Genomic DNA, 57,671 nt, shown 5'->3' on the forward strand with positions numbered 1-57,671 from the left:
TCGGTATTAAGTACCAACATATTTTTAGCATCATCTCCAATTAAATATAATTTCCCATTATAGTAATTAATAGCAGAGCCGGAGGGGAACTTATTTAGCAGTAGCGATTTTAATAATACAATTTTTGCTATCAATGTTGGTAATTATTCAGGTTATTTACTGTAGAAAAAAAATTGAAACAGGAGTACGAATTTAGCAAAATTATACATAGCGGATCCAATAACAACTCACATTGGGTACAATTTATTTATTAAATCGGACATACAAAATTTGTCCGGAAATGGACTTTACCTGTCCATAATTGAACAATTAAATACCAATTCCACCGGGCTTTTAGCGGGAAAAAGGACTTTCTGAACATGGCATGAGTATTGAGCCTTAACCGAAACTCCAGTCGCTATGCTGCGCAATTACATGAAAATCGCCTATCGGAATATTGTCCGTAATAAAACTTTTTCTGTTATCAACATCCTGGGCCTGGCGTTAGGTATTGCATCAAGTATACTGCTATTGTTATGGGTGCAGGATGAATTGCACATGGGTAAACAGTATGCAAATATGGATCTGCTATTCCGGATCATGGAAAATGAAATTGCCGATGGGCGAGTTGTAACGGACGAGGACACTCCTGGGGTATTGGCAGACGAGCTTAAAAGACAGTTCCCGGAAATCACTTACGCAGCTGGAATATCATCAAATGAAGATCACGTGTTGAGTGTTGGTGAAAAAATAACCCGGCAATCAGGATGTTTTGTCGGGGCCGACTGGTTTAAGATGTATAGTATTCCATTGTTGGCCGGTACAAGTGAATCCGCTCTGAATGAACCGAATAACATTGCAATTTCCCGCAAAATAGCAGAAGCATATTTCAAAGATCCCCATGTAGCATTGGGCAAAGTTATCCGATTTGATAACAACACTGATTATAAGGTTATGGCCGTCTTTGAGAATCTACCGCATAGCTCAACCGATAAATATGATTTCCTACTGAATTGGGATGTGTATTTAAAAAAAGAGCCTTGGCTAAATGTCTGGGAAAACGGTGGGCCTGGTACCCGAATTCTACTTAAACCACAGGCAGATGCTGAAAAGGTCAATGCTAAACTGAAAACTTTTCTGAAAGGGCGTAATCAAGATATTAATTCTTCATTCAATATTGAGTTGTTTTTACAGCCAGAGACAGATTCTTATTTGTATTCTAACTTCAAAAACGGCCACCGCGATGGAGGCCGTATTGAATACGTCCGGCTTTTCATTTTTGTGGCAGCTTTCATATTACTGATTGCTGGTATCAACTTCACGAATTTAGCTACCGCACGGTCTATTAAGCGCGCAAAGGAGGTGGGTGTCAGGAAAGCAGTTGGAGCAGAACGGTTTTCACTTATCTGGCAATTCATGAATGAAGCTTTGCTGATGACAATACTCGCTGCTGTATTGGCTATTTTAGGTGTGTGGTTAAGCATTCCATTTTTTAATCAGCTGACCGACAAACAATTATCTCTACCCACAAATGATCCTGGTTTTTGGGCTTTGCTTCTAGTAATAGTGATTGTAACAACTGCGTTGTCTGGAAGCTATCCGGCTTTATTTCTGTCTTCAATCAGGCCGGTGCGTGTGTTGAAGGGAACTTTAAAGATAGGTTCAGGAGTAACGTTATTTAGACGTGGTTTGGTTGTTTTCCAGTTTGTTTTGTCAGTTTTAATGATTGTCGGAACCGTCGTCGTTTATCAGCAATTGAAATATATTCAGAAAAAGAATCTGGGTTTCGACCGTCAGAATCTAATAGTCCTTCGTGGAGAAGGAGAGATCGCACAAAAATATCAGACATTTAAACAAGAGCTGCTGCAGCAGGGAATTCAGTCTGTCACACATATGCAAACAAGCCCGTTACGCAATGGTAATACAACGGATGGGGTGCAGTGGACAGGTAAAGATCCTGGCCTTGCTATTCAGTTTAATAATACTGCAGTGGGTTATGACTTCGTTAAAACGATGAAATTAGAACTTGTTCGTGGCCGGGATTTTTCACCGGCTTTTGGATCTGACTCTACGAACTATCTGATAAATGAATCTACCGCCAAACGACTTGGCTATGACGATCCAATTGGTCAACCACTCACATTTGGAACACACCCCGGTATAATTGTAGGTGTACTCAAAGACTTTCATTTTAATTCATTGCATGTGCCGATCAGGCCTATTATTATTCGATTGGCTGAACACTGGGCATATGGAAATATCCTGATTAAGGCACAACCAGGTCAGGAGCAACAAACACTTTCCAGGATTAAGGCACTCTGGCAGAAAATGAACCCGACATTTCCTTTTGCCTATTCATTTTTAGACGAAGATTTTCAGAATGTCTACAAAAGTGAGACAGTCGTAGGAAGGCTTATCGCTCTTTTTGCATGTCTTTCGATTTTTATTGCCTGTCTTGGTTTGTTTGGTTTAGCAGCCTTCACAGCAGAACAACGGACAAAGGAAATTGGTATCAGAAAGGTTCTGGGAGCTTCTGTGATGAGCATTATAACTTTATTATCCAGTGATTTTTTAAAGTTGGTATTGGTAGCTATTGCAATTGCTTTTCCACTGGCCTGGTATGCCATGAGCCAATGGTTGGAAACGTTTAATTATAAGATTTCACTATCATCAGGGGAATTTATTTTAACAGGCCTGATAGTTATATCTATTGCGGTATTAACAATCAGTTTCCAAAGTGTAAAGGCGGCATTAATTAACCCGGTTAATAACTTACGGGAAGATTAAGAAAAGGATTACCACAGTATTACTTTAAAAGTAGCGGTTTACGGTTATCCAGGAAAAAGTAAAGTCTCAGGTTTTCGCTCGCATCCGGCCCAAGCCATATATAATTCTGCTCATTGTATTTCTGGGTTGCAGCTTCATCTAACATGAAGCTATCTTTGTCAATCATATGTATAGAAAACGGATCATAAGTAGCAATATATCCTGGGCCCAGACTATCTATGCTACTGTTTTCTTCGGATTGGGGTTCGGTTTCACGTCCCAATAGCTCTAATTTACCATCATGGTTCAGATCTCCCAGTTTCATGGGAGTTTGGAATGCATCTTTAAAAATCATTTTAAAGTGTGCGCCTTTACCATAAATGACGTTAAAATCACTCCTTCCGGCTCCATAGACATATCCAAATAACAAAATTACAAACTGGTCAATATCTTTGTAAGCGAAAACATGCGTGGATTGTACTGCATTTTTATTTTCTTTAAGAAAGCTGTTATCCACCGAATCCCACACACTTTTTGATTCGAATGATTGTCTGTCAGCTCCCATCAATGCAATCTCTATCTTCTGAAAAATACCGGGATCACCATATTCAGGAGGAGTAGATAAAGTAATGGTATCAATCTTACCATCATTATTCAGGTCTGTGGTTATTACCTCTGAAAAATCCTTGGCATATGGTACAACTACAGCAGTATCTTTTGCAACATAAATACTATCAGTGGACGGAACCGTTTGTTTCACTACCTGCCGGCATCCACAGATGATAATCAGGGATAAGAAGATATAATACAGTTTCATAGGGAAAATATGTTACGCAAATATAATCTTACTGCCAGACTTAATTTATACACTACTCTTCCTTACTCGAAGATCTTTGCATCTTTTGGTTTGAAAAGCTGTTCAATGTGATAAACAATGTCAAAGGTTATAACCTTTGACATTGTTTATCACATACCTCAAACGCAATCAGTCGTTAGCCGACAACCAGGACAGGTGGTTTGATCCAGGGATGTCAAACAAATAGCTTTTTTCTGGTTTGATTGACTGAGATTGGCAATTTTGATCTTCCCTAGCTGGAGTTTTTTGGGAATTGTGCTCTTTTTCATGATGGATAACGTTTAATGAATAGTCCTCTCCTGTCTTTAGCTTGGGGCAATGCCATGGAGTGGTTGTTCAGCATATAATCAAAGTGCTAATAATACTTCAGTTTGTTTATTACAGGTGATGTATAAGGTGAAAAGGTTAATATAAAGGTCACCAGCAAATTGGCTTTAGCCTTCATAGGGTTAAGCATTTTGGGGGGTTAAGAAGAAATTAGTAGTCATTACTAATTTAGTGTTTTTTTTTCAATGTTGAAAGTTTTATTGCCAATAGCCATCGCCAGATAAATGAGGACAAAAAAGTGAGCCATCCAGACAAGTAAATTGAGCCGTAAGAGAAATCAGCCATTGGTTATAAATAACAATCTTTGCATTGTTAATTCATAACATAACAGCAATGACAACAATAACAAAAATAGCCCTCGGCAAAAATGGTCCGCTTGTATCTAAACTTGGATTGGGCTGCATGCGCATGTCATCAGTTTGGGGACGCCCGGGAAATGACGAAAGTGAAAGTATCGCTACCATTCAGATGGCATTGGACAGTGGCATCAATTTTTTGAATACAGGAGACTTTTACGGCAGTGGTCACAATGAACTGCTTGTAGGCAAAGCTATCAAAGGCAGACGGGACGATGCGTTTGTGAGTGTCAAGTTTGGCGGGATCGTCTATGGCGGTCAATGGATCGGGTTGGACCTGCGTCCAATAGCCATTAAGAACTTCATCAACTATTCTTTAGTGCGTTTGGGTATAGATACCATTGATCTTTATCAGCCGTGCAGAATTGATAACAGTGTTCCTCTGGAAGATGTAATCGGAACTGTCGCCGACCTGATCAAAGAAGGAAAGGTGCGTTACCTCGGCGTTTCTGAAATCACCACAGAACAACTTCGCAAAGCCCATAGCGTACACCCTGTAACAGCATTAGAAATAGGCTATTCACTAGCGGACCGGCAGATAGAAAGCGACTTACTTCCTGCGGCCAAAGAACTGGGTATAGGGGTTGTGGCCTTTGCCAATACAGCCGAAGGGTTACTTACAGGTGAGATGAAAGCACCCCTTGCGGCGGGTGATTATCACAATCACTTCTCACGTTTTCAGGGAGATAATCTGTTAAAGAATCTGGAGAAAGTTGAAGTATTAAAGACAATGGCAAAGGAAAAAGGATTCTCTCCTACACAATTGGCGATTGCCTGGGTGAATGCACAGGGTGATGATATCATGCCATTGGTAAGTATGAGCCGGAGATCAAGGCTGCCGGAAAATATTCAGGCCATGGGAATCGTCTTTACTCCTGAAGAGATGAATATCCTGAACACGCATTTTTCGCCAGGTGCGATCGTTGGCGGTACGTACCTGCAGCGGTAGCATGACTTCGAGCATAAATCCCACCTTTTTATATACTTTTAGGTAGTGAGAAATCCAACCGAAATAATCCCGGGTGTCATCTTTTACTCTTATCTCGCTACCATGCGAAAAGAGAAAGTGGTCTTTATGGGGCACAATACCCTGGTATTACAGGTTTCGGGGCTGTTTACTTTAGAAACAGCCAGCCAGAAAATTTCGATGAGGAGAGGTGAGATGTTGCTAATCGGCAAAAATCAACTGGGGCAGATAACCAAAACTCCTCTACCTGATGAAGATTATGAAACGATTGTCATTTCCCTGCAGGAAGACCTGCTCAGGAAGATTGCGCTGGAGGAACAAATAGAGATACAGCAGAAATACGCTGGTCCGCCTAACATTCTTATTCCCACAAACGATTTTCTGCGGGGCTTTTTTCAATCTGTAATACCCTATGTCCGCAATCCGGAAGAGAAGATACCGGCTGCCATGGGCATTCTGAAAGTGAAGGAAGGCGTGAAGTTACTGCTGCATGCTATGCCCGGGCTCAGCAGTTTTTTGTTCGATTTTTCGGAACCCTATAAGATTGACCTGGAAAAATTTATGCTGCGCAATTTTCATTTCAACGTCCCGGTTGAAAAATTTGCGCAGCTCACTGGAAGAAGCCTTGCAGGGTTTAAGCGCGACTTCAAAAAAACGTTTGGTACTCCACCCAGGCAGTGGCTAAAGGAAAGACGGCTGGTGGAGGCACGCCACCTTATAGAAAAAAAGAACAGGAAAGCCTCTGCCATCTATCTGGATCTTGGGTTTGAAAGCCTATCTCATTTCTCGCACTCTTTTAAAAAAAGGTTTGGCAAGGCTCCTTCTGAGTGGTTATAGTTAGTTCCATATTTCATTTCATCTTACTGCGAATCTTGTCCTGCGTGGAAATAAGGAAGTTGATAGATTGCTGCAGGCGGTCATACGTCATGCCGTTATCAAGAGCCATCTCCTTCTTAGTCACTGTCAAACCGTTTAGGAAAGCCTCAAGGTATGACAGGTACTGGTTTCCCTCCCCGTTCAGCACGTTATAAATCTGATCGTTCAGGTGATCTCCTTCCGCCCGTAACTCATTATTCGTAAGGTCCGTAACATTGCGCATCTGCCGTACAACTTCTCCCATCCGGGTCTTCAGCAACTCCAGGTTTTTCGGGTCTTTATTCCCGGGAGCGATGTTTTTGCGGAAGATACTATCGGAGAGGTTTTTCCTTGTCCTTGCGTAAAGGGTTAGTTCCCCTTTAAAAGCATCCAGATTGCGGATAAGTTCGTCTCCTTTTTCGTGGGTGAAATATTTATCTACGTCTGCATTGAGGTGCTGGGTCCAGCTGAGCAGGCTTTTAGAAACGTCTTCTACGGGCACGGATTGTGCGGTAGCGCAAGTAGCGCATAGCAGGATAATAATCAGGGGCAGGAGGCGACGGAACATCATTTGAATCTAATGCTACAAAACTTGAACCAATTGTTGATAATCTCATGCATTTATCTCGCACATCTTACTAATGAAATAAAGCGATATGCCGGGATTAATTCATCTTCAAAGAAAGGTTTCTGACCGGCTTGTCCGATTGCACGTCCCAGCGTTGAGCACGATTCTGAGGTGGCATTTCTCACAGATGAATACCATTCTGGTTGAAACTTATTGAAAAGGGGTTTAATAAGAAAATTTTATATCTCCATATCAAAACGTGAGACAGTGTCTCACAAATTGATATGGACTCACTATCTAAATTTTCCTTAACTTAATAGAACACGTGCAAATCAAAATTATTGTTTACCAAGCAATACTCATCAAATGCCCCGCTCACTAAAAGACCCCATTATACAGGATGTGTTTAATGCACAGCCAACCATCACACAAACCACATCGGGAACCAAAATTCCTTATCCATTTCCCTCGCCTGCAGACTGGCGCGATCACTGGATTTATTTTTTATTGGTAGACCGGTTCAACAACCCTCACCATCCGCCAACGCCGAACGAATATCCATGCGCCGTATATCAGGGCGGTAGTTTTTCCGGTATCAAACAACAGTTACCCTACCTTAAAAAGCTGGGTGTTGGCGCCCTTTGGCTTTCACCGGTGCTGATGAATCCGCAATGGTTCAAAAATTACTGGGGTGGCTATGGCACTCTTGACTTCCTGCGCATCGAGCCCCGGTTTTGTGACGATCCTGTTTCAGCATTACAGGACCCTACGGTGGGCGACGCTGAATTTCGGAGTTTGGTAGATGAGGTGCATGCCCATGGCATGTATGTGATTCTTGATATTGTGCTTAACCATACAGGCGATGTATTTAATTATGAAGGCATGCGCGATGAGGCGCCATGGAATGATACAGGAGAATATACTATCTATTGGCGAGACGGCCAGGGACAGGCAAAGGGTGAGTGGACGGATACCAGTAATATTCCGAATCGGCCTGGCGATGGTGTTATCTGGCCCGAACAATTACAGCAGAACGACTTCTTTCGGCGGCGTGGTGATGGCGGTTTACGCGGTGATTTCTCCCGCATGAAAGAACTGGTTACTGAATATCTTATTCCGGATACAACGATCTACCCAGTCCGCAATCATCTGATTAAGGCCTATCAATACCTTATGGCAAAGTTTGATCTTGATGGCTATCGTATCGATACGTTGCAATATGTAGAAGCTGATTTTGCCCGCGTATTTGGCAATACCATGCGCGAGTACGCGCTATCGATCGGCAAAAAGAATTTCTTCACCTTCGGCGAAGTGTGGCAGGATAATGACGAAGCACGGATTGCCGAATTCATTGGCCGCAATACCGAAAAAGATGAGGAATTCATTGGTGTGGATGCAGCCATCGATTTTCCGATGCGCAAACGCCTGGTTGATATCTGCAAAGGCATTGCACCTCCCAAGGACCTTGCTGATCACTTTGATTACCGGCTCAAAATCCTTCGACAAATTGTGAGCTCGCACGGTGATGCCAGCAAGCATTATGTAACCTTTCTCGATAACCATGACCTGGACAGCCGCTTTCACAATAAACAGTTTCCTGAGCTGACAAAACTCGCCCTTACCTGTCTTTTGTGCATGCAGGGCATTCCCTGCATTTACTATGGCACTGAGCAAGGGCTCGATGGCGCGGGCAATATGCGGGAATACGCCAGAGAGGCCTTGTGGGGACTGCCGGATGCTTTTAATGAGCAGGAAGACTTGTATCAGTTCATCGGCGAATTGAGCAAATTACGTGCTGCAGTGCCGGCACTCCGTTATGGCCGACAGTATTTCCGTCCCTGTAGCGGCGATGGTGTCAATTTTGGACATTCACCGTATAAAGGCGGTGTTATTGCTTTTTCCCGCGTACTGAACGACAAAGAAGTGTTGATCCTGGCGAATACCAATACAGAAAGAAATGTAGTGGTGGATGTTGTGGTGGATAAGAATCTCCATTCCGAAGGAAGTGAATGGGAAGTCCTTTTTCCTCTGGCAAAGCAGGGAACGTTTCATACGCGCAGCAGGTCGCAGGGTGTTTTCAGAACGATACAGGTAGAATTATCACCGTCTGATTTTTTAATTCTTGGCTAATTTTTTTTCCTGAGATTATGGGCGTCACACCAGAAGAATGGATCGCCATCGAACAAATGCAGAAGGCCCGCTAACATCAGCGCATCTTTATAAGTGTAATCAGGAGAAAGAGAGGTGTAAGAAATATTCAAAAATACAGGCAAGACAGTCACTACAAATATCTGTCTTGCCCGTAAGATTTTAGTTTTTAGCCTGTTCCGGAATGAGAACAGGGCTTCCTGCAGACCCTACGAAGAAAACCACCAATTTAGCTTCCTTGGTATTGCTCAGATTCCTGGTCTGATTGTGAAGTCCGCCTGGTTCTTCCCAGAAAACTTCTCCTTCTTTGTAGACATGTTTCACTCCTTCAAATGTAGACTCTATTGAGCCTTCCAGTACATATCCAATAGTTGCCATCGGATGTCTGTGTGCATGAGATACTTCACCTGGAGCAAATCTCACCAGTACTACTTTGGCTTCTTCTTTCCTGAGGCTGGCTGGGAGCTGTTTTGTGAAGAGGAGTTTAGGTGGATAAACTGTTACTTCCTTATCAGCGTGATCCTGATGTTGAGCTTTTGTACTGAATACGAATACAGTGAGTAACACTGTAAGACTGAAAACAAACTTTTTCATAATAATGAGTTTAATAAATTACAGCCTCTTAAAGGCCTAATATGTACCTGGCCAGGATACAAGGTTTGGATCAAAATAAGTGCCTGAGCAAAAAGAATCGCTGTGAGTTCATGGTTGGGTAGTAGGTTATTTCCCTTCAAAATAGCTACAGTAAGCTGTTTTGAAGAAGTTAAGATGGAGTTGTTTTATTCTATAAAGAATCTATTACTCAATCTAATGCACAGGAATCCGTCACTGTATATCGTAAAATCGCGAGCTTTTCACTGATATTCGCGAAGCAAGTTGCGCTTTCTTTTAAAAGGGACTGACTCCATGTATACAGTTTAATGATTACTGTTATGACGCCGTGATCGAAAAGGTTATTCCCATAAAAAGCGCACCTCAATATTCATTCAGGGTTAAAATCCTGCTTATACCTGTCAATATACAAGTAAATTTATCCGGTGCTTTTTTGTCACTTCACCCCTGAAATATTCCCTCAATTTAAAATCGCAATTATGCAGATGAAAACCATGCACTTGTCGTGCGCAAAACCGGTATTAACTATTGTATTATCAGTTTCTACCCTCCTATTCTCCTGTAAAAAAGAAGAAACCGTTACAAAACCACAGGTAGCAGAAGGAGAGATTGCTTCCCTTACATCTTATCTCACTAACCAGGGCTTTAAAGCTGAAGACATCCAATTTAAAGACGGAAATTTTATCGTCCAGAATGACATTTTAATCTCCCAGGAAGATGTTGCAGTACGGATGAAGGAAGGCGATTCCGACGTGCCTCAAACAGAACAATGGAGAAACCAATATCGTGTCAATGTTAACTACAACAATAATATAAAGATTTACATTGAGCCATCTGTACCTGCTGCATGGAAGACTGCAGTAAAGGGTGCTGTTGCTAATTGGAATGCAGTAACGAATACCAGACTTGCTATGTCTATCGTTACAACCAAGTCCGCAGCACATACCCGGATATTTATGGGTTCTGAGGATGCCAACTGGGTTGCACGCGCTGTTCTGCCAGCATCAAATGGCAAACCAGGCACAACTGTAGAAATCAATTCAAAATTCAACAGCATGGCTGCCAGTCAGAAGCTATTTGCTATTACACATGAATTTGGTCATACTGTTGGTTATCTCCATACCGATCAGACCAATGGTATATTTATACCAGGCACTCCCAGTGTAGATGCCAAGTCTGTTATGAACTCATTCGTATTACCGTGGGCTGGATTTACAGCTGGTGATATAAAGGCCATTCGCCTCATCTATCCACTGTAGTATAACGAAACAATATTGAAAAACAAAAGCCGTGTAAATCATATGATTTATGCGGCTTTTGTTTTTTCAATATCCATTGGGACCTGGTTTAATTGCAAGGTGTTAATGAGCGTACCGTTACGATATATTTCATAAGCGGTAACACCAATATTGTCTGTAGCCATTCTTATCAAAAGCATCTTTTTTATTCTTATTCTCAACATAAAGAATAATAGTACTAGTACTCAAGGATAAACTATAAAATCTCAAAGGTCTTTACTTTTGATATATATAACCTATACTATACTCAAATGAAATATTTAATCTCGCTGCTTCACGATATGGTACTCCACCCCAATTTTCCTTTCCGAAGGAATATCCATCCACTTTTTTGATATATCCGCAGATAATGTAGACTGGGAAACTCTAACACTGACTGTATGCAGTGAAGAACTTGTTTGCAAAACATAATACAATGTAGCTGCTGGTGTTGGACTTATACTTTCAAAAATTTGTTGCCGAAGCATGAGTACTGCGTGCCCTTATCTACTTTAAACTGTTATGGACCTTTGGCCGGCATCACTGATCACGTGATCTTATTACTGCTATACATTCTAACATTCAAAACCATTTGACCTATTTGTTAATATAAAATCTGATACTATGAAAGCACTTATTTTTATCGTGGGCATTGCCACGATAGCTGGTAGTTGTACCCGCATGCCTGATGAACTCGAAAAATTGCGTCCAATTGAAACACAAGCGGTGCGCTTTGATGCCAGTAATCCCAGTACAGTGACACTTTACAGTAATGGTTATGTGTATCCTGAAGATCAAGTTAACGGTTACGGTAGTATTTCGAGCACAGGATTGAGCGCCTGGACAGACACAGCCGGTTTTACCCGCGTATTTTTCTATCCGCAGCAAGCAGGGAAGATATACTTTTCGATCGTCGCAAAAGCACCGGGCGATTTCAATATGCTGCGTGTTCGTTTAGATAGCTCAGATGCCCTCGCCTGGTTCATACCCGTATCCCAATCTTCTACATATACAACCATCCAGGTTGGGGACTTTAACATTGACAGCGCCCGGTATCATTGCCTTGAAATAACGGCAGTGACCAAGAACGGTACCTATCTTCCCGATGTAAAGGCAATTGTATTCTCCGGACCTGCTGCCGTTAATCTGAAATATAATACCAGCCAGTACAGAGGAGCACCAGCCACACACCTCTACTATAACAATGACGATAATAATGTATCCTGGTTCTATACAGAGATATCTGTTCCCGAGGGAGCAGACCCTCTTTACAGTTACTATGTGACGAATGGCTTTAACGGTGGCTACCTGGGTATACAGGTAAACTCTCCTACGCAAAGAAAAGTGCTTTTTTCCATCTGGAGCAATTATAGCACAGATGATCCTACCCAGATCCCTCCCGACTATACTGTTAAACTGGTAAAGAAAGGAACAGAAGTGATTACCAAAGATTTTGGCGGTGAGGGCTCAGGTGGACAAAGCTCCCTGATGTTTAACTGGACAACAGAAACTACTTATAAATTGCTGGTACATGCAGAAGCAGCTGGTGATCATACAATCTATACCGCTTACATATTTACACCGGAGACTAATAAATGGAACCTCGTTGCAGGGTGGGATAAGCCGAAAACCGGTGGGCAGCTGCTGGGTGGTTTGTATTCTTTTATTGAGAATTATGGTTCAAACGGTAATGATCTTTTCAAGGCCCGCTACGGCAACCAGTGGGTTTGTTCCAGCACCGGTGTGTGGAAGGAGCTAAAAACAGCAAACTTCTCTACTTCAGCAGATCCTGTGGGACACCCACGCTATGATTATGGAGGTGGAGCCAGCGGTCAATGGATGTATATGTACAGTGGCAGTTTCAAGGAAATGAATAACCTGCGGCGGGGAGGATTGGTGCAGCGTAATAGTACAGGTACTCCTCCAAATATAGACTTTAACTCACTGCCGAATAACTAACCATTTGGCGGCCATTATTTCTTTCTTTTGGTAATGATATCACGAATTATCGGTAAATTCGGAGTACTGGTAACATTGCCGGCAACGGGCAAACTTATTGCTTGAAAACCGGGACAATGGCATCTGCCTGGCAATCTTAAGCTGGCTATTAATACCTGTTTCTTCACCCAAACCTTTATTACTCATGAAAAAAGAAAACAAGAAAAAACTGAACCTGGGCAAAATTAAAATTGCTAAACTAAGCAATACCAGGCAATACCTGCCGGCAACAAACGCCCCCACAGAAGGACCTACCTGTGCTGTTTGTGATCCTATGACGATCACAGAAGCCGGCATTATGTAATCAAACCTGCACTAAAACAGTAACGCCTCCGAATATACGGAGGCGTTACTGTTTTAACACTAAATAATTTGCACCGCTTCTCCCACAAAAGGCCACTTTATCAGGTGATCTTCTTTAGTTATGTACCTGCTATATTTTCTTTTATATTCGCAACGGAATTCATAGCTATGCAGACTTTAAAACAATTACAGAATGGAGAACTAAAAGGAGCCGTTTCACTGAAACTATCCGAGGAACTCTGCTACTTTCCCAATGAGATATTTGACCTGGCTGAAACACTGGAAATACTTGACCTTTCTTTCAACAACTTAAGCTCATTACCTCCTGATTTCGGCAGGCTACAAAAGTTGAAGATCTTCTTCTGTTCAGAGAATCTATTCCGGGTTTTGCCTGAAGTACTAGCTGATTGCCCTCTGCTGGATATTGTTGGTTTTAAATCAAACCAAATAGAAACTGTTCCTCCCAGATCGCTCAACCCGAATCTCCGCTGGCTAATTCTCACGAACAACAAAATTGAAAAACTGCCTGAGGAACTAGGTAACTGCTCAAGAATCCAAAAGCTAATGCTTGCAGGAAACAGGCTAAATACGTTGCCTGAAACGCTTAGCCATTGTCATAATCTAGCTCTTTTACGTATTTCGGCCAATAGGCTGGATAAAATGCCGGAGTGGTTATTAACTATGCCAAAACTTTCCTGGCTTGCCTTTTCAGGAAATCCGTTTAGCAAAAAACCTGTTGTTGATTCACTTCCTCTTATTGACTGGAACACATTAAAGATCAATTATGTTCTTGGAGAAGGAGCATCAGGCATCATCTCCAGGGCCAGCTTGTACACAGAAGGCGAAATAAAAGAAGTTGCTGTTAAAGTCTTTAAAGGTACTGTGACCAGCGACGGGTTTCCAGAAGACGAGATGACTACATGCATTACTGCCGGTGTCCATCCAGGCCTGGTAAAGTTGATTGGACAGATTACTGCCCACCCCAAAGATAATAAAGGGCTGGTTATGGAGCTGATCCCTGAAAACTTCTATAACTTAGGCCTCCCGCCAAGCTTTGCAAGCTGTACCAGAGACATTTTTAAAGAAGGACTGCGACTTACAGTTCAGCAGGTACTGAACATTTCGTTTACTATTGCCTCTGTGGCAGAGAAATTGCACTGCAAAGGAATCATGCACGGTGATTTGTATGCTCATAATATATTAATAGATGATGAGGGTAATACCCTGTTTAGCGATTTTGGTGCTGCTTGTTTTTACGATAGAACAGATATAAAAATCGCATCCGCACTGGAAGGACTTGAAGTGAGTGCTTATGGTTATCTGCTTGAAGACCTGATTGCTCTTTGCGATGGGCCAAAGGAACATAAAGTAATTGCAAAGCTTAGTGCGCTTAGACTGACCTGTGCAGTTTCGGACGTTTTATCCAGGCCACGCTTCAAACAATTGAAAGATGAAATGAAACTCCTGTTAACCAGCATCCCGATTTAAAACATGAGATATTTGGCAACCGCTAACATTGTACCTGCGTTATCTGGCCTGCAATAATCAACATTTGACCTGACAGTACAAAGGATTCTTGTATGATTAAGTAGTAACTAGCGATGTAAATAAGCGTTTAATTATAATTACAGATTTTACTATAATTTTGATAATAATTATTCGTAAAACGATGTCAGATAGCCAAGTTCATCTATCCTTTTTTCTGAGCCGTAAATCCAGATTACATGCATTGGCCTACAAAATGACCGAAAGTGTAAGTGATGCGGAGGATGTTTTGAACGATGTATATGTATCTTTTTCACGTCAGCAGTTCGAGCAGATCAGGAACCCGGAGGCATATCTGGTCCGTTCAGTGGTTCATGGCTGCTTTGCAATACTTGAAAAAAGAAAACATGTTGTTTATCCTGGGGTCAATCTTCCGGAACCACTTCTCTATGAACGCTTTCCTGACCTGCAGAATACTGATATTTCATACGCGTTGTTAGTGCTGCTTCAGAAACTCAATCCTGTGGAAAGAGCTGTTTTTTTACTTCGTGAAAGTTTTGACTACGATTATAACGAAATAGCTTCATTGGTTGGTATCAGTGAAGATAATTGCAGACAACAACTGCACCGCGCCAAAGAGAAACTGAAAACCGGCAGAGTGAAATATACTCCTTCCAATGAAAAAAAGAAGGAGATAACGAATGCATTCCTTATTGCATGCGCAAGCGGCGATGTTAAACAATTAGAAACATATCTATCAAAAGAGATCACCATCTTTGGCGATGGAGGTGGTAAGGCAGCTACTGCGCTCAAGCCTATCGTGGGTCGGAATAATGCCATTGCATACCTTGTAAATAGCGCTCTTAAATTTGGCAAGGATTTGTCATACACTATAAAACAGGTGAATATGGAAACCGGGGTTCTGTTTGAAAACGCAACGTCGGTCAATCCTGATACAGTGATGATACCAGTTTTTGATCAAAATAACCAGATCAGTGAGTTGTTCATTATCAGAAACCCCGATAAAATGAGATACCTTGTTTAATGTCAGTATCCTTTACCCGCGTACTTCTCAATAAATTGGCGGTATTCTGCAGGTACCTCACGCCACTGGAAGAAATTTGTATATCCAACAATAATCAGCATCGCGGCAAGGATGCCGGTACCTCCTATTAGATAGGAACTCCATTTTGACTTTGTTTTTAAATAATGCAGCGAGGCTATATGCAGGCTTACAGCACAAACATCGATAAAATAGTATGGTATAAAGAACAGTGTAGCGGGATTAAGGTTGAGCCCTGCTGCAATGAAATAAAAGTTTGTATCCAGATGTTCTACCAGTCTACCTGCTATAACGGCAGACACATGGCCTATGAGGAACAATGAAAGGTAAAGCCCTGAATACATCTGTATTTTTTCGGCTATTGCCTTTTTCTTCCTGTTAAATAATAGTTTGACTCCCGATACAACCTGGATCAGTACAACTAGCAGCAGAATGGTTTCAATTACCGGATGCCGGTATACTTTTCTGAACTTTTCCATCATTGCAATATGCGCCTCCGGGCCAGCCAGTGCACACAGTTGATTAAGCAAATGAAAGCCAATAAATAAGGATAGAGTGAGGCCGGTAAAATAGTGTAACTTCTTAACAACTGCCTCTCGATTAATCTTGTATGCCATAAAATATGCCTTTTGCAAGGATAGAGGGCATTCGCAACATTTTGTGACAGAAAAGTTTATTTAAACGGAAAAAGATGCAAATAATCTCATCTTATATGAATAAAGCAAACTCATCATGTATGCAACCTTTTTATATTTAAGTTGTCTTTCTAACAGGAATATTCATGCGAAAAACAACATTTGAACCCTAACTTATTAAACCAATAAATGAATATGTCACAACTACCAGTTAAAACGGGTTGCATTTTCATATTATGTGTCCTGTTTTGTCTACAATTGTCAGCCCATAATGGCAAAGTCGCTTATGCTTACCCACTCGGAAAAATCAATATAGACGGTGATTTATCCGATTGGCCTCCGACAACAGTGAAATATTTAATCAAGACAAATATATCAGATACAAAACCTGACGGTGACGCTGACTTTAGCGGCTTTTTTCAACTGGGATACCGGATGGAAAACCACTCATTGTATATTGCTTTTACGATAACGGATAATGATTTCGTAGAAGATACCACTGAAAATGTACGCTGGAACACTCAGGATGGGTTACAGCTTAGCCTTGATGCAAGACATCTGCCATTCGGTTCAGGCGTTGCGTCTTTTATGTACAGCAAAAAGCTACGTAACATTGATAATGCTTTTTATGATTCCTTCGCAAAAAATGCCTCCTGGGATATGACGGAGGTTGCCTTTGTCAGAAAGGGCAATAAACGTTATTATGAGTGGCGTATCAGCCTGGGCGATCAGCTGGTCGTGGATAAGTCTATTGGCTTCGACTTCCTGGTTTTTGACAGGGATACAGATGACAGTTTCACTTTTATGGGTTGGGGTAAGGGGGATGCTAAATACAGGAACCCAAAAAGTCTGGGAGATGTTATCTTTTTAGCTGCTAATGAAAAAACCGCAACTGTTTCAGGTAACGTTAGCTGGGATAAACCAATGAAGATACCACTACCCGGTGAAGTTCATCTACATTCGGTTCAAAATCCGAAATTATGGGTGGCAACCGATATGGATAGTTTGGGCAATTATTCTGTAGAGGTCCCTGCCGGCAAATATGAACTCCTATTGCCATATACTTATTTTCAAAATGGAAAGAATGTGTATGCGCTTGAACAGAAAAAACCGACAATGGTTTTCGTCAGGACCGGACAAAAAAACAATGTGCCCAGGCTTACCATTTCAAGTACCCCTCAACCTGATCTAATTCCTGAAAAAGGCATACTTCATCAGTTTGGACCGGAAAGTTTTAGCAAGGTTGATAATTTCATAGAAACATATCAAAAGTACTACCAAATCCCTGGTGTTTCACTGGCATTAATAAAGGACGGCGGTTTGGTGTATTACAAAACATATGGCGTTCGAAACACGTTCACTGGTGAGAAAGTTGACGAGAACACACTTTTTGAAGCAGCTTCCGTTACAAAGCCGGTGTTCGCTTTTGCAGTTCAAAGGCTGGCAGAACGTGGAATAATTGACCTTGACAAGCCACTGTATCTCTATCTTCCATACCCGGATATTGAATATGATGAACGATATAAACTGATGACGGCAAGACATGTATTAACTCATCGTACAGGCTTTCCTAATTGGCGGTGGATGAATAAAGATGGGAAATTGAATCTTTTGTTTACACCGGGAACGGACTATAATTATTCCGGTGAAGGCTTTGAGTATCTGAAAAAGGTAATCGAAAAAATTACAGGCAAAAAAGTGGAACAGATTTTACAGGAAGAAGTAGTGCATCCAATTGGACTCTACCATACGTTTTTTTCCAGGAACGACTCCCTGAAGCTTATGGCGGCCAATGGGCACTATGATATGCTACCCACATACGACGAACTACCCGAGTTTCCAGGCATGGCTTACTCCATGTATACTGAAGCCCGCATATTCACTAAATTCATGCTTTATCTGCTTGAACAAAAAGGATTGAATGCACAAACCTACAAGGTTATGTTCCAAAAACACTCCGATTACAACTACAAACCTGGAGATGAAAAGCCCAAATATCCTACTTATATGGGTATGAGCCTTCAATTAAGGGAAACACCCTTCGGCAAATCTTTCGGTCATGGAGGAAATAACGGTGATTTCAAGTGTCGCTTTGAAGTATACCAGGATCTGAAAATGGGCTATGTGATTTTTACGAACTCCAATACATCAGATGCACTATTAGATGCGCTTCACTATTTTTTAGTAGAGGGAAAGGAGAATGAGTAATTGAAAAGAAACGGATATGACTATGCATAAATGGAGAAAGACGCGAGTGCTCGCGTCTTTTTTGTTGGTGCCCCCGAAGGTTTTTTTTTCAAACCCGGTGGTTAAGTCTTTGGAAAAATTAAGTGATCTGGATATAAAAATTATCAGACCAAGACAGATACTCCTGTTTTATTTATTACTAAGCGTTGAAGGAGGAACTACTCCACACATCCTGAGATAAATTGCCATCTGACCGTAATGTTCATTCGCGTGGGTAAGCGCGTAAAACGCAAGATCAAGCCTGGGAAGTTTTCTCCATCTAAAATCAATCATGTCCATTGCATTTTGATTTGTCAATGTTGAAATCGCATTACGTCCAATTGCGAATGAGCTTTTGAGGTATTCGATAACGTCTTTTTTGGTTTTAATATTTTGGGGACCGTTTACATCTTCAATGTCAGCACGTATTGAATCACCGGTAATGGCACTCCAAATGAGAATATTATCGGTGGCCAGATGCATTATCTGTCCGGCAAATGTCCGGACTCCTTTAAAAGTACTATTTTTTATATTGAGACTCTCAGGTGTGAAATTAAACTTGCTTTCAGGCATCGCTTCGGCAGTTGTCAAAATATCACTTTCAATTTTATCAAATTGTCTTTCTATTGCAGATGAAAGCGACTGTTGTCCAAAACAAGTAGCCACTGTGATAAGATTGAATACAAAAAAGTTTATTATTTTTCTAAGAGTTGCCATATGATAATTATTAGATGTGAATTAGTAATCGTGTATAGTCAACAAATTATAGTTTTATGTGGTAGCGTAAATGTAATGTTTTTCAAAAAAAAGGAAAACCGTACAAGAATATTATATTGCTAACCGTAACGCTCACTTTTCCATCTTTTGCTGGCCTAATAATACCTCTTGTCTACTTTGGGATATGCCATTAAAAAACTGCAATGAAATTGGACTATTCGTTTTATTAATATTGGCCTACAAATACAGGCCAATTTAAAGGTAATTTTGAGACACTACATTACGAAATGTTGAATAAAAAAATTAGAATTTGACAATGAGCTTCAATATACAACCCATACTAGATAACGAAAAGGTAATCCTTCACCCATTACAGGAAAAAGAATTTGAAGATTTATATGCTGTTGCATCAGATTCCAAAATATGGGAACAGCATCCCAATAAAGACCGTTGGAAAAGAGATGTATTCCAAATATTCTTTAACGGGGCAATACAAAGCAAAGGAGCATTTAAAATTGTGAACAAAGCCACAGGGAGTACTATAGGGAGCACACGCTTCTATGACTATAACGAGCAGGAAAACAGCATATTCATTGGCTATACGTTTTACGCTACCTCTTGTTGGGGCAAGGGCATCAATCATTTAGTCAAGACTATGATGTTGAATTATATTTTTCAATTTGTTTCAAAAGTATATTTCCATATTGGCGCAAACAATATCCGCTCTCAAATTGCCATTGGTCGTATTGGTGCGGAAAAAATCGGCGAGCAGGAAGTGCACTATTTTGGAGAAGCTTCTAAATTAAATTTTGTGTACGAATTGAGTAATCATAAGTGGGAAGAGCAAACAAATATAACTTTAAAGAAATCAAGCGACAGTGCCGGCCTAAATTCAGCGCTTTCCAATGTGGTGACCCCATCTGTACAATTTTCGAACCGGTTTTATGAACACTTAAAGACTCTATACGAATCAAAATAATGATAATAACATAGTTATAATATATCATGGGGTATTCGACTCTATTCCTGGCAACTTTGTCAAGCCACGCACAGAATGCCAATGTATGGAATCACAAACAATGCGCTGTGGTATTAACCTATGACGATGCAATTGATGCAGATCTGGATAATGTGCTGCCTGTATTGGACTCATTGGGTTTGAAAGCTACCTTCTACCTTATCGGCTCCTCTCCTGTTGTAGCAAACCGGATGGAGTCGTGGCGGAAAGCTGACCTTTACGGTCATGAGCTGGGAAATCATACTTTCTGGAGTTATCTATAAAAAAAGATGCGATTACTCGCGTCTTTTTTTTGTGAACCTGATTGGAATTTGGTTGTTATAGAAATAAAAAATGTCTCAATTATTTTGAACTAAATACTAATGAATTTATCTATAAGGTAGCAGCCTCTTTCTTTAGTCATGAAATTAACTTTACAAAAGAGAAAATTGCATTGTCACTTGCCGATTACAATCTTATTGCTTCGTCACCTTAAAGCTGTACACCGTTGGATCACTAGGAGCATGATTGGTGCCCTGCATAGTGGAGGCGTTTGTGATTACGGTAAACCAGTTATAACCGGGGCTGGCAGCAAAATGTATGGCTTTTCCAGTCCGTAAGTAGGGCAGATCAGTATAGGTCGGTAGATTTGATGGGGGCCCGAATATCAGGTCTACCATAGCACCTGGCTTGAATTTTAAAGAAACATTCGCCGCTCCCCATACGGTACCATCCAATTCGGGGATCGGGTCGGTATTCAATGCCGCACTTTTCAGGCTCCTTCCGCTCATGTCCGAGCTTTGGATATTAGTTAAACTATTGCCTGAAATATTCCCATTAAAGGAAGGGGAGCCATCAAGGCCTATTGCGACCTGGTTGCCAGTGACCTTCCAGCTGCCCGTATGATCAGCCAATAGTTCATTCCAGACCAGTTGGCCGCCTTCGAGAAATTCGATGCTCACCGGCTCGGGTCCCTTGCCGGCATAATTAAATTCGCCCGTCCAGTTGGTGTTTTTAAACAATGATTCGTTGTTAATATCGTTTTTACTATCCTTTTTGCATGCGCTGAAGGAAAAGGCCACAAGTGCCAGGGTGATTGCAGTATAAATCAAATGCTTTTTCATGATTTTAAGTTTTATTATACCGCAAACCTAACTTCATTAACAAGCGCTATCAATCCCATAGGCATGGTATATCTCATGAAATAATGATTTATGAAGTACCATGAATATGGTGTTCAGCTAACTTTTAATCATGTTTGCCTCCGGTCCACAAATCAATTTCGCGCTTCCATTAACCGTTGTTAGCGCCTGAGAGGCTTCAGCGATACAACATGTATACCTTCATGTTTATATGCAAATGTAAAGCTGTCATTACCGAATCTCATGGGGAAATCAAGCGTCATTCCTTTTACACTGTCAAAATAATAACTTATCTCTACGGGTGTCAGATATTTAATGACATAGGGGCGGGGATATCCCTCCGCCTTTTTCTTTACATCTTCCAGCGTATCGTATACGAATCCGTCTTTCTTAAAAGTATCTATCTCAAACTTAAACCCGGTGATTTTTTCCTCACATTTTATATCTTCAAGAAAAGAGCCTTTGCCCTTGTCCAGTGGAATAAAGAAATAACCGGTTGCATCCTCCATAACATACCCCCGCTCGGTATAAGGATGTTCCGGATCAAATCTGGAATGCTGACAGCAGTTAAAGAATATTATAATTATAAAACTAATAACCAGCTTTACTGATACCGTCTTTGGTATAGAAGTATTCATATGGATTTTTTTGTCTGTCGTTTGTCTGAAATAAAAGAAATCCATTGTGGTCAATACTTGAAAACGATGATCCTTTTTTTGCATGGAAATTTGAGGATGTAAAGCATTATGCTAATGGTCCATTCAGCTTCGCAATGTCAAAACATAACCCAATAAAAGTAGCGGATCTGGATGTCACAACCAACAGAACCAAGTTTTGGTTTTGTTGGTTGTGACATCCAGATTCAAATAAATATGTAAAAGAGGAGGGTGCTTCAATTACTTTTGACACCCTCCTCATCTTTCTGTTTTAATGTTTTTTATAGTTCTGAATTAACCAATACCGCGCGGAAATCGCCGGTAACAGTGGCTGTATCAGGAGTGCCGGTGGCATCTTCCTCCGTCACAAGGCCTTTAAAGGTTACCTCTACTGTATCACCAAAGTTTGCAGCATTTCTTTTGATAGTATACTCCATATTATTAGTTATATAGGAAGTATCTGCCCCTATCCAAAATATTGCTAGTCAAACCGGTTGAGGGAAGATCTGCGCCAGTTGTATAAATTAAAGCCGCATATTGTTCATACATAAACCAGATTGAATAAGTAAGTATTTTACTCCAGCATTTTCTTTTTCAAATTATGCAGCAAAGTATCGAACCTTACCCAATAAATATTGCAGTCTTGCTCACTCGTACCCCTAGTATAAAACAGATATTTTCCATCTGGTGAAACATATTGGCCGAAACGATGAGCAAGACCATCATTTACCATTGGTCCTAAGTTGCGGGGTGTTGTCCAGGATTTATCAGTCTTTCTGAAACTTATCCAAAGTTCACTTTCATAAGTAGGAGTTTCTTTAGCTGATATGATGATGTATGATTCATCCGGTGCGATAAAGAAATCACCATCAAAGGCCGGCGTATTGATGGTCTTGCCGAGGCTACTGATAGCTGTATCTTTTCCGGCTATGGTCATTTTGCAAAAATTGTAGGTACTCCAGTCGCTTTTGCTGCCCTGCTTGCCATTGCTGCCTATATAAAAGGTGCCGCTGTTTGCCTCCTGAAAATTGTACAATCCGTAGTTTTTCTCTATCCAAAATTCCGGCTTAGACCAGCCCTGGTCTGTTCTGTTTAATACCCATACCTGGCCCCCCCCGGCACCGAGATACAGCTTCGTTTCATCAGGTGAAAATGCAGGGTTGGTGATTTTTTCGGCTATCACTTTTGGTTTCAGCCACTTCTTTCCGTCAAACCGAATTTCTTTGGTGCCTGAGCCATTGTCGTCAAACCAATGCCTGGCAAAGGAGTAATAAAAAGCTTTGCCGTCTTTCGAAAAGGCTACCTTCCCAAGGACTATCCCGGAATCAGCAAGCATACCGGGAGCAAAAACTATTGGCGTATCTCCTGAAGGCCTCTGCCCCAGGTAAGCATCTGCACTATTAAAAAAACCTTTTTGAGCACAGGAACTTATCATAAAGCCCATAGATAGGATAAAAACAAAGCCGGCATTTATCACTTTCAATTGAGTGAACTTTTTCATATTATTATTTTTATTGAATGAGTATCCAAAGTTGTAAAACGTTTCAAATGCCGTAAATTCAACGCTAGTTCAAACCTATTCAAGTTTGTTCAAGCTCAAAAACTGTTCAAAAATGCCCGATGAAATGTTTTTTATCGAAAAGTGCCGCCGCCTGATTGAAGAAAAATTGGGCTGGGGAAAAAGCGAAACCTGGCAAAGTACTGACTTCGAAAATTTAAGCGATAGAATTTTTGAAGAAACCAGTTCGATGATCAGCAGCAGTACCCTGAAAAGAATTTGGGGAAAGGTCAGGTACGACAGTAAGCCCAATATGGCTACCCTTAACGTATTGGCTCAATTTACAGGATATGAAAATTGGAGGGCTTTTACATCCGCCGGTACTCAGATTGTTACCGAAGATATAAAGGAGACAAAAGCAAAACCTGCTATAAAATTTTATGTAAAATGGCTGCTGACAGGTGCGGCGGTAATCCTTTTAAGCATTGTTGTACTTGCATTATTAAAAAAAACTGATAATCATATAAAGATCGGTAAGGTGTCATTTTCCAGCAAGCCCGTTACATCGGGATTGCCGAATACTGTCATTTTTCAATACGATGCAACTGATTCCAATGCTGATTCTGTGTTTATTCAGCAAAGCTGGGATACAAGGCAACGGTTTAAAGTAGATAAGCAATTACATGAATATACCAGCACCTATTATGTGCCGGGTTACTATAAAGCTAAACTGATACTTAACGATTCTGTAGTAAAACAGAATGATGTATATATAGAAACCGATGGCTGGGTCGGACTTATTGAAACCAAACCGATACCCATTTATTTGCCAAAATCTGTATTTGAAAATAAGCGGCAAATGGGTATTACTGAAAAAGTATTAGCACACCAGAAAATAGATTTTAGCCAAGAGCTGCCCGTTTTTACACTTACCAATGTTGATAAAGGCATTGACTTGTCCAGCGAAAATTTTTTATTGGATGCAGAATTGCAAAATACTTTTAATGATAATAGTAAAGGAATTTGCAGGGAAACCCATATCGCTGTTTTAGGGACGGAAGGACTCATTGACATTCCTCTTTGTAAAAGCGGATGTGTCGGAGAAATTGGTATTATGTTAGGGATGAAATATATTAATGGCAAAACTATAAATTTATCGGGGCTGGGAGTAGATTTTGAACGACCTGTAAAAGTGCATTGTGAAGCAAAAAATGGGCGAATTAAGATATTTGTGAATGGGAACACGGGATATGAAGACGAGTTCAGGCAAAATATTGGCCGTATTGTTGGTTTCAGAATTACGTTTAGGGGAACGGGTGTGTTGAATAGTTTTGATTGCAGAAAATCATAAGAATAGCTTCCTTTTTTTCTAACGTTTGACTATAATGGACTTTCATTATGACGGTCAGGATTAATGGTAGCTAAAGTCCATTTATCATGCGAACTTTCATTCCATACTAATTTTCCTAACTTAAGCCTCTCATAGTATTTAGAATCAGGTTTAGGAACGTATTGGCTCGTCCCAAGCCCCGTTTTTTTATAGGATGAAGATTTCCTTAAGAGATAATCCAATTTAGGTTGAATATTTTCTCTCCATATGTCTTTGCTCCAGGGAGCCTGATCTCCGATAGTATCTCCAAAGATGAGAAAGAAATGGTATTTCCTATTCCAGCTCATTATAATTCTATTTTCGACAAGATATGGATATTTATCAAGGCTACCGTTTCTTTAAGAAACAGCGATTAATTAACTGACAGCATACATTTCTAAGACTGCCGCTTAACGAAATCTGCCAGGTATCGGAACCTCAGACCAAATTGTTCAGGATTTCACTGAATTATTTGCATTTGATCCCAAATGAGGTACTTTAGTACAACAAAAGTTCGAGGTGATTATTGGGTTCCAATGGTGAGTTCTTGCAATTAATCCAAAAGTTCCGATCAGCCCCGATCCCTTCAGTATTAGTGATCAAAAGGGCTGTTCCCATGAAAAAGCTATATAGATGGAAAAATCTGATAAATCAATTCACAATATTTGCATTGTCTCTATAAAGATAAACACCATGAAACCGTATAACTTTAAATGGACACGGTTTTATGAAGAAAATACTGATTTTACAAATGCATTTCCAGGAATAGAAATTGAATTCTCAGACAACGAATTAATAATTTGCTCAACTGTAATTGATATGGATAACTTCAGTGTCCTGACAACCCGAAAGCTAACTACAAAAGAACACGGAATATTATTATCCGGTGAGCTCAATAATGCTACTTACAAACATTCCGGAGATCTCAAAGAACACGCATCTGGTCCTTTGGCTTTCGGTTTGATTCAACTGAATAACGGTAATACATTAAAATATTTTATTGAAACAGGCAAAGCTTCAATGGTGATGGTTCATTGAGTAAAGACAAGAATTCAAGTTGAAGGCATGACGAATGCCCAGGTAGAGAAGTTACCTAACATTTGGGCCGCGCGCTATAAATAAATCAACTTGTTCCTTGATGAATCAGCTTTCTATTGTTTTGTTGGATGTGGGAAGCACTATTTCTCTGTAGGCATTTATGCTTTTGAATCAAAACAAATCCTTTTACCCATAGACCACTTCTTAGGCTTCATACATATATAATTATGGCAAAGAATAAACTTGATACATTTAAAAACTATCTCGGTTATGACGGAAAAAAATTCAATGAAGAAAAAGCACTTGCATTGCTGAATGAAATTGGAGTGAATGCTACAAATGACAGAAGAAGCAGGAACTGATAATGCAGGGGAAAATATGCTTTTCCTTAGTCCATTAAAAACAGGAGCCAGTAATGAATCTATTGTTAAGAATGGTAGAGCAGAACCCAACACTAAACCAGAATTAATACAAAGAAATGGCATATTTGCAGTTGTAGGCAGGGAACTTTTGACATCCCGGAAATCTGTACTACAAAGTCTGGATGATTATTATACAGCACCTTCAACCGCCATTCATGAAACGCTTCATCAGTATGGGTTAAGTGATCGGTATAAAGGGAAAAACGGATTAGTGGCAACTCCCGCTGCGTATAAACACGACATTATGGGAGAGGGGTATGGGAAAGTAGAGTTTAGCCAAACCCATTTTGACAATTTGGGCAGTAAGCTGTTGGAACTTAGCAATATTAAAAAAAGCGATAATTTCAATTGTTGTTGTCGATTTAGATCAGAATGGAAAATTGAAAGGTCAATAATTCTAGTTATGCAGAAAGCCATTATATTTTTTACGCTGCTTATCGTTATCAGTTCCTGCAATTATAAATTGCTGGTAAGTAAGAACAGAATATATACTAAAAGGACTGGTTATTTAATTTTTTTCGCCAGTCAGAAGTATTTTTTCCCAGCAAAACACATTGACGGGAATCATTTTTTCACTACGAAGATCAATAATCCGGGTTACCTTGTTTCATTTGACAGGGGCGAGGCTGCGCTTTACTACGCAGCAGAAAAATATACTATAGATTATGAGTATTTATATCATGGAGAAATGATTTTTGTCAGAGACACTGTTCGCATATTGCCGGTAGAAATTGGGTCTATACCCTATGAAAATCAATTAAAAAGCAAAAAGGTATTACAAGATGATTTGATTATTAAATATGATAATAAAATAAAGCGACTCCGATACTATGGTACAAATAACGAGTCAGTATGGACTGTCTATTCAATACTTGAGGAAGATGGTAAGGAGGAAGAGCAATATTACAATAAATACGGTCCTGGAGTACCTGGAATGAGGTAAAATAATTAATGAAAGGTCTCTCCTTTTTCCAGCATCGCAATGATAACCTGCATCCGCCTTTCTCTTGTTTCCGGCTTCTTAGCAGTCTGCAACCGCCAGGTAATGGCAAATGTATTCGTCTTATTCAAGGTCTTAAAAAATTGATAGGCCGATTTATTCTTCTTAAGCAGCTTCAGAAAATCATCCGGAATCTCACTATTTGCAGGAGAATCATAAGCCGCATCCCATCTGCCATCCGCTTTAGCTGCTTCAATCGCTTTCAAACCACTTTCTTTCATCCTGCCAGCCTTTATTAAGCGTTCCACATGCTCAATATTCCTTTTCGACCAGATACTCTTACTCCTTCTGGGAGTGAACCGCTGTAAGTAAGATTGATCATCATACTTCTTCGCTATTGCATCTATCCATCCATAACACAACGCCACATCCAGCGCATCCGCATGATTCAATGACGCTACACCTGAATCCTTGTTATAGATTTGCAGATACAATCCGGTTGAAGCAGCATGATTTTTAGCCAACCACGTTTCAAACTGTGCAGGTGTTTTGAAGTACTTTATTACAATATCATCTTTGGATGTTGTCATAGTACCAAAGAAAGCAAAAAAAGTGTTAACAAATCTGAATTACCGCTCATGTTTTTTTCATGACAATTATACAAAACTCGAATCTTTTCATTCTCGATTTAAAAAAATTAGCCAATACATAAGGATATAGCTTAATATAGACAAAGCACACGGCTCTAATGACCTTTCACCTATCCGCAGAAATACTGGCTGGTCCGGTGTTGAGGCTATTTTTTTTATATTTACTCATTCCCAGGTTCACTTGGGAACGACAAACAAATTGCCCTAACAATGAAACAGATTAGAAATTTTTTTCAGCGTAACTATACTGACTTTTCTGAACAGGATTGGTTGATTATTTCTTCTAAATTTATTCAGCAGGAATTTCCGAAAAAAGCCCTTATCCTGAAGAAGGGTGAGGTAGAGGACTACGTCTCATTTATTGAAGAAGGCATTGTACGATACTTTATCCCAAAGGAAAATAAAGAGGTTACTTTTGAGCTTACTTTTTCAAATGATTTCATTGGAGCATATGATTCTTTCATTACCAGGCTGCCTTCAGTTTATCATATAGAAACTATCACTCCAGTCAAACTTTGGCGAGTATCATATCATGATGTGCAAATGCTATTTCAAAGCACAGAAAGAGGAAACCTAATTGGCAGACTTGCGAGTGAAAAACTATTTTTAGAAAAGATAAGACGGGAAATTTCGCTTTTAAATGACACGGCGGAGCAGCGATACTTAAATCTCTTCACAGAGCAACCTGATTTGATCAGAAAAATCCCGTTACAGTATATCGCGTCTTATATTGGCATTACCCCACAGGCATTAAGCAGAATAAGGAGGCGTATTTCTTAACCTGGGTTCATTGTCCAGTATTGAACCCTCAATTATTTTTGTAGAAAAAAGAATGAATGTACGTGCATTATTAATATTGATCTTATTAACTACAAAAATAATGGCTGGCAAATCACAAACAGATACATCAATTACCTATGTTCACAACCTTTCTCCAAGTTTCAAACCGCAGTTTTTACAGTCATTAATGACAGTACTTGGAAAGAAAAACACCATTGAAAAGCGTATCAAAACCAATAGATTTTCTTCAGAAGCCGTGGCCCCCCCAAAGGTTTTACTGTCCGATTTTCAAACTCAGGTAGGGGAAATAAATCAGCGAAAGGTTTGGATGTTCAAGCCAAAACAAAATGCCTCATCCAAAGTAATTCTTTATATACACGGTGGCGGTTATATTTCGAACTTAACAAAATATGATTGGCGTTTCGTCCATGAGTTATTAGTCAAAACCAACTGTTCAATTGTAGTACCTGATTACCCTTTGGTACCGGTATCAAATTACAGCGATGTCTACGCCTATTTTGATAAGCTCTATCCAGAAGTGCTCTCTGAGACATCACAGGAGAATATTATTTTCATGGGCAATTCTTGCGGCGGTGGTATTGCATTGGGCTTTGCCCAGAAACTGAGAGATGAAAACAAGCCACAACCTTCACAAATCATTTTGAATTCCCCTTGGCTTGATGCTACTATGAGCAATCCGGACATAATTGAAATTGACAAGAAAGATAAACTGCTTGGTATAAAAGGACTTAAAATGGCCGGAGAATTATACGCAGCCGGGCTAAATCCAACAGATTACAGGGTAAGCCCTATTTATGGGGACTTTTCCGGATTGGGAAAAATTTCACTATTTACTGGCACCCATGATTTGTTCCATGCCGATTCGAGAAAATTCAAACAGAAAATGAAGGGGCAGGACATTGCAATCAACTATTTTGAATACCCAAAAATGTTCCATGTTTGGATGGTTTTAACAGGTATGAAAGAGTCTCAACATGCCATCAATCAGATAGCAACATTGATTAATCACGATGATTGAAGCTGAGTGGGTTAATGAATAGGTGTGGTTACTTAAAATTAACTGTAATAGCTCGGATTTGCTGCGACTCATTCAGCATCATCCTGATAGGACTCGAACCTAAGGCCTCGTACAAATCAATAAGTTGAAATTAAGTTTAAAGTTCATCAATCAGCTATCGAATCAAAAAGGCTTCAAAACGAATACGTTCTGAAGCCTTTTTAATTTTCTGTGACCCCGGTTGGACAATTCCCGAACCGGTTTTATCAGGATTTAAAGATCCTTTACGAACTAAAAATAATGACAATCAAATAGATATAATATTTTTTTTATCTCTGACTGAAAATGATTGCTTAGTTAAAACACGCTTTTTTGGGCCTTGGGATCTTCACTGGATAATGTAACCTCTTTCCAGGGGAAATACTTAACTTCGCATAGTTTAATGCCATTTGCGTGAATTAAATCACGAAATTGGCACTTAAAATGTGAAACATTACAAAAGATGTACAACGTATTTTGCAAAATCTATCATTGGTACATGGACAAGCAATATTACCTCAAAGAACACTCATTATTTTTGACGAAATTCAGGAGTGCAATGAAGCACTAAATACATTAAAATATTTTTGTGAAAACGCGGCAGAATATGCAGTTGCAAGTGCTGGATCATTACTGGGAGTTGCCATGTCACGGGGGAACTCTTTTCCTGTTGGAAAAGTGGATTTCCTGCAATTGAACCCAATCTGCTTTTCAGAATTTCTTTCCGCTGTTGATCCTAAGTTATTTTCCCTTTTAGAAAGTATTAATCAAATTGAACCACTCCCTGATATATTCTTCAATCCTTTGATAGACAAATTAAAGATGTTCTTTATCTGTGGAGGAATGCCTGAAGCAGTGGTAACATTATTAGAAAAACAGGATGTAGAAAGAACTCAGCAGGTGCTTCAAAATATAATTAATGCTTATGCACTGGATTTTTCAAAACATGCTGAAAATAAAGAAGTACCAAAGATTAATCATCTTTGGTCTTCCATTCCTTCGCAATTGGCCAGAGATAATAAAAAATTCCTGTATCAGTCTGTAAGGAATGGGGCACGTGCGCGTGAATTCGAAGATGCGTTGCTTTGGCTATCACATGCTGGCTTAGTGCATCGCATTTTCAGAATTACGAAACCCGGACTGCCAATTTCCGCCTATGACGATCTTACCGCATTTAAACTTTATTTGATTGATGTAGGATTACTGCGTAGACTTTCGCTTTTAGATCCCATAGCTGTAAAGGAAGGTCACCGGTTGTTTACTGAATTTAAAGGTGCATTAAGTGAGAACTATGTATTGCAACATCTGATTGCGAATTTCGAGGGCATACCACGTTATTGGACTTCAGGGAATCAGGCAGAAGTAGATTTCTTAATCCAGGTAAAAAATGAAATTATTCCCATAGAAGTCAAATCAGACGAAAACATACGAAGTAAGAGTCTTACAGTTTATCACAACCTATATCAGCCAACTGTGCGTATCCGGTATTCGTTAAAAAATTTAAAGAAAGATGATGGACTAATTAATATTCCATTATTTATGGTCGATTATACTGAGAAATTACTGGGACTTGCTTAAACTGAAATGTGCATAAATGGACAAAGGCGCGATTAATCGCGCCTTTGTCCATTTGGTGACCTCGATTGGACAATTCTCGAACCGGTTTTATGAAGGTTTAAAAGCCCTTATGAGTTAAAAGTACTGATAAACAAATAGATATAAATCTTCTTGGTATCCGCCCATAAGAAGCAATCGCAACAATGAATCGAAGGTACAGCAGTAATATCGGTATGACTGTGGGATTCATTAGTGACTAATATATCGAATTTTAGTAAAAAAATCACCTAAACATGACCTATATAATCAGTTTTAGTAATAATAACATGAATAATTAAATAATAACATTACCTTTGTTATTGTAAATATATCATGTTATTATAATGGTAATAAGCGAATTAAAAGATTATCTATTAAAAACATTCACTAGATTAGAAGAGGTGAAGCCCCTTGCTGAGCAAGATATGGCTGGGTTGCCATTATTTCTGCAGAAAAGCAATAACTTTTATCAAACTGCTGTACTAGAAGTAGACATGGTCCTTGCAGAACAAGTCCATCAGGAAAGTACACCGGTGCAATTAGGAAAGGAATATAACTTACTAAAAAAGCAGTTTAACAAACCGGTGGCTTACGTGTTTAAAAGCCTTTCTACTTATCAACGTAATCGCTTGCTTGATCTGAGAATACCCTTTATTGTCCCTTTTAAGCAGCTTTATTTGCCTTTTGTGGCACTAAGCTTAACGGAAGTCAACGAAGTAGTTAAAAGGGAAAGAAGTACACTCCGGCCAGCAAGCCAGTGCCTCTTGCTTTTTCACTTAGAGGTAGAAAGAATTAGTCACCTAAATTTTCAGCATATAGGCAGTCGTTTGCAATATACTCCAATGACAATTACCAGAGCAGCACAGGAGCTGTCGGATTTTGGTTTGGCAAGAATTGAAGGTCGTAAGGATAAATTTCTCCTATTCAAAGACAGAAGGTCGTATTTATGGGAAAAAGCGCTTAAATATCTGGTAAGCCCTGTTAAAATTAATGGCTATATAGATATTGCACCCACTGAATACATGTTATTTAAAACGCATGATAACGCTTTGGCGGAATATTCGGATTTGTCTCCGGGTAGACGGGAAGCATACGCTTTGGCACCAGATGACTTTCAAAGCTTGAAGGCTAAGACTCAACTCAATATAGATTATTTTGAAGGTAATGTTAGGATAGAGCATTGGACTTATCCTCCTGGTAAGTTAACTACAACAAATATTGTTGATCCTTTGTCTCTTTATCTTTCCATGAGAGATGACGAGGATGACCGTGTGAGTATGGCACTTGATCAATTATTAAAAAAGGTATTATGGTAGACGGATTAGACAAATTCCGGGAATTTTTTGAAGGATATGAAGATTCATATATTATCATTGGCGGCACAGCCTGCGATAGGCAGCTATCGCAGCTAGAACGTCCTTTCAGGACAACCAATGATGTAGACATTATTTTAATAGCAGAAGCTTTAACGCCTGCTTTTGTAGAACGTTTTTGGGAATTTATTGAGGAAGGGGAATATGCAGTCCAGGAAGAGGAATCAGAAAACAGGCAATTTTACCGCTTTATGAAACCTGGAGTTGATGGCTATCCTTTTCAGTTAGAGCTATTTTCAAGGCTACCAGATGTAATTACCCTAAAAGAAGGAATGAGGTATACACCAATACCAGTAGAGGAAGGGCTAACAAGTCTGTCCGCTATTTTAATGGATGACGATTACTATCAGTTTACTCTTGAAAATACGGATTTTATTGAAGGGCTACATATTGCTTCTGCAGGATCACTTATCGCCTTAAAGGCAAAAGCCTATCTTGATTTAACAGAGCGTAACGCAGAGCAAGGTAACATTGATTCTAAGAAAATAAAAAAGCATCGTAATGACATTGTAAGACTGCTATCAATGCTCCCTGGAAATTACAGAGTAGAAGTTCCCGCAATAATTAAAGGTGACCTAATGAGATATGTAGTACTCTTAACGGAAGAAAATCCAGATATGAAACAAGTCATCAAAGATGCAGGGCTTGGAGGCACTACTCATAATGAACTCCTTACGCGAGTAAGTACAATATTTGGTCTTAACACAACAACGGTTGTTAGTAAGTGAACCAACAACCACATTTTCATACCTATCTATCTCTATAATTAGGAAGGAGCTACTTTCTCTCTCATAAATATTAAAATGGATATAAAAAGACCTATTGATATAAAGCGGGAATCCGGTGGTAGGGCAGATATCGGCTCTCCAGAAGACGGAGCCATAGTTGAAATGTTTCCTGTTAATGGAAAAATGTTTATCGTTTAAGAACGTTCCTTATATGAACTGAGTTTTGCCGATGACATAGATCCGCAACGACAAAATGAAGCCCTTCCCCCCAATGTTCATAAATTAGTCCTGAAACTGGGTACTGACTCTGAATTATTTTGTCGTACGTTTCTCACAGCCAAACGACTTATGAGGAAAGAATTCCTGACATCACAGGTGGACATTGATAAGATCCTATCTTACGCTTTGGAGGGGGTGAAAGAATTTTCAACACCTGGACGATGAAATTGGTGACTATCTTACGGAAGAAGAAAAGGGATCGAACGAGTATGAGGAACGTCGAGGTAAGAATGTATCTTACGCCATACCATCAGTACCAGATGTACATACCAGGTGTAAAACCATTTTTCAAAAAGTCGATCATGTTTGTCAGGCACTAATGGAAATTATCAGACAGTTTTACCCGGCAATAGGAAAACAGTACTTCCATAAGTTTACTGAATATGTAGGGAACGAGTATGAAGATCAGGACGACTTTGTTAAATTTATCAGAGAAATACAGCCTTTCATTGACACCACTCGAAATATAAGAAATTGTCTTGATCACAGAATGGCTCAAATTGAAATCAAAGATTTTGACCTTCAATCAACTGGCGAAATTATCTCTCCAACTATAGCAATGGACTTTAATAATACTACAGTTCAACGCACGTCTCTAAATAGATATCTTCCTGACATTCGTGATAGTTTACTAAATCTTTTTGAATTGCTAATAGTTCATCTTTGCGCAAAGAACATTAAAGAAGACAAAGGGCTCCAGCGTCGAGTTGCTATCATCCCAGAAAGCGAGAGAAGAAATAAGTTTATAAAATTCGCCGTGTGGTATCCGTTGGGGCCTGGGGGATTCTATGACCAGAAATAAAAATCTTCCTATCGACAATTTCAGCCGTTGCCGTGGTTCCTACTTATCGGCAGTGAGCTTCGCTGAATGCTGACCGGCAAGCTGTCTTTCAAGCCGGCGATTATCTGTCTTTAACCTCTAATTAACCATAGCCACACCCTTTTCAATTTTTTGCAGGGAATTACCTGCAAAAAAATTCTAAGCAGGAAATGTGACCATATGAATTGGTCTGATAAAAAAACAGAAAAGAAATGAGACATCATGTAATATCCTGCATAATTGTCATCATACTTAGTTCGTGCGCAACCAAGTATAGAAATCTGGGGCTTAACCACAGAATTGAATGAGGTGACAGTGCAGATACGCAAGCTGGGCGTAGATGCTGAGTGGGCAAAAAAACTGGCTTCCAATAATGGAAGCCAGTCCCGAACAAGTAACAATTAATATCCATCCCCAATTAATATCTATTGGTAGGATAAACTTGTTGATTATTATATTTCGGATAATAGTATTTTTTTGAATTCTGGGACTTAACTATCACAAATATAATTAGGCCAACAAGTAAAACTGCTAGTATAATTTTGATATTTTCAAATATGAAAAAAATAATTCCAGCGAGGACTCTTCCAATAAATTCTCCTATGAATATGAAAATTAAAAGTATTGGAATTACTATAATAAAGCCAAGCATAAGATAGCTATTATTCTGTATGAATTTTAAAATCTAACCTACTGCTGATTTTTCATGGTTCAGGACGTATAAAAAACCCATGTATTACTGCAGGGATTAGTTTCTATTCTCGATATTTAAAAGCCGTTCATAGCCAGATAATATTTTTTCAACATCTTGGTTCATTTCATCTTGCACTTCATTAACACTTTGATTTCTTATACTGGCTAATAGTTTTACAATTTCATCGAATAAAACACGAGTAGTAATTTCTATTCTTAAATTTCTATCGTTTTGTGTTATTCCTTTTATTTTTTCTTTACAAGGACGGACTAGAAAGCTTTGCAATACAAATTTTTCAAATAATCTGGGATTCGCTTTAAATAAAGAAGGGTTGGTATTAGAAAGCATGTGTTTTTTAGTAATCACCCCATTGTAAGAATGCAAAATCCTTTTAACCTTTCTTCTTATATCTGCTAAAATAATTGTTTTCGTACATTTGTTAAATATACTGCTGGATTGTACAAAAAATTTGATGCTAACGCCTAGTTTTATTTCCATGGCTAGTATTCTATCCTCCTCAGTCAATCCATTTACTATTGAAATTTCATCTAAAGAGTTATCTAAAAGATGAATTTTAAATAGCTCAGGATTTGATTTATATAATGGTAAATCATTTTTCATTCGTTTTAGCACTTTAATAAGATGATTAAGTTTTAATCCTTGGAAGTCAATTTCCATAATGGAAATATTGTACGCTAAATTATATTCTATTGAAGAAAATGTAGTTAATCAGTTGTTAATAAGGCGAAGATTATTGTAATTGGGTTATTGTAATCATTAATATGGTATGATGATAAAAAGGTTTCCTTTAATGAAAATGATTACAGTAAGTTCCGGAAAAAGAATTTTAAAAAAAAGAGTAATCCATTACGTGATTTCCACCACGACTCGAACCCAATAAACGCTGATAATGAAGTTATTACAGAATCTCTCCAAAACAAAAAAACTCCAAGTCCTTGAACTTGAAGCTTTCTAATTTTTTGGTGATCCCAGGTATCGGAACCTCGGACCAGATTATGCAGGATTTGACTGCAATTCTGGAATTTGATTCCAAATGAGGCAAATTAATACAACAAAAGTTCGAGGTGATTATAAGGTTTAATAGGGCGACTTGAATTTAAAATGCCTTGTGTTTGGTTACTTAAAAGCAATTTAACCTAATAAGAATTCCATCCCGTGTGGCGAGCGGACATTATTGCTTATAACAATATGGCTTTAAATAACTACTTTCCATAAAAGCTCCTAGCTGTAATAGTATAAACCCATTCCTTTATATCCGTCTGTGTCGCATTATTAAATAATACTATCTTTAAACTCAATTATTAATTTCATTATAAAAAGCCGTGCAGATGGAAAAATCTGACAAATCAATTCACAATATTTGTCTTGCTTCTATAAAGAGACACACCATAGATCCGTACGACTTTAAATGGACAAGATTTTATGAAGAAAATATAGGTTTTAATAATTCATTTCCAGAAATAGAAATTGAGCTGTTAGAAAACGAATTAGTAATTTGCTCAACTGTAATTGACAAAGATAACTTCAGCGTCTTGACATCCCAAAAGCTAACTACAAAAGAAAGTGGAGTATTATTGTCAGGCAAAATGAATAGTGCAACAGACAGGCTATACGGAGATTTCAAAGGGTACCAAAGTAAACTTTTTACTTTCGGTTTGGTTCAATTGAATAATGGTAATGAGTTAAAATATTTTATTGAGACAGGGAGAGCTTCAATGGTCATGATTTATGGCGTGAGGACAAGAATTGGCATGACGAATGCTTAGGTCGATAAGGTGCTTACACTGGACGAGTACTCAATAGATTTAAGACATTTATTACCTATGGCACGGTAGTGGTGACTTCCCCTACCCTAATTTCTGACCTGCCTGACAATCTGGGTATTAGTAGAGAGGAGGCCCTGAATTTATGTTCGAGCTTACCAGTTAATTTAATTTCTCTCTGAGCGATACTGATCTTCGCATGTTTTCTCTTTCAGAAGAGGAACTGTTGGAGCATTTCAAGCCGTGTGAAGGCGGATTATTCCGAAAAGATGATAGGCCCGTTATGCACTGGTGCAGCAACTCGGGTTAGGGCAAAAGCTGGCATAATCTTACTTACTTCAAAACAACCCACTACGACTCGAACCTACCTATTCGTTGATAATGAAGATAATGTGCGAAAATTGAAAAAATAAAAAAAGCTCCAAGTCCTTGAACTTGAAGCTTTTTATTTTCTGTGACCCCTCAGGGACTCGAACCCTGGACCTACTGATTAAGAGTCAGTAGCTCTAACCAGCTGAGCTAAGGAGTCATCTTTTCCCGTTGAACGGGCTGCAAATCTAACACCTTGTTTTATATTTCGCAAAAACTTCTTTAACTTAAATAAAAAAAATCGGGCGAAAGCCCGGAAAAGGAGTACAAAGAATGGAAACAGCTTATATAGTAGCCGGGTATAGAACCGCCGTGGGCAAGGCCAAGCGTGGCGGATTCCGCTTTTCCCGGCCTGATGATCTGGCCGTAGAAGTAATTACAGGATTATTGAAAAGTGTCCCGCAACTCGACCCGAAACGGGTTGACGACCTCATTGTAGGCAATGCCGTCCCTGAAGCAGAACAGGGGCTGCAGATAGGGCGCATGATATCCGTAAGGGCTTTGGGAATAGAAGTTCCGGGCATGACCGTTAACAGGTACTGCGCTTCCGGGCTGGAAACAATTGCGATTGCCACTGCCAAGATTCAGTCTGGCATGGCCCATTGCATTGTTGCCGGTGGTACGGAAAGCATGAGCCTTGTACCGGTGGCCGGCTGGAAAACAGTCCCTAATTATAAAGTGGCCACCTCCACCCCTGAGTATTACCTGGGTATGGGATTAACAGCGGAAGCCGTTGCCCGCGAGTTTAATGTAACCCGGGAAGATCAGGATGATTTCTCCCTGAAATCCCACCAAAAGGCCTTAAATGCCATTCAAAACGGGTACTTCAAAGAAGGGATACTCCCCATCTCCGTAGATGAGGTTTATGTGGACGAAAGGGGCAAAAAACAGCAACGCACATTTGTGGTGGATACAGATGAAGGACCAAGGGCAGATACTTCGACCGAAGCCCTCGCAAAACTGAAACCAGTATTTGCTGCCGGCGGCAGCGTTACCGCAGGTAACTCCTCTCAGACGTCCGACGGTGCTGCTTTCGTGGTAGTAATGAGTGAAACCATGATGAAGGAATTGGGGCTCCAGCCAATCGGGCGACTGATAGGCTGCGCTTCTGCAGGGGTACATCCGCGTATCATGGGTATCGGTCCCGTGGCCGCCATTCCCAAGGTATTGCAACAGGCTGGCAAATCCCTGAATGATATCGATCTGGTGGAACTGAATGAGGCATTCGCTTCGCAGTCTATAGCCGTTATCCGTGAGCTGGGCATCAACCCGGATATTGTAAATATCAATGGCGGTGCTATTGCGTTAGGCCATCCCCTGGGATGTACTGGTGCAAAACTCACAGTGCAGATCCTGGGCGATCTGAAACGCCTGAATAAGAAATACGGTATCGTGACTGCCTGCGTAGGCGGCGGACAAGGTATCGCCGGTATTATCGAAAGATTATAAAAATATTGAAAGGTCCTTCAGCAAATTTCCTGCTGAAGGACCTTTTATTTTATTTATACGGATCCATGATGTTGCTACCGGAATATTCCGGCTCCCGCCAAAACTGACCAGGATTGATACTACCATCTATTACATTGCTATACAGAATGTCATTTTCTTCCTGATCGGGTTTCCTGAGATACGATAGCTCTAATCTAAGTTTAGTCCGCACAGCTCCATGGTAAACAGGAGCATAAAAATCTATATACCTCCCCCCATTTAAATATGCCTTACCATAACTATTTCCACACCAGCTGCCAGGTAAATATTCAATATCGCTCCAGCGGCCATCCTTATCTAAAGCCTGCATCTTCATACTAAGCCGTGCATCCTGTACATCAAAATAAAATGTCTGCTTTGTAGTATTAATCAGATATACTGTTATGCCTTCATATTGACCTTCCCACTTGCATTTTTTAGTCGTATCAATTATGATCTCAAACTTATTCTCCTTAAAGTGCAGGCTGTCAGGAATCGGCTTTGTATTACCATTTGAAACATACCGAAAAGGAACACGCAGGGGTTCTCTATATGGATCAGCGCCATAATAATAACCGCTGTTCATATAGTCAATATTCAGCGAATCAATCTCATCCATATGTTTTTTCTGCCTCCAAACATATTTCCCTTTAGTATTAACATATCCAAGTCTATCTTCTTCCACAACTTTTAATATGCCATGCTGAAATCCAATCGGATCAACCTGTTCAAATTTAGCAGGAATCAAAATTTCTCCTTTCATGTTGGCAATACCATATTTTGGATAGCTATCATCAGCCGTAAAAATAAAATAATCCTCATTGCCATTTAATTCTTCAATTCTGGAAAATTTGGGTTCTATCATATAATTCCCATTCCTGTCAATACATCCCCATTTAAACTCCCTTCTCACAAATGCATGATTATCATGAAATTTATCAGTAAGAACCTCATCAAAATATTTATTCGAAACTATTTCTCCCTTTTGGTTGATAATCCAATATTTCCCATCCTGATCCAGAACAAAAGCTCTGCCATTATTAAAATCATTTACAGACCTGTATTTCGGATTATTTATAACAATATTCCCTTTCATATCAATAAAACCAGTATGGTGAACATATTCACCAAGTACATTTTTTTCATCAAAGTTAATCTGCGCAAGCCCTTCACTGACATCCCCATCCAACCAGCCATTATTCGAAATTGCTTTTGCAAAAGCAAGATCTCCTTTACTGTTAATAAATCCCACTATAGCCGCTCCTATTGAATCTTTTTGATTTAATGTAACCTTTGAAAAGCCATTTGAATATGACTCTATATAATTATACTTAGCATAAGGAATAATAAATTTCCCTTCCATATCGATAATCCCGCTTTCAGCCTCATTTAATCCTTTTACAATATAAGTTCCGTATTCTGTTGCTTCAATATCCTTATAAACAGTATCAATTAATAATTTACCAGCTGGATTAATTATTCCCCATTTCCCGGTGAATGTTTGCACAAACGCTCTTCCCTTTTCAAAGTTGAAAATATCAATAAATGTATGTTCAAATGCTTTTTTCCCTTTATGGTCAATATAAAAAGGGTGTCCATTATTATAAACAATGGCATAGCCCCCCTTGAATTCCATTGCGTAGTCAAATTGAGGTGCAATAACAAACTTCCCTGATTCATCTATATAACCATAAGTCCCGTCTAACCTTACCGGCGCAAGGCCTTCTGAGAAGTCTCCGGCACTATGAAACTTTGGAGAGATAATTACTTTCCCGGTTGAATCCATGAAACCAATTGTATTATTCTCAAACATCCGGAATAAAACAGGATTATAATATTCCCGGGTACCGCAACTCACTGCAGCAAATAACAGGATAAGGTAATAGTACTTCATAGGTATCGTTTTATTACAGATGCTTTACGAGGAAAATTACATAAGAAACAACAGGAAATTATAAAAATAAAAAGCTACCACAATTCCCTGAAACAGTTCTACTTATGCCTTAATCCACCATATCGGGTCTATTATTTCCCCCTGCATTTTCGTACTATTATTTGAAAACACCAGATACTCCCTCTATAAAAAAACCGCACAATACCACGAATGAAACCGACGATTAATTCCTCAAACCATCCTTTCAATATGTCAATGAAAGCACTCATATCGCATTAGGATTTATTTAATATAAGATAATATTACTCTTATAGTATCACTTTTTTCAATGCGTGATGAAAAAATGTACACTTATTATAGTATATTGGTTATGTTGTTAAGATTGACCGCCTGTATGTAAAATTTTGCTTTTAATCACCAATTTCATAAAGATGCATCAACCAAATCTGAATCTAAAGAAGCTATCGCTGTGCTTTCTAATTACCTGTTTTTTATTGGTAAAGGCCCATGCCCAGGTTACCACTGCTACCTTAAGCGGTGTGGTAAAAAATGAGGCAGGACAACCACTACCGGGGGCTACCGTAAGAGTAGCTTATGTAGATGCCGGTATTAATAAAGGACTGGTTACCAAATCTGATGGTAGTTTCGTAGTGCCCAACCTCCGCGTTGGTGGCCCTTATACAGTGACCGTTTCATTCACGGGCTTTTCTACTGTAACGGCTACGAATGTATTCCTCAACCTGGGACAAAACACCGCTCTGGACCTCCGCCTTACTGAAGCTGCCGGTAAACTCAATGAGGTGGTGATCAGCGGACGCTCTACTATCTTCAACGACCAGCGCACCGGCGCTTCTACTAATATCAGCGCGCAACAGATCCGGCAATTGCCGACCATCTCCCGCTCCGCGGACGACTACCTGCGACTGACACCTTCGGCATCGCCTACCTACAACGGGATATCCTTTGCCGGTAGAAACGGACAGTATAATAACTTCTCCCTGGATGGGGCCGTGTTCAACAACCCTTTCGGACTGGATGCTCCTGCTCCCGGCGGACAAACAAACGCTCAGCCTATCTCCCTGGACGCTATCGATCAAATCCAGATCAATATCGCGCCTTACGATGTTACTCAATCCGGATTTACGGGTGCGGGCGTGAACACTGTTACCAAAAGCGGTAGTAACAAATTCGCGGGAACAGTTTATGCCTTCTATCGTAATGATGCTCTTTCCGGTAATAAAATAGATGGCCAGAAACTTACCGTACCCGCTCTCGAAAGTTTCCAGGGGGGATTTTCTCTCGGTGGTGCCATCAAAAAAAATAAACTGTTCTACTTCGTTAACTTCGAATCCGAACAGCGTAAAGACGGTGCCAGCGCCTATGTGGCAAGGAACGCAGACAATGCAGGGGGTGTTACTACTTCCCGCGTGCTGCAAACCGACCTGGATGCTGTGAGTAAATTACTGTTCGATAAATATGGTTATGTAACCGGTCCTTATCAGGACTACGAACTGAAACGCAGCAACTATAAATGGTTGGGAAAACTGGACTGGATCATCAACAGTAAACATACTCTTTCCTTTACTTACAACGGACTGAATGCTTCACAGGAAAAACCAGCCCATCCCAATGCTATTAACCGCCGCGGGCCAGATGCCATCACCCTGCAATTCCGTAACTCCGGTTATGAAATGGTGAACAAACTGCACTCCTTCGGACTGGAACTGAAATCCAATTTCAACGATACCTATTCCAATAAATTCCGTGCAGTATATACCATCTTCAGGGATAAGCGAAACCCTTTCTCTACGCCTTTCCCTGTGCTGAATATCACCAAATATAATACGCCATATATAGTGGCGGGTTACGAACCTTTCTCCATTAATAATGTGCTTAACCAGGATGCATTACAGTTAACCGACAACTTCAATATAATCCTCCCTAAACATACGCTGACCATAGGGGCTTCCTATGAGCAGTTCAAATTTGGTAACTCTTTCAACCTCACAGGTTTCGGTTTCACCGTATTTTCAGGGGTAGATATTAATACCTTCCTTACAACGGCTGCTGCGGGTGCATACGACGGAAACGTTTCTTATGCACAAAACCGTGCTGCTGCCGATAAATGGACCTGGTATTACCTGACTGTAGGACAAGCTTCTGCCTATTTACAGGATGAATGGAGCCCTGCCAGTAACTTTAAAGTGACATATGGGGTGCGCTTCGACAAAGCTCTGTATTATCCTTCCAAAGCGAGTTACAGCAGTCCTAACGTAAATGCAGATGGTACTTTTGCTGGCACCTATGTAACCGGATCACCTACTGTTCCCAATTCAGATAACCTCACCTTATTTGATGAAAACGGGAACCCTGTGAAAAATGGCCCCGGCCAGGAAATAGATAATACCCGCATGCCTAGTGGTAAGATACTGGTATCTCCTCGTTTGGGTTTCAACTGGGATATCAATGGTGATAAAACTGTACAGCTGCGTGGTGGTACCGGTTTGTTTACCGGCCGTTTCCCATTTGTATGGGTAGGTAATGCTATCGGTAATCCTTTTAGCGGTTATTACAATGTAACTGCGCGTAACTTTAAATGGCCACAGATCTGGCGTTCTAACCTTGGACTGGATTACAAACTGCCTACAGGGACTATCCTAACTGCAGACATAGCTTATTCCAAAGATGTAAACTCAATGATGGTTCGCGATTATGGTTTAGGAACTCCTACCGGCACGCTGAATTCCGGTACTGGTGATAATCGTAGTGTATATCTGGCTGCTGATAAAGGCGACAGAGGTACCTATGTGTTTACCAATACGAAAGTGGGCTATTCCTTCAATGCATCTTTCCAGGCACAGCAAACCTTTAAGAAAGGATATTTCCTGATGCTGGGGTATAACTATCTTATTGCTAAAGATGCCAGCTCTATCTCTGCCGAAATTTCCGGCGATGCTTTTGATCGTAATCCAGTGCTGGGCAATGCCAATAAAGCAGTACAGTCAACTTCCCTGTATGGTAATAAACATCGTATTACATTGGCCGGCATTAAGAAATTTGAATACGGGAAAGGTAAATATGCTACTACCATCTCCTTCTTCAGCAACTGGACAAGCGGCAACCGCTTCTCTTATGTGTACGGCGGAGATGTAAACAGTGATGGCTCCGGGGCAAATGATCTTATGTATGTGCCTACCAAAGCAGAGATTGGTAATATGAACTTTGCACCTTTAACAGATGTGGAAGGTAACGTACAGAATGCCGCCGCACAGGGCGCTGCACTGGAAGCCTTTATTGGTCAGGATAAATACCTGAGTAAACACCGCGGACAATATACCGGTAAATATGATGGTGCTACTCCCTGGTTCAGTCAGCTGGATATGCGCATCTTACAGGACTTCAATTTCAAAGGAACCAGTAATACTCTGCAGTTTAGTCTTGATGTTGTGAACCTGGGTAACCTCATCAATAGCAAATGGGGAGTACGTAAATACGCCAGTGCTACCGGTTATTACCAACCGCTTACCTATACAGGTAATGACGGGGCAGGCAAAGCTGTTTACCAGTTTGATCCTTCACAAACAAAAACATTCATTACCAGCCCGGATCTGCCTTCCAGATGGCAGTTACAACTGGGACTACGATATATTTTTTAAGCTGCCACAACATATATAGAAACAAAAAGAGGTTGCACTGATGCAACCTCTTTTTGTTTCTATATAAACCGAAACTAATCAAGCAAAGACGCTTTAACAGGTTGCGGTACATATCCTTTGCTTCCTTTATAAACATACTGTTGTACCATCATGAATTTACCTTTCTTTTTCCCTTTTATCAGCGCTTTAAGTTCTTCAGGCATGTTTTCGGTATCCTCTGATGTGTAAGTTCCTTTTGTAGTAATAATAATATCCCTGAAGAACTTCTTTTCACTCACGGGAACACTGTATTCACTTGTCCAGGAAGACCACTCATCACCTGCTTCAGTGCGTTCGATACCATATGCGCCCATTACCTGCTGATAAGCCCCATTGGCACCTGCAATGAGAAAAAACGCACCATCAAAAGGACCACCTGCTGCGCCGTTAATACTTTTAATCATAAACGCGTATTGGTCCTTTCCTATGAGGACGGCAACAGGTCTTGGGCATTGGGAGAATGCACCATAAGCTGCGATAGCAGGTTGAAAGAATTTCAATTTCCAGGTACTATCACTCAGCACAAATTTGGCAAGTCCTAAGAGGCCGCCTGTAAAACGTGATGTTTGTGCACCATCCGGATCATAAGCCGAATGATTAAAGCTGATCACTTTATATTGGGTGCCTGAGGAATCTTTGTAACTCATTATATTGATTAAACGTGTAGCCACGCCGTCGCTAAATGGGAATGGCGAATTACCATCTTCATTAACATCTGTATATTGCTTCGTAGCGCAGGTTTTACATTCCCAACTGATCAGATCATTGATGTATTTATCTTTTGATAAATTATAGTATTTACCGGGAAAGAGTTTTAGCAGGGCTTTAGTGGCATCAAAAGGATTCGGCATTTCGAGCGTACGGTCCTGCTTTAAAATAGTATCACTTACATTCTTCTTTTTCAGATCATCCTGTGCAAAGCAGGTTATTGTCAGGGAGAGGCTAAAAAGCAAGCAGGCTATTAAATATTTCATGACTATCGGATAATTTCCGGGAATGAATATAATATAAAAGCCGGACATCCTTTTTACAAATAAGCAACTGCAATTAATACCGGATTAAAGTATATTTGCAGTCCTAACTATTTTCATTGTAGCACGACCACTTACCTTAAAAAACGAATGCTCCATGTTGCTCCAAAAAATCTTTCTCATTTTACTATTGTCATGTAGTATTATTTTAAACAGTTGCAAGCCAGAAGAAGCTGTACCAGACAGAATTGCATTGATCAGCAGAACCAGTTGGGCAATGTCCTCATGGACATCTTCTCCCGACTATCCGCTGGAATATAGCAATGGCTCTACTCAATACTTTAGTGATATACTGTTGTATTATAAAGCACAAAATTATACCTGTGCAGGTAACCGTAGATTTTCATTCACAAGGGGAGTAAAGGAAAACGATTATATGAAAGGGGCATACGTTTCTTTAAGGAGTCCGGCTAATTGTAGTACACCGGAACTCCAGGAAGGTATCTGGGATATTAGAGAGCTTGAAGACGGATTATATTTATATCTGGCATCAAAAGAAAATCCTGCCTCTTATTACAATATTTTTAAGATTCATGAGATTAGTGAAGACAGATTCAGTTTCACCTACAAAGTAAAAATATCGGGGTCTTATACAGAGTATAAGATAACAGAAACCTTTTCTCCAGTTAAAAAATAATTAAAACATCGTCCTGTAATTATTCCGCCATTGATTCCATAACCGGTAATAAACGTGTATCCCTAAAGAGTAGTAATTTTTAGGTACATCCTTCAATGGTTTTATCGTTTCTCCTCCCAGGATAATTTCATAATCATTCTTAACAACCTCACTAAATTGGTAGCCCAAATAAATGGAAATACCCATACGGCCGCCTTCTAATCCGGTTTCAAGTATTATTTTGTTTAAATAGAGTGGCTTCATAATAACATGCTGACTGCGATCTTTTTCATCCTTTGTATTAAACCGGAAGTCAACAGACTGTAGCAGCCCCGGAGCGTAACCTAGTCCCCAGTAAACATTTTTCCTTTCCGCTCTTGAGGTGAGAAGTTCCAGCATAATGGGCATCTCGTAAGACACCGAAGTTACCTTGGTCAAACTAAATTCAGCTGCAGATGTACCATAATTATATCCATTCACAACCTTTATATTATTAAGGCAATAACGTGGTTTTAATGTTACCCTGAATTTCCCCTTATCAGGATTGATATGCAGATTTGCACCGAATGAAAAACTGGAACTACTCCCGGAGCCGGCACCCGATGTTTTCGGGATAGTGACTAAATCCCAGTTAGCATTGGCCGCCAGACTTATGGCAAACGGCCGGTCGATATTCCTGTTATACATTCTCCTTTGTACGGGATCCAGGCTGCGTTTACCATTTGTTTTCACCATCAGATCCAGCATTCTGTCACTTTCCTGCTTCAGCTGTCTGATCCTCTCCGCTTCCGCAATCTCTGCCTGTTTCTTTAATTCATTCTGCCGGCGAACATATTGTTCGCAGGGTGTTTCATCGTGTGGAGCGTTGTTTTCAATCAGGTTAAAATATTTGCATTCGTTTCCTTTCTTTTTCCCAAGTTCAACTAATTTATTCCTGATAGGTACAATGTCCAGCACATAAAAAGTAGTAGATCGTTCCAGTTGATTTTCTGCAATGATGCCTGACACATTTCCCTTATTATCAAAAATCGGCAAGCCACTATTTGCAAACAGACCAGGCCTTGTAGTGGAGAATGTTATCTGTTCTTTCTCATAATTATTAGCATCGTCATTACGTGTTACAGTTTCATGGTAATTGATAGAAGCATCCAATGTTCTGTTCATAGCCGCGGAACCTCCAATACTTTTCCGCTTGTCTCTGAAAATGTAATAGTCTCCTCCGTTTCCGTTTGTCGTCTGATAATATTTCTTACAGATCTTATGCGCCCCTCCCCCTATCATATATAAGCCAACATAGTATGTTCCTATCTTGAAAGGGGTTTCTACCAGTGTAGCCTCATTGACATCTTTCCCTTTATTATATAATGTTTTTACATGATTTTCGAAGTTCTCCGTTTCTTTTACTATAACAAAGTAAAGGTCTTTGTCTCTGCCTTCACTACCCACTATAAAACCATACAGATCGTAAGTATTTGCCACCAGGATCAGATTATCAATATATTTCCCTACTGAAGAAGATGGTGCCTGTGCATGAACAATAGTTACCGAAATTAAATACAGTACAAAACAGAAAGCGGAAAATATAATTTTCATATCAGTAATTTATAAGTCAGGGGTTGTAAGGTTTTGAACAAAGTTGCCAGTACTTTTTATTCCAGCTGGTAATAACATCTTTTATATGATCAATTGACAGAGCATATCCATAGCTTGATTGTTCTTTGATAATCATCCCTACAATACCATCATTCGAAAACAATGCACTTCCGGAATCGCACGGACTGATGCCCACGAGATAAATAGAAAACATTCTGTTATTCTCATCTTCCCAGGATTCAATGGTACCATTTTCAACAACTGGTATTCTTTCCTTTTGCGCTTCACTCCTAAAAAAGAACACTTCAGTATCCGGTTCAGCACCAGATACTGAACAATAACTACCAACATGAACTTTTTTAAGTGGAGCACTGCACAGTGCTATATCGTCTAATTGATTATCACTTGCATCCTTCATATACAGGATATTAACCGGCAATTTATTACCATCACCAATATTTGCAGTTATCTGCAACGCATGTTCTTTAGCCCTCAATACCACATGCCTGGCTGTAATAATATAAATGGAGTCTTCTGTCGCACCTATTATAAAACCGCTACCTCCCGAATTTGCAGATGCAAGGTTTAAACTGACTACCCCTGATTTATATAGTTTATTATCTGGCAATTTCAACTGGCACATAGCATTGCAAGCCAGCAGTAAGGCTATTATAGTAGCGTTAAATCTCATTTCTTAAATAATGGTAGTGATAAAATAACACCCACGAGGGTAACCAGGAAGCCAAAAGCCTCTATCAGATAAGGATATTTCGTATGCATAATTTGCATATTGGATGGTATCAGATTTTCCATATCTGCTGTTGATTTGGAGCCTAACAAAACTTTTGAAATATCACCCTCAAAACTGGCAGAAAGCATTGTAGAATCGCCCTCTACAGTGAGTGCTACCGGCTTTGCAAGTGTCACTTTCAGAATATCTCCTTTATGAAGAGAAATTGAATCTTTAGAATCATACATATAAATTTCCCCCTGTAATAAAGAAGATACAGGATATGTTTCCATGCTATTATTATAAACAAACCTGATGCTTTTAATATAAAGCTCAGATGGCCATTTCCAGTATTGTGGTTTATAAAATTCAGCGTAGTATTTTTTACCCGAACTGATATCTTTTCTAAATTCAAAAACCTGTGGTGCCTGTCTCGTATCTATATCACCAACAGTATCATATTGTTGCTTTAGATAGTTATACATTAATCCTCTCTGGAATGATACCTTCCAATTGAATATCAAAGGTAATTGTGGAACATCTTCATCAGCCATCACCACCAATTTCAGCGGATCCCCGGTTATCTGCTCCAGTTTAACAGCTGCTCCCGGAGGAAAGATCATTCTCTCCATCCGGATATGATCATTTCTGCTGGCAGGAAAAATCAGCAATGGAAGGTGATTCTGCAATTCATTAGCATGAGTGTCTGATAAAGCGGAATCCTGTATAAACGGGAGACTGTCATTAGATGATAATGAAAAATTAAACCTGTCATCTTTAGACATATTATTGACTACATATTCCAGTGAGGATACTTTTACTTCAACGCGGACCTTGGAAGCCGATGGCGACGTAAATAGACAAAATCCCAGGCCTGTCAAAACTATAATGATAAGTCCCACACCTAAATATGGTAACTTATTTCCTGGCATCCCCTTTTTTCCCCTTCTTATTATTCTCATCAGGGTATCAGGATTTTAATATCTTTAGGTACCCAGGTATTATCCCCTACGGCTTTTGTTTCCAGCCTTATATATACTACACTGCCCGGAATCATATCAGTGGCAAGATGTAGTGGTATAACAATAGGATTTCCCAGCATAAAAAGAGGCGACTTTTTTTCAGGCGCAGGGCCATCGTGATAAATCGTAGAATTATCACTCGCGGAGCAGATATACTTCCACCGGATGCTTTCTAATGTCCGGTTACATATAAGCACCAGTTGCAAATCACTTTTTACTGTATTGACTTTTACCGGAATGTATGTTGTAGGATTTTCCGGTTCTCCCAGGTAACCATAAATGCCAAGATATTTGGCATAGATCAGATTAGGACCAATTGAAGCACTTATTGGTATTACTTTCCGCTTGCCAGGGGAAAGCAGCATATCAAAGCGATAATTCTTATTAAGATTAAAACTGGAGCCAGCTACACCAATGGTTTTATAATTGCGCAGCAAAGGACATTCAATCTTTAGTTTTGCCCTGTCATTTAATTCATAACTCACTTCTCCATAAGTCAGAGAAGCTACTTCCAGGATCTCACCACTCACATCACGGGCATATAATCCTTCATACCGCTCATCTTTCAGTCGCTGTTGGTATCCTTCTGGAGTACGTAATGCTGTCCTCAGGATGCTGTTGTTCACACCTGTTTGTGCGGTAGCATTTACCGCTAATAATACTAATAATAGTAGCCAGAGCCTCATCATGTCATCTTTTAATAATCAAACATAGACTCTCACCTTAAATTATAAGGATTGCCCATTACAGGGAAAGCTGGCGCGAAGGTTACGAAGAAACGAAAGGCTTGTTTATTTGCTTGCAGAGGAAGAAATACCAATGCTTTCAATAAATTTCATTTGCAGGAATCGGAGGCTAAAATTATAGTACAGAAATATTGTAAGACAATTTTACAACTATTTTTGGATAAAATAAAAACAGGAATTCCTCATTAATAATTTCAATTACTAAAATATATAGTGATTTTCTAAAAAGTTATATCTATTTATAATTTGTCTATTTCGTACTTAAAAAAAGCACTCAGGAATTTAACAGAGAATATTCAATCTGGAAAAATATCAGCAAATAAATCCTTAGTTTGATAAACAGGCTGAGTCAAAGTTTGCTATTAGAGATTTTTCTGCAAGTATGATATCAATTCTTTTCTAATTCTCCAATCCATAACTATAAACTAAATGAATGATAGTTTAAAGATGTAAAGAGAAAAAATCTGCTAACTTAGTTCCTTTTCAACACAACAAATACATTTAATAGTATATTTGTAAAATACTGTTACTCTATATCCGTTTTGCAATAAAATATTTAAAGCAAGTCGTAAAGTATTGATTAACAGTGTATACAGATATATAACCCCTATATAAGTCCTATATAACCCCAATTTAACACCTATATAAGCCCCACTTATATAGATAGGGCTTATATACGGCTTTGTTACCTGTTGTATTATTTATTTAGCACCTTATGGCCACTTATTCCGGTTATTCTTCAATAGGAGCAGTATTCCGGAGCTATTCCGTAAAATATCTGCTAATCAGCCCCCCAAACCACTGCTTATACCCGTTATTAAATTACTTTTGACATGATTTTTGTTTCAGAATGATGTGACGCTATCGATATAATGGTATTACTTTGTAACCAGTATAACAGAGTATATCAATAATCCTCTCTATGATAGCAAGAGGTAAAGAACACAGGAAAAAAATAACCCAAAAATGAACAAAAAGGATATCCTCGGATACGAACCCGATAATCAGTACAATACTTCTGTAGCTTACTTCTCTATGGAATTTGCCATAGACCAGGCATTGAAAATATACAGCGGTGGCCTTGGCTTCCTTGCAGGCTCTCATTTTCACAGCGCCTATGAACTAAAGCAAAATATGGTTGGCATCGGCATCCTGTGGAAATTCGGTTATTACGACCAGGGAAGAGATCTCAACGCATCTATGAAGCCCATATTTATAGAAAAGGATTATTCCTTTCTACAGGATACAGGGATCATTTTCCAGATAAGTATTCACGATTCGCCCGTACATGTGAAGGCCTTCCTGCTACGCCCCGAAACCTTCAACTCTGCCCCTCTTTTTTTACTGAGCACAGATATTCCTGAGAACGATTTTCTCGCCCGTACCATCACCCACCGCCTATACGATCCCAACGAAGCTACCCGTATTGCACAAAGCATTTTACTGGGCACAGGCGGTGCCACACTACTGGACCTCTTATCCATCACGCCAGATGTATACCACATGAATGAGGGGCATTCCGTATCGCTTAACTTCTATCTGTACGCTAAATTCAGAAGCCTGGAAGAAATTAAAAAGAGAGTTGTTTTCACTACACACACGCCCGAAATGGCAGGTAATGAAGAACATGACTATGGACTATTAAAAAACATGTCTTTCTTCTATCACCTGCAGGAACATGAAGTGAAACATATCCTGGGGATGGAAGGCGATAAATTTAACTATACACTGGCGGCACTAAAATTCGCCCGTAAAGCAAATGGTGTATCACGAATCCACGGAGCGGTAGCCAGGCAAATGTGGAATCATAACCCCGGTGTTTGTGAGATCACTTCTATTACCAATGCACAGAATAAAATCTGGTGGAAAGATGACGTGCTGGATAACGCGATTACAACTAACAATGATTCTATTATCTCATCCAGAAAAAAGGAACTGAAACAACAATTGTTTAAGGTAGTGGCAGATCAATGCGGGAAGTTGTTCGATGAAAACATCCTGACAGTTGTATGGGCCAGGCGATTTGCCGGTTATAAACGTGCAGACCTTGTCATGCAGGACTGGCACCGGTTCGTAAGCCTTGTAAGTAATACCCTCTACCCTATCCAGATTATCTGGGCAGGGAAACCTTATCCTGAAGATTTTGCAGCTATCGGACTATTCAATCAGATCATGACTAAAGTAAAACCGTTCCCTAACTGTGCAGTGTTAACAGGTTATGAGCTCGGACTTTCAGAGCTGCTGAAAAAAGGATCTGATGTATGGCTGAACAACCCGCAGATGTATAGAGAAGCCTCCGGTACAAGTGGCATGGCGGCCGCCATGAATGGCAGTATTAACCTTTCCATTCCTGATGGCTGGGTACCGGAATTTGCCAGAAACGGAGATAACTGTTTTCTGATTCAACCTGCAGATGATCGCCTTTCATCTCAGGAAAAAGATAAACAGGAGAATAATCATTTGATGGACCTTATAGAGAAAATAGTACTTCCTACGTATTATAAGGATCAACATAAATGGCTGGACATTATTAAAAAAGCAGCGACTGATGTTGTACCCGCTTTTGAATCAGGAAGAATGGCGAAAGAGTATTATGAGATTATGTACCGTCCTTTAGATTAAATTATCAACAATTTAAATTTCTCCACTTGTCTCCTGTGGCGCAGAATATGCACAATAGCATGTTCCATCATTTGTTCTATATCGTATACCTGTCCCCATGCTCTCATCTTTAATGCATCATCGAATTGCTCCAGTTCATTGTCTGTAATTCCGCTGAAGGTATTTTCAGTGTATGAGAAAACGTTAGTCAGATCATCCAGGTATTCTCTGATAGTGAGTCGGAATGTTTTAACAGGTCTCTCCAGGTTATTCCCTCTCAGATTATGAATACGGGTGGCATAGCCATACCCTGAATGTACCACATGAGACAGAACTGTCTGAACAGATCTGCAATCTTCGTTATCAGTTTGTGGGTCTGCAATAATAGTGAGGGCATTATCAGGAATATCTTCAATCACTTTCTTTAAGTCTGAGATAGCCCGTTCATACTCATCCAGTAATGCGCCTACAGCTCCTTGTCGAAAAGTTTTTGTCATAGCCTTTATTTATTTTCTATAATTTGGTTATTAGCAGGAATGCAAATGACTACAATTATACTAAATTATAATATGCCTGTAGATTCCTTTTATTAAACATTAGATTATTCGCCCATTATGAAACGATATTATTCATTCATATTATTTGCAGCATTTGCTTTATTGACAGTAGTGTCTATAGCATTTACTCATAAGCATCCCAATGAGACTGATATTATCAGCTACACTGTTGACCCCAAAATACAAGATCTCCGTTTTTACTGGAAAGATGATAACGGACATATTTTAGGAAGCATTCAACATCTTAAAAATTATCTTGATAACAAACAACAAAAACTTGTTTTTGCGACGAATGGTGGAATGTTCAAACCAGACAATTCACCTGTGGGGCTTTTTATTCAACAGAATGTAATCCTTAATCCACTGGACACAACAACAGGCAATGGCAACTTTTATCTGAAGCCCAATGGTGTTCTTTATATCACGGATGAAAATAAGGCGGTGATTTGTCAAACCAGTAATTTTGCAAATAATAAGCATATTAAGTTTGCAACTCAATCCGGTCCCATGTTACTGATTGATGGCAGTATTCATCCTGCATTAAAAAAAGGTTCTGCGAATGTAAACGTACGTAATGGTGTTGGCATCCTGGCCGACAATAAACTAGTGTTTGCAATGTCTACCAGAGAAACAAACTTCTACGACTTTGCCGAATATTTTAAAAGTCTGGGTTGTGTAAACGCACTATATCTGGATGGCTTTGTTTCAAGGACATATTTGCCGGAAAAAGAATGGATGCAGACAGACGGTAGTTTTGGCGTAATAATTGGCGTTACAATACCGAAAAAGAAATGATATGAACATATTATGCATTACGCATGCTGATTTTGAAACACCTGGTGTTATCACATCATGGGCTTCAAATAACGATCATTATTTTAAGGTAGAAAAACCATATAAAGGAGAACCTATATCTGATGTAACTGATTTCGACTTCTTAATTGTTATGGGTGGTCCGCAAAGCCCGCTTAAAACCAACGAATTTCCTTACTTAGCTTTAGAAACTGATCTGATAAGATCTGCCATAAAAGAGAATAAACCAGTGCTGGGACTATGTTTGGGTGCACAACTTATCGGAGAAGCACTAGGTGCTAAAACATCACAAAGTCCTGAAAAAGAAGTGGGCGTTTACCCGGTTACCTTAACAACAGCAGGAATAAATGATCCGTTATTAAAAGATTTTCCTGATAATTCTCCTGTGATCCACTGGCATAATGATATGCCCGGACTTACTGCAGAGGCAGTTGTACTGGCATACAGTCCTGGTTGTCCGCGGCAAATAGTGCGCTATAAAAAGAATGTATATGGTTTTCAATGTCACCTGGAAATTGATGCTGATGGTATCAGAAAGATGATAACTGCCTGCCCTGAAGACTTTGCCCCATCAAAATACACACAAACGCAACAGGAATTACTGGCGCAGAATTACTCATCTATTAACGAGCTGATGTTAACATTCCTTGACAGGTTCATTGATCTGGAGGAATAATGATGTAGAATTAAAATGTGTACTAATTGTCAATACTGGCAAGACCTACTGTTGAAATCGTATACTAGAAAAGCTTAAGGGGTATTGGCAGGAAAAAAATCATACAATTCATGTGTGGGCAAAATTGGCAAAATAAATTTGTCGAGCAGTGTTCCTAAGCAACGATTATATATAATTCCTCTTGCCGTAGAATAGCTTATATTAGCTAATGGCACCAAAGCATCTGCTTGAATAAAGGTTTCGCCTTCAGACCTATGAGTCCAATTTTCTAAATCCTGGACCTTATATAAAAAATCAATATTGTAGTGTCCATTAAGAACTGATTCACCTTCTTCTTTGTTTGAGGATTCAATATTACACCAAAAAGTCACCTTGACTAGCTTGTGGTCTGTGTTTATCGCACCTTCAAAGCCATAACTAATTTCCAATGATTTAATATCCACATGAATATTAGAAATCATTCTATTCTCTAGTGATGCTTTGTTGATTTTTATATCATCCAACGATACATTTTCTATATTGAATATTCTGTCGCTCATGCTCCAATTTCAGTTTGTAATCCTTTTTTTCCTTTGGGATTATCGATCTTAACGGATACAAAAACTTCTGCCATTTGGCCTTGTTCATTCACCTCAATATGTTTAACCTCTTTATGACGTGCCACAGTTACCTTTTCATAATTTATGTGACAATCAGAATTAGTTATTACTCCAATAATATCTGCCTCAAATGCAATAGATAGTTTGGCAATTGTGGATATAGTAAAATTCTGAACTCCAGAAAACCATTTTGAGACAATCGCTTCACTTACTCCCATCTTTTCAGCAAGGCGCTTTTGTTTGCCATCAAATTTGAGTTCCAGTAACTCATGTAAACGGTCCTGAATGTCAAGAGCAAGCCTGATCTCTTCACGAGATTCGAGGGAAGCTTCTTTTACAATTTTTTTAAATTTCTCCAATTTCATAAATCTAATTCTAGGTCTTCTAACTCTAAATTGTTTAAGTTCAAACCTTGTATTTCTATCTCTTTATAAATCAAACGGGCGATCTTTAAAGCCCGGTTAAAATGTACACTTACATTGGGACAATCTTCTGGCTTAAGTTTAGTCTTTATCCCTCCATTCATTAATATTACCACAGATGGAGAAAGCCAAATACAATAAAGCCTTATTCCGAAATCTTCGTTATTTTCCTGTTTGATACTTGCAGATACCACTGGCATATATTCTGCCGGTCCTTCATTATTGAAATAGTATTTTTTCGCTCCTCTATGGAACATTTCATCAATAGCTAAGTATAATAATTCAAGTTCTTTTCATGCCTGGAGAAATCCTTTTCATCAAATAACTCAAATTCTGTCAATTCAGAATTTCCTAATTTGACAGTATAAAATGAAACCTTTCCATTGGATAAATCCTCTATTAACTGAAATAGAACTCTCAAAATTACTTAACTTCTAGGTTAAGAAAAAAGATACTATCATATTGTTTGCAGAAAAAATAAATGCGAAGCTCATAATTTTTTTCTTTGAGGGAAAGTGTTGACAATCTGCGTATTTGCGACACCGATTTTATAATTAACTAATAACCAACTATTAGCATTAGTTCTCTTATTGCTATATGACAATTATTCGACCAGGGCTAAATGATTTTCACAACATCCTTTTAAACAAGAGGATGTTGATTTTGCTATTCCATTTTTAGATGAGGGTATCCACTATATGTTGATTCTTTTGGGCTTTGGAAAATACTTCAATCCAACATAACTCGCAACAACAGTCTTGTTGTTTCTTCTTTTAATCAGAGAATTAGTGAAAATCCATCAAATACGAATGAAAATTCATTGGGAAAAGCCAGGCCGTAGATGATCTGTAAGGGTTGAATGTATTGATATTTATACATGTATATCATTTGTAGTAGTGCATTTTATACAAGTGTTGAATACAAGTTTGACATTTGCCGTTCATCTTATAACAATGAAGTCTTAAGTAAGAATATAAATATTGAAGATGAGTTTGATCAAGCCCGTCAGCGACCGGGACTTTTATAAATTAAATCAATAAGCAGATGGGCCTATGCAAGCAACAATCGTATTGACAAAAGCGGATCATCACCTATCTAATCAACAAAGAGCAAATTATGCTAACAATAAAAGAAATGGAGGAGCGTCTCGGATTTACTCCAGGACCAACACTTGTTGAATTGGCAAAAAGAGCTTATGAAACGGCCTCAGTCTTACCGTCTCATGCGTTTGCCAAACTTTGGTTTATACTCCCTTGGCTTGAAGCAAAATATGATGGTTATGATACTTGTTTTGGTGGCAGCGGCACGCCAAAAAACGTGAAGGCTTTTGCTTTTACGGGTGGAGATCTGGTTCATTTTGGCTTTCTTACTGCACCTGACCTTGAAAACGAAGAATCTCCTATTGTGTGCATTGACCCTGGTGATTGCGCTCAAATTGTAGCGCCCAATCTGCGTGCGTTTCTCGGATTATTGAGTATTGCTTTTGGCGAAGTCATGGGAAGGCATACAAATGAACATTGGTTTGCCTTTCGCCAAAAATGGTATGGTAATGAGCCTGATCACCTGCAGGAAATGGAGCGCTTATCTCAGATCATTTTAACTATTCCAGACGTTACCCGCCCGAGCGATCCTGAGCGCATCGTTAAAATGACAGCTGATATTACATTTGAACTGTTCTGGGATTGACAAGTAGCGGCCACTTTAATTTAAGGGACTGACAAAGTAAACGAAGGGTTATGCGAATCCTACAACTGAACAGCATTTCAGAAAGTGATAAAAATAAATAAGGCATCTGCTAGCTAGCGGATGCCTTGTCCAATTTCGTAGGGCCAGCTGGACAGTTATCGAACTTATTAATTGAAGATTGACAATACAATTA

The 57,671-nt window shown here is 39.4% G+C and carries 56 protein-coding genes and 1 tRNA gene (1 of these 57 running past the window's edge); 32 read left to right on the top strand and 25 right to left on the bottom strand.

Features of this window, described 5'->3' with window-relative positions; translation table 11 throughout:
* Positions 1 to 134 carry the 5' end (the start) of a DUF6929 family protein gene (locus BM176_RS03995; RefSeq protein WP_090099782.1) on the bottom strand. It extends 769 nt beyond the left edge of the window, so the window shows 134 of its 903 coding nt (coding positions 1–134); it begins with the start codon at positions 132 to 134; the stop codon falls past the left edge of the window.
* 265 nt (positions 135 to 399) lie between these two features.
* On the opposite strand from BM176_RS03995, the gene BM176_RS04000 reads away from it, so the two are divergent.
* Entirely contained in the window at positions 400 to 2,766 is a 2,367-nt protein-coding gene (locus BM176_RS04000) for an ABC transporter permease (protein WP_090099784.1), read from the top strand.
* Between the two features lie 19 nt (positions 2,767 to 2,785).
* On the opposite strand, the gene BM176_RS04005 is transcribed toward BM176_RS04000, so the two are convergent.
* Positions 2,786 to 3,562 (bottom strand): hypothetical protein, encoded by a 777-nt coding sequence (locus BM176_RS04005; RefSeq protein ID WP_090099786.1) that lies wholly within the window; start codon positions 3,560 to 3,562, stop codon positions 2,786 to 2,788.
* Positions 3,563 to 4,261: 699 nt separating this feature from the next.
* Between BM176_RS04005 and BM176_RS04010 the strand changes: the two genes are divergently transcribed.
* Both BM176_RS04010 and BM176_RS04015 read left to right on the top strand, forming a co-directional pair.
* Complete coding sequence (locus tag BM176_RS04010; RefSeq protein WP_090099788.1) at positions 4,262 to 5,233, top strand: aldo/keto reductase; 972 nt, start codon at positions 4,262 to 4,264, stop codon at positions 5,231 to 5,233.
* A 102-nt stretch (positions 5,234 to 5,335) separates the two neighbouring features.
* Positions 5,336 to 6,088: a helix-turn-helix domain-containing protein gene (locus BM176_RS04015; protein WP_255373429.1), complete on the top strand. Its 753-nt coding sequence runs from the start codon at positions 5,336 to 5,338 to the stop codon at positions 6,086 to 6,088.
* A gap of 13 nt (positions 6,089 to 6,101) precedes the next feature.
* On the opposite strand, the gene BM176_RS04020 is transcribed toward BM176_RS04015, so the two are convergent.
* A complete protein-coding gene (locus BM176_RS04020; RefSeq protein WP_143097695.1) occupies positions 6,102 to 6,677 on the bottom strand; it encodes a hypothetical protein in 576 nt (191 codons plus the stop codon).
* 363 nt (positions 6,678 to 7,040) lie between these two features.
* Here BM176_RS04020 and BM176_RS04025 point away from each other — a divergent pair, with 363 nt between their 5' ends.
* Positions 7,041 to 8,804, top strand: coding sequence for an alpha-amylase family glycosyl hydrolase (locus tag BM176_RS04025; RefSeq protein WP_090099793.1), 1,764 nt, complete (start codon positions 7,041 to 7,043; stop codon positions 8,802 to 8,804).
* A gap of 180 nt (positions 8,805 to 8,984) precedes the next feature.
* On the opposite strand, the gene BM176_RS04030 is transcribed toward BM176_RS04025, so the two are convergent.
* Positions 8,985 to 9,416, bottom strand: coding sequence for a cupin domain-containing protein (locus BM176_RS04030; RefSeq protein WP_090099795.1), 432 nt, complete (start codon positions 9,414 to 9,416; stop codon positions 8,985 to 8,987).
* 497 nt (positions 9,417 to 9,913) lie between these two features.
* Here BM176_RS04030 and BM176_RS04035 point away from each other — a divergent pair, with 497 nt between their 5' ends.
* Positions 9,914 to 10,693 (top strand): M57 family metalloprotease, encoded by a 780-nt coding sequence (locus BM176_RS04035; protein WP_090099797.1) that lies wholly within the window; start codon positions 9,914 to 9,916, stop codon positions 10,691 to 10,693.
* Between the two features lie 47 nt (positions 10,694 to 10,740).
* Here BM176_RS04035 and BM176_RS32845 read toward each other — a convergent pair whose 3' ends face one another.
* Positions 10,741 to 10,872: a hypothetical protein gene (locus BM176_RS32845; protein WP_255373430.1), complete on the bottom strand. Its 132-nt coding sequence runs from the start codon at positions 10,870 to 10,872 to the stop codon at positions 10,741 to 10,743.
* A 463-nt stretch (positions 10,873 to 11,335) separates the two neighbouring features.
* Here BM176_RS32845 and BM176_RS04040 point away from each other — a divergent pair, with 463 nt between their 5' ends.
* The 4 genes from BM176_RS04040 (at position 11,336) to BM176_RS04050 (ending at position 15,542) form a co-directional block, all read left to right on the top strand.
* Positions 11,336 to 12,670, top strand: a complete 1,335-nt coding sequence (locus tag BM176_RS04040; RefSeq protein ID WP_090099799.1) for a DUF3472 domain-containing protein — start codon at positions 11,336 to 11,338, stop codon at positions 12,668 to 12,670.
* 184 nt (positions 12,671 to 12,854) lie between these two features.
* A complete protein-coding gene (locus tag BM176_RS32365; RefSeq protein WP_177230290.1) occupies positions 12,855 to 13,013 on the top strand; it encodes a hypothetical protein in 159 nt (52 codons plus the stop codon).
* A 167-nt stretch (positions 13,014 to 13,180) separates the two neighbouring features.
* On the top strand, positions 13,181 to 14,500 hold the full coding sequence (locus BM176_RS04045; RefSeq protein ID WP_090101610.1) for a leucine-rich repeat-containing protein kinase family protein: 1,320 nt from the start codon (positions 13,181 to 13,183) through the stop codon (positions 14,498 to 14,500).
* 181 nt (positions 14,501 to 14,681) lie between these two features.
* Positions 14,682 to 15,542, top strand: a complete 861-nt coding sequence (locus BM176_RS04050) for a sigma-70 family RNA polymerase sigma factor (protein ID WP_090099801.1) — start codon at positions 14,682 to 14,684, stop codon at positions 15,540 to 15,542.
* Positions 15,543 to 15,544: 2 nt separating this feature from the next.
* On the opposite strand, the gene BM176_RS04055 is transcribed toward BM176_RS04050, so the two are convergent.
* The gene (locus tag BM176_RS04055) at positions 15,545 to 16,177 is read right to left on the bottom strand and encodes a hypothetical protein (RefSeq protein ID WP_090099802.1); all 633 of its coding nucleotides are present in this window, start codon (positions 16,175 to 16,177) and stop codon (positions 15,545 to 15,547) included.
* Between the two features lie 213 nt (positions 16,178 to 16,390).
* On the opposite strand from BM176_RS04055, the gene BM176_RS04060 reads away from it, so the two are divergent.
* On the top strand, positions 16,391 to 18,403 hold the full coding sequence (locus BM176_RS04060; protein WP_090101612.1) for a serine hydrolase: 2,013 nt from the start codon (positions 16,391 to 16,393) through the stop codon (positions 18,401 to 18,403).
* Positions 18,404 to 18,571: 168 nt separating this feature from the next.
* On the opposite strand, the gene BM176_RS04065 is transcribed toward BM176_RS04060, so the two are convergent.
* Entirely contained in the window at positions 18,572 to 19,138 is a 567-nt protein-coding gene (locus tag BM176_RS04065) for a DinB family protein (RefSeq protein WP_090099804.1), read from the bottom strand.
* Between the two features lie 316 nt (positions 19,139 to 19,454).
* Between BM176_RS04065 and BM176_RS04070 the strand changes: the two genes are divergently transcribed.
* Together BM176_RS04070 and BM176_RS04075 are read left to right on the top strand one after the other, a co-directional pair.
* Positions 19,455 to 20,117, top strand: a complete 663-nt coding sequence (locus tag BM176_RS04070) for a GNAT family N-acetyltransferase (RefSeq protein ID WP_090099806.1) — start codon at positions 19,455 to 19,457, stop codon at positions 20,115 to 20,117.
* Positions 20,118 to 20,143: 26 nt separating this feature from the next.
* Entirely contained in the window at positions 20,144 to 20,419 is a 276-nt protein-coding gene (locus tag BM176_RS04075) for a polysaccharide deacetylase family protein (RefSeq protein ID WP_090099808.1), read from the top strand.
* 192 nt (positions 20,420 to 20,611) lie between these two features.
* On the opposite strand, the gene BM176_RS04080 is transcribed toward BM176_RS04075, so the two are convergent.
* From BM176_RS04080 to BM176_RS04090, 4 genes are all read right to left on the bottom strand, one after another.
* A complete protein-coding gene (locus BM176_RS04080) occupies positions 20,612 to 21,259 on the bottom strand; it encodes a hypothetical protein (protein ID WP_090099810.1) in 648 nt (215 codons plus the stop codon).
* A 179-nt stretch (positions 21,260 to 21,438) separates the two neighbouring features.
* Complete coding sequence (locus BM176_RS04085) at positions 21,439 to 21,915, bottom strand: hypothetical protein (protein WP_143097696.1); 477 nt, start codon at positions 21,913 to 21,915, stop codon at positions 21,439 to 21,441.
* Positions 21,916 to 22,214: 299 nt separating this feature from the next.
* Positions 22,215 to 22,370 carry a hypothetical protein gene (locus BM176_RS32370; protein WP_177230291.1) on the bottom strand — a complete coding sequence of 52 codons (156 nt, stop codon included), beginning with the start codon at positions 22,368 to 22,370 and terminating at the stop codon, positions 22,215 to 22,217.
* A 137-nt stretch (positions 22,371 to 22,507) separates the two neighbouring features.
* A complete protein-coding gene (locus BM176_RS04090) occupies positions 22,508 to 23,434 on the bottom strand; it encodes a PD40 domain-containing protein (RefSeq protein WP_090099814.1) in 927 nt (308 codons plus the stop codon).
* Positions 23,435 to 23,762: 328 nt separating this feature from the next.
* Here BM176_RS04090 and BM176_RS04095 point away from each other — a divergent pair, with 328 nt between their 5' ends.
* On the top strand, positions 23,763 to 24,782 hold the full coding sequence (locus BM176_RS04095) for a hypothetical protein (RefSeq protein ID WP_143097697.1): 1,020 nt from the start codon (positions 23,763 to 23,765) through the stop codon (positions 24,780 to 24,782).
* 29 nt (positions 24,783 to 24,811) lie between these two features.
* Here BM176_RS04095 and BM176_RS04100 read toward each other — a convergent pair whose 3' ends face one another.
* Positions 24,812 to 25,108, bottom strand: a complete 297-nt coding sequence (locus BM176_RS04100) for a hypothetical protein (RefSeq protein ID WP_090099817.1) — start codon at positions 25,106 to 25,108, stop codon at positions 24,812 to 24,814.
* 325 nt (positions 25,109 to 25,433) lie between these two features.
* Between BM176_RS04100 and BM176_RS04105 the strand changes: the two genes are divergently transcribed.
* The 3 genes from BM176_RS04105 (at position 25,434) to BM176_RS04110 (ending at position 27,203) form a co-directional block, all read left to right on the top strand.
* The gene (locus BM176_RS04105; protein ID WP_143097698.1) at positions 25,434 to 25,838 is read left to right on the top strand and encodes a hypothetical protein; all 405 of its coding nucleotides are present in this window, start codon (positions 25,434 to 25,436) and stop codon (positions 25,836 to 25,838) included.
* Between the two features lie 227 nt (positions 25,839 to 26,065).
* A complete protein-coding gene (locus BM176_RS32850) occupies positions 26,066 to 26,200 on the top strand; it encodes a hypothetical protein (RefSeq protein WP_255373431.1) in 135 nt (44 codons plus the stop codon).
* Positions 26,178 to 27,203, top strand: a complete 1,026-nt coding sequence (locus tag BM176_RS04110; RefSeq protein WP_090099821.1) for a hypothetical protein — start codon at positions 26,178 to 26,180, stop codon at positions 27,201 to 27,203. Before BM176_RS32850 ends, BM176_RS04110 begins: the two co-directional genes overlap by 23 nt.
* 5 nt (positions 27,204 to 27,208) lie before the next feature.
* Here BM176_RS04110 and BM176_RS04115 read toward each other — a convergent pair whose 3' ends face one another.
* Positions 27,209 to 27,790, bottom strand: a complete 582-nt coding sequence (locus BM176_RS04115; protein WP_090099823.1) for a YdeI/OmpD-associated family protein — start codon at positions 27,788 to 27,790, stop codon at positions 27,209 to 27,211.
* A gap of 270 nt (positions 27,791 to 28,060) precedes the next feature.
* On the opposite strand from BM176_RS04115, the gene BM176_RS04120 reads away from it, so the two are divergent.
* The 8 genes from BM176_RS04120 to BM176_RS32375 all read left to right on the top strand — a co-directional run bounded on the left by BM176_RS04120 (position 28,061) and on the right by BM176_RS32375 (position 34,888).
* A complete protein-coding gene (locus BM176_RS04120; protein WP_090099825.1) occupies positions 28,061 to 28,630 on the top strand; it encodes a Crp/Fnr family transcriptional regulator in 570 nt (189 codons plus the stop codon).
* A 10-nt stretch (positions 28,631 to 28,640) separates the two neighbouring features.
* Positions 28,641 to 29,669: an alpha/beta hydrolase fold domain-containing protein gene (locus tag BM176_RS04125; RefSeq protein WP_143097699.1), complete on the top strand. Its 1,029-nt coding sequence runs from the start codon at positions 28,641 to 28,643 to the stop codon at positions 29,667 to 29,669.
* A 495-nt stretch (positions 29,670 to 30,164) separates the two neighbouring features.
* Entirely contained in the window at positions 30,165 to 31,265 is a 1,101-nt protein-coding gene (locus tag BM176_RS04130) for an ATP-binding protein (RefSeq protein ID WP_218162142.1), read from the top strand.
* Between the two features lie 362 nt (positions 31,266 to 31,627).
* Entirely contained in the window at positions 31,628 to 32,599 is a 972-nt protein-coding gene (locus tag BM176_RS04135) for a hypothetical protein (RefSeq protein WP_090099831.1), read from the top strand.
* On the top strand, positions 32,593 to 33,384 hold the full coding sequence (locus tag BM176_RS04140; protein WP_090099833.1) for a hypothetical protein: 792 nt from the start codon (positions 32,593 to 32,595) through the stop codon (positions 33,382 to 33,384). Before BM176_RS04135 ends, BM176_RS04140 begins: the two co-directional genes overlap by 7 nt.
* 75 nt (positions 33,385 to 33,459) lie before the next feature.
* On the top strand, positions 33,460 to 33,582 hold the full coding sequence (locus tag BM176_RS32855; protein WP_255373432.1) for a hypothetical protein: 123 nt from the start codon (positions 33,460 to 33,462) through the stop codon (positions 33,580 to 33,582).
* A 400-nt stretch (positions 33,583 to 33,982) separates the two neighbouring features.
* Entirely contained in the window at positions 33,983 to 34,465 is a 483-nt protein-coding gene (locus BM176_RS04145; RefSeq protein WP_090099835.1) for a hypothetical protein, read from the top strand.
* 258 nt (positions 34,466 to 34,723) lie between these two features.
* Positions 34,724 to 34,888 carry a hypothetical protein gene (locus BM176_RS32375; protein ID WP_177230292.1) on the top strand — a complete coding sequence of 55 codons (165 nt, stop codon included), beginning with the start codon at positions 34,724 to 34,726 and terminating at the stop codon, positions 34,886 to 34,888.
* A 343-nt stretch (positions 34,889 to 35,231) separates the two neighbouring features.
* Here BM176_RS32375 and BM176_RS04155 read toward each other — a convergent pair whose 3' ends face one another.
* A complete protein-coding gene (locus BM176_RS04155; protein WP_090099839.1) occupies positions 35,232 to 35,855 on the bottom strand; it encodes a hypothetical protein in 624 nt (207 codons plus the stop codon).
* Between the two features lie 671 nt (positions 35,856 to 36,526).
* Between BM176_RS04155 and BM176_RS04160 the strand changes: the two genes are divergently transcribed.
* The gene (locus tag BM176_RS04160; protein WP_090099841.1) at positions 36,527 to 36,964 is read left to right on the top strand and encodes a hypothetical protein; all 438 of its coding nucleotides are present in this window, start codon (positions 36,527 to 36,529) and stop codon (positions 36,962 to 36,964) included.
* A gap of 452 nt (positions 36,965 to 37,416) precedes the next feature.
* On the opposite strand, the gene BM176_RS04165 is transcribed toward BM176_RS04160, so the two are convergent.
* Positions 37,417 to 37,490: transfer RNA gene (locus tag BM176_RS04165), tRNA-Lys, on the bottom strand.
* A 113-nt stretch (positions 37,491 to 37,603) separates the two neighbouring features.
* Here BM176_RS04165 and BM176_RS04170 point away from each other — a divergent pair.
* The gene (locus tag BM176_RS04170; RefSeq protein WP_090099843.1) at positions 37,604 to 38,779 is read left to right on the top strand and encodes a thiolase family protein; all 1,176 of its coding nucleotides are present in this window, start codon (positions 37,604 to 37,606) and stop codon (positions 38,777 to 38,779) included.
* A gap of 49 nt (positions 38,780 to 38,828) precedes the next feature.
* Here the strand turns inward: BM176_RS04170 and BM176_RS04175 are convergent, their stop codons facing one another.
* Positions 38,829 to 40,691, bottom strand: a complete 1,863-nt coding sequence (locus BM176_RS04175; RefSeq protein ID WP_090099845.1) for a WG repeat-containing protein — start codon at positions 40,689 to 40,691, stop codon at positions 38,829 to 38,831.
* A 431-nt stretch (positions 40,692 to 41,122) separates the two neighbouring features.
* Between BM176_RS04175 and BM176_RS04180 the strand changes: the two genes are divergently transcribed.
* Positions 41,123 to 44,347, top strand: a complete 3,225-nt coding sequence (locus BM176_RS04180) for a TonB-dependent receptor (protein ID WP_090099847.1) — start codon at positions 41,123 to 41,125, stop codon at positions 44,345 to 44,347.
* A gap of 74 nt (positions 44,348 to 44,421) precedes the next feature.
* Here the strand turns inward: BM176_RS04180 and BM176_RS04185 are convergent, their stop codons facing one another.
* Positions 44,422 to 45,360, bottom strand: a complete 939-nt coding sequence (locus tag BM176_RS04185) for a hypothetical protein (RefSeq protein ID WP_143097700.1) — start codon at positions 45,358 to 45,360, stop codon at positions 44,422 to 44,424.
* Positions 45,361 to 45,514: 154 nt separating this feature from the next.
* Here BM176_RS04185 and BM176_RS04190 point away from each other — a divergent pair, with 154 nt between their 5' ends.
* The gene (locus tag BM176_RS04190; RefSeq protein ID WP_090099852.1) at positions 45,515 to 46,054 is read left to right on the top strand and encodes a hypothetical protein; all 540 of its coding nucleotides are present in this window, start codon (positions 45,515 to 45,517) and stop codon (positions 46,052 to 46,054) included.
* Here the strand turns inward: BM176_RS04190 and BM176_RS04195 are convergent, their stop codons facing one another.
* Genes BM176_RS04195 through BM176_RS04210 form a run of 4 tightly spaced genes read right to left on the bottom strand, consistent with a single transcriptional unit; the run spans position 46,055 to position 50,067 of the window.
* Positions 46,055 to 47,626, bottom strand: coding sequence for a hypothetical protein (locus tag BM176_RS04195; protein ID WP_090099854.1), 1,572 nt, complete (start codon positions 47,624 to 47,626; stop codon positions 46,055 to 46,057).
* Positions 47,627 to 47,642: 16 nt separating this feature from the next.
* Complete coding sequence (locus tag BM176_RS04200; protein WP_090099856.1) at positions 47,643 to 48,317, bottom strand: S1 family peptidase; 675 nt, start codon at positions 48,315 to 48,317, stop codon at positions 47,643 to 47,645.
* A complete protein-coding gene (locus BM176_RS04205) occupies positions 48,314 to 49,318 on the bottom strand; it encodes a hypothetical protein (RefSeq protein ID WP_090099858.1) in 1,005 nt (334 codons plus the stop codon). Before BM176_RS04205 ends, BM176_RS04200 begins: the two co-directional genes overlap by 4 nt.
* Complete coding sequence (locus BM176_RS04210; RefSeq protein WP_090099860.1) at positions 49,318 to 50,067, bottom strand: hypothetical protein; 750 nt, start codon at positions 50,065 to 50,067, stop codon at positions 49,318 to 49,320. Before BM176_RS04210 ends, BM176_RS04205 begins: the two co-directional genes overlap by 1 nt.
* A 1,023-nt stretch (positions 50,068 to 51,090) precedes the next feature.
* Between BM176_RS04210 and glgP the strand changes: the two genes are divergently transcribed.
* Positions 51,091 to 52,746 carry an alpha-glucan family phosphorylase gene (gene glgP, locus BM176_RS04220; protein ID WP_090099864.1) on the top strand — a complete coding sequence of 552 codons (1,656 nt, stop codon included), beginning with the start codon at positions 51,091 to 51,093 and terminating at the stop codon, positions 52,744 to 52,746.
* On the opposite strand, the gene BM176_RS04225 is transcribed toward glgP, so the two are convergent.
* Positions 52,743 to 53,222: a DinB family protein gene (locus BM176_RS04225; protein WP_090099865.1), complete on the bottom strand. Its 480-nt coding sequence runs from the start codon at positions 53,220 to 53,222 to the stop codon at positions 52,743 to 52,745. The two genes, glgP and BM176_RS04225, sit on opposite strands and share 4 nt — an antisense overlap.
* Before the next feature lie 117 nt (positions 53,223 to 53,339).
* Between BM176_RS04225 and BM176_RS04230 the strand changes: the two genes are divergently transcribed.
* Positions 53,340 to 54,077 carry a phosphodiester glycosidase family protein gene (locus BM176_RS04230; protein WP_090099867.1) on the top strand — a complete coding sequence of 246 codons (738 nt, stop codon included), beginning with the start codon at positions 53,340 to 53,342 and terminating at the stop codon, positions 54,075 to 54,077.
* A gap of 1 nt (position 54,078) precedes the next feature.
* Complete coding sequence (locus BM176_RS04235; protein WP_090099869.1) at positions 54,079 to 54,771, top strand: glutamine amidotransferase-related protein; 693 nt, start codon at positions 54,079 to 54,081, stop codon at positions 54,769 to 54,771.
* A gap of 74 nt (positions 54,772 to 54,845) precedes the next feature.
* Here BM176_RS04235 and BM176_RS04240 read toward each other — a convergent pair whose 3' ends face one another.
* From BM176_RS04240 to BM176_RS04250, 3 genes are read right to left on the bottom strand one after another with little or no spacing between them, the layout of a single operon-like run.
* On the bottom strand, positions 54,846 to 55,310 hold the full coding sequence (locus tag BM176_RS04240; protein WP_090099871.1) for a hypothetical protein: 465 nt from the start codon (positions 55,308 to 55,310) through the stop codon (positions 54,846 to 54,848).
* A complete protein-coding gene (locus tag BM176_RS04245) occupies positions 55,307 to 55,735 on the bottom strand; it encodes a helix-turn-helix domain-containing protein (protein ID WP_090099873.1) in 429 nt (142 codons plus the stop codon). The genes BM176_RS04240 and BM176_RS04245 overlap by 4 nt, the downstream gene beginning before the upstream one ends.
* Entirely contained in the window at positions 55,732 to 56,049 is a 318-nt protein-coding gene (locus tag BM176_RS04250; protein WP_090099875.1) for a hypothetical protein, read from the bottom strand. Before BM176_RS04250 ends, BM176_RS04245 begins: the two co-directional genes overlap by 4 nt.
* A gap of 859 nt (positions 56,050 to 56,908) precedes the next feature.
* On the opposite strand from BM176_RS04250, the gene BM176_RS04255 reads away from it, so the two are divergent.
* Positions 56,909 to 57,478 (top strand): hypothetical protein, encoded by a 570-nt coding sequence (locus BM176_RS04255; protein WP_143097701.1) that lies wholly within the window; start codon positions 56,909 to 56,911, stop codon positions 57,476 to 57,478.
* Positions 57,479 to 57,671: the final 193 nt, after the last annotated feature.

Source organism: Chitinophaga sp. CF118 (assembly GCF_900112615.1).
In the GTDB taxonomy this organism is placed as follows: Bacteria; Bacteroidota; Bacteroidia; order Chitinophagales; family Chitinophagaceae; genus Chitinophaga.

Bases quoted from the DNA above. Each gene is read 5' to 3' on its own strand.
- BM176_RS04135 (WP_090099831.1), top strand. From the start codon at position 31,628: ATGGTAATAAGCGAATTAAAAGATTATCTATTAAAAACATTCACTAGA.
- BM176_RS04145 (WP_090099835.1), top strand. From the start codon at position 33,983: ATGGAAATTATCAGACAGTTTTACCCGGCAATAGGAAAACAGTACTTC.
- BM176_RS04210 (WP_090099860.1), bottom strand. From the start codon at position 50,067: ATGATGAGGCTCTGGCTACTATTATTAGTATTATTAGCGGTAAATGCT.
- BM176_RS04180 (WP_090099847.1), top strand. From the start codon at position 41,123: ATGCATCAACCAAATCTGAATCTAAAGAAGCTATCGCTGTGCTTTCTA.
- BM176_RS04040 (WP_090099799.1), top strand. From the start codon at position 11,336: ATGAAAGCACTTATTTTTATCGTGGGCATTGCCACGATAGCTGGTAGT.
- BM176_RS04020 (WP_143097695.1), bottom strand. From the start codon at position 6,677: ATGATGTTCCGTCGCCTCCTGCCCCTGATTATTATCCTGCTATGCGCT.
- BM176_RS04250 (WP_090099875.1), bottom strand. From the start codon at position 56,049: ATGTTCCATAGAGGAGCGAAAAAATACTATTTCAATAATGAAGGACCG.
- glgP (WP_090099864.1), top strand. From the start codon at position 51,091: ATGAACAAAAAGGATATCCTCGGATACGAACCCGATAATCAGTACAAT.
- BM176_RS04185 (WP_143097700.1), bottom strand. From the start codon at position 45,360: ATGAAATATTTAATAGCCTGCTTGCTTTTTAGCCTCTCCCTGACAATA.
- BM176_RS04090 (WP_090099814.1), bottom strand. From the start codon at position 23,434: ATGAAAAAGTTCACTCAATTGAAAGTGATAAATGCCGGCTTTGTTTTT.
- BM176_RS04195 (WP_090099854.1), bottom strand. From the start codon at position 47,626: ATGAAAATTATATTTTCCGCTTTCTGTTTTGTACTGTATTTAATTTCG.
- BM176_RS04000 (WP_090099784.1), top strand. From the start codon at position 400: ATGCTGCGCAATTACATGAAAATCGCCTATCGGAATATTGTCCGTAAT.
- BM176_RS04255 (WP_143097701.1), top strand. From the start codon at position 56,909: ATGCTAACAATAAAAGAAATGGAGGAGCGTCTCGGATTTACTCCAGGA.
- BM176_RS04190 (WP_090099852.1), top strand. From the start codon at position 45,515: ATGTTGCTCCAAAAAATCTTTCTCATTTTACTATTGTCATGTAGTATT.
- BM176_RS04060 (WP_090101612.1), top strand. From the start codon at position 16,391: ATGTCACAACTACCAGTTAAAACGGGTTGCATTTTCATATTATGTGTC.
- BM176_RS32370 (WP_177230291.1), bottom strand. From the start codon at position 22,370: ATGGAGTATACTATCAAAAGAAATGCTGCAAACTTTGGTGATACAGTA.
- BM176_RS04170 (WP_090099843.1), top strand. From the start codon at position 37,604: ATGGAAACAGCTTATATAGTAGCCGGGTATAGAACCGCCGTGGGCAAG.
- BM176_RS32850 (WP_255373431.1), top strand. From the start codon at position 26,066: ATGGCAAAGAATAAACTTGATACATTTAAAAACTATCTCGGTTATGAC.
- BM176_RS04245 (WP_090099873.1), bottom strand. From the start codon at position 55,735: ATGAAATTGGAGAAATTTAAAAAAATTGTAAAAGAAGCTTCCCTCGAA.
- BM176_RS32845 (WP_255373430.1), bottom strand. From the start codon at position 10,872: ATGCTTTTGATAAGAATGGCTACAGACAATATTGGTGTTACCGCTTAT.
- BM176_RS32855 (WP_255373432.1), top strand. From the start codon at position 33,460: ATGGATATAAAAAGACCTATTGATATAAAGCGGGAATCCGGTGGTAGG.
- BM176_RS04160 (WP_090099841.1), top strand. From the start codon at position 36,527: ATGGAAAAATCTGACAAATCAATTCACAATATTTGTCTTGCTTCTATA.
- BM176_RS04065 (WP_090099804.1), bottom strand. From the start codon at position 19,138: ATGGCAACTCTTAGAAAAATAATAAACTTTTTTGTATTCAATCTTATC.
- BM176_RS04205 (WP_090099858.1), bottom strand. From the start codon at position 49,318: ATGAGAATAATAAGAAGGGGAAAAAAGGGGATGCCAGGAAATAAGTTA.
- BM176_RS04200 (WP_090099856.1), bottom strand. From the start codon at position 48,317: ATGAGATTTAACGCTACTATAATAGCCTTACTGCTGGCTTGCAATGCT.
- BM176_RS04025 (WP_090099793.1), top strand. From the start codon at position 7,041: ATGCCCCGCTCACTAAAAGACCCCATTATACAGGATGTGTTTAATGCA.
- BM176_RS04085 (WP_143097696.1), bottom strand. From the start codon at position 21,915: ATGAATACTTCTATACCAAAGACGGTATCAGTAAAGCTGGTTATTAGT.
- BM176_RS04140 (WP_090099833.1), top strand. From the start codon at position 32,593: ATGGTAGACGGATTAGACAAATTCCGGGAATTTTTTGAAGGATATGAA.
- BM176_RS04005 (WP_090099786.1), bottom strand. From the start codon at position 3,562: ATGAAACTGTATTATATCTTCTTATCCCTGATTATCATCTGTGGATGC.
- BM176_RS04240 (WP_090099871.1), bottom strand. From the start codon at position 55,310: ATGAGCGACAGAATATTCAATATAGAAAATGTATCGTTGGATGATATA.
- BM176_RS04235 (WP_090099869.1), top strand. From the start codon at position 54,079: ATGAACATATTATGCATTACGCATGCTGATTTTGAAACACCTGGTGTT.
- BM176_RS04080 (WP_090099810.1), bottom strand. From the start codon at position 21,259: ATGAAAAAGCATTTGATTTATACTGCAATCACCCTGGCACTTGTGGCC.
- BM176_RS04075 (WP_090099808.1), top strand. From the start codon at position 20,144: ATGGGGTATTCGACTCTATTCCTGGCAACTTTGTCAAGCCACGCACAG.
- BM176_RS04045 (WP_090101610.1), top strand. From the start codon at position 13,181: ATGCAGACTTTAAAACAATTACAGAATGGAGAACTAAAAGGAGCCGTT.
- BM176_RS04055 (WP_090099802.1), bottom strand. From the start codon at position 16,177: ATGGCATACAAGATTAATCGAGAGGCAGTTGTTAAGAAGTTACACTAT.
- BM176_RS04070 (WP_090099806.1), top strand. From the start codon at position 19,455: ATGAGCTTCAATATACAACCCATACTAGATAACGAAAAGGTAATCCTT.
- BM176_RS04105 (WP_143097698.1), top strand. From the start codon at position 25,434: ATGGAAAAATCTGATAAATCAATTCACAATATTTGCATTGTCTCTATA.
- BM176_RS04115 (WP_090099823.1), bottom strand. From the start codon at position 27,790: ATGACAACATCCAAAGATGATATTGTAATAAAGTACTTCAAAACACCT.
- BM176_RS04230 (WP_090099867.1), top strand. From the start codon at position 53,340: ATGAAACGATATTATTCATTCATATTATTTGCAGCATTTGCTTTATTG.
- BM176_RS04110 (WP_090099821.1), top strand. From the start codon at position 26,178: ATGACAGAAGAAGCAGGAACTGATAATGCAGGGGAAAATATGCTTTTC.
- BM176_RS04030 (WP_090099795.1), bottom strand. From the start codon at position 9,416: ATGAAAAAGTTTGTTTTCAGTCTTACAGTGTTACTCACTGTATTCGTA.
- BM176_RS04120 (WP_090099825.1), top strand. From the start codon at position 28,061: ATGAAACAGATTAGAAATTTTTTTCAGCGTAACTATACTGACTTTTCT.
- BM176_RS04225 (WP_090099865.1), bottom strand. From the start codon at position 53,222: ATGACAAAAACTTTTCGACAAGGAGCTGTAGGCGCATTACTGGATGAG.
- BM176_RS32365 (WP_177230290.1), top strand. From the start codon at position 12,855: ATGAAAAAAGAAAACAAGAAAAAACTGAACCTGGGCAAAATTAAAATT.
- BM176_RS04035 (WP_090099797.1), top strand. From the start codon at position 9,914: ATGCAGATGAAAACCATGCACTTGTCGTGCGCAAAACCGGTATTAACT.
- BM176_RS04010 (WP_090099788.1), top strand. From the start codon at position 4,262: ATGACAACAATAACAAAAATAGCCCTCGGCAAAAATGGTCCGCTTGTA.
- BM176_RS04015 (WP_255373429.1), top strand. From the start codon at position 5,336: ATGCGAAAAGAGAAAGTGGTCTTTATGGGGCACAATACCCTGGTATTA.
- BM176_RS04050 (WP_090099801.1), top strand. From the start codon at position 14,682: ATGTCAGATAGCCAAGTTCATCTATCCTTTTTTCTGAGCCGTAAATCC.
- BM176_RS04100 (WP_090099817.1), bottom strand. From the start codon at position 25,108: ATGAGCTGGAATAGGAAATACCATTTCTTTCTCATCTTTGGAGATACT.
- BM176_RS04155 (WP_090099839.1), bottom strand. From the start codon at position 35,855: ATGGAAATTGACTTCCAAGGATTAAAACTTAATCATCTTATTAAAGTG.
- BM176_RS04175 (WP_090099845.1), bottom strand. From the start codon at position 40,691: ATGAAGTACTATTACCTTATCCTGTTATTTGCTGCAGTGAGTTGCGGT.